This is a genomic window from Bradyrhizobium barranii subsp. apii (assembly GCF_011516635.5).
In the GTDB taxonomy this organism is placed as follows: Bacteria; Pseudomonadota; Alphaproteobacteria; order Rhizobiales; family Xanthobacteraceae; genus Bradyrhizobium; species Bradyrhizobium barranii.
On record NZ_CP096255.1, the window covers coordinates 801,211 to 857,117 of the forward strand.

The following is a 55,907-nucleotide window of genomic DNA, read 5'->3' on the forward strand; positions in this document are numbered from 1 at the left end:
TGCGCGCGCGGGTGCGCGGCGTCAGCTCGGAGTGCCATTCGATCGGACGCACGCCAAAGCGCTGCGCGAAGCGGTCGAGGAACTGGCCGGTCAGCGCGATCTCCGGCATCAGGATCAGAGTCTGCTTGCCGCGGCGGATGGTCTCCGCAATCGCCTCGAAATAGACCTCGGTTTTGCCCGAGCCGGTGACGCCGTCGAGCAGCGCAACGTGAAAGGTGCCGTTGGCGGCGAGCGCGCGCATTGCATCCACCCCGGCGCGCTGGAGCGGTGAAAAATCCGGCTGGCCAAAATCCGGATCGGGTGCCGGCGGCGGCGGAGGCGGCGGCATCGGCTCGACCGTGAGCGTGCCTTCGTCGACGAGGCCGTCGATCACGCCGGCCGAGACCCCTGCTTCCTTGGCGGCCTCGGACTTGCCGTGCAGCAGGCGATCCGACAGCAGCTCGATCACGCGCTGCCGCGCCGGCGTCAGCCGTCGCGGCGGATCGCCGACCAGGCGCACACCGGCGCGCACCCGCTCCGGGCCGAGATTCTCGCCCATGCGCAGGCACATCCGCAGCACCATGCCGCGCGGGCTCAGCGTGTAATTGGCGACCCAGTCGACGACCGAGCGCAGCTCAGGCTTCAGCGGAGGAAGATCGAGCTTTTCGCTGACCTCCTTGAGCCGGTTGTGCAGGCGCGGGTCGGGATTGGCGTTCTCCGCCCAGACCACGGCCAGCACCTCGCGCGGGCCGAGCGGCACGCCGACGAGATCGCCCGCCTTCAGCTCCATCCCGCGCGGCACCTTGTAGGAATAGGTCTGGTCGAGCGCGACCGGCACCAGCACGTCGACCATGCGGGTCGCGTTGGCGGGGGTGGTCGTGCTGCGCGACGAATGATCCATCAAAGATCTTTGGAGGGAGAATCGGAACCTTGGGGCCTTGAGGCTAGCGCCCAGGGGCGGCCTTAGCGAACAGTAAACGGGTGTGATGCGATATACTGAGTGGAATCATTACGTCCAGAGCGCATGAGCAAAGCGGCCGCCCCCCCAATCGAGCTCGCCAGCGCCGATCCCTCGATCGCGCAGGAGATGGCGCGCTGGCTGTCGCATCTCGGCGCCGAGCGGCGGCTGTCGCCGAAGACGTTGGAGGCCTATGGCCGCGACCTGCGGCAATGCCTGGATTTCCTTTGCGCCCATTGGGGCGAGCGCGTGACGCTGGCGCGCTTTGCCGCGCTGGAAGCCACCGACATCCGCGCCTTCATGGCGATGCGCCGCGCCGACGACATTGCCGGCCGCTCGCTGATGCGCGCGCTGGCGGGCCTGCGCTCGTTCGGCCGCTTCCTCGAGCGCGAAGGCAAGGGCAAGGTCGGCGCACTCTCGGCGATCCGCGCGCCCAAGGTGGCCAAGACTTTGCCGAAGCCGCTGCCGATGGCGTCCGCAAAGCGTCTTGCCGACGCCGACGAGCGCGCCGGCGAGGATCGCGAGACCTGGATTCTGGCCCGCGACGCCGCGGTGATGGCGCTGCTGTATGGCTCGGGTCTGCGCATCTCCGAAGCGTTGGGGTTGAAGCGCCGCGAGGTGCCGCGTCCCGGCGAAGGCGACGTGCTGATCGTGACAGGCAAAGGCAACAAGACCCGCATGGTGCCGGTGCTCCAGAACGTGCTCGCGCTCGTGCAGGAATACGTTGCGATGTGCCCCTATCCGCTGCCGGCGGAAGGCCCGATCTTCCTCGGCGCGCGCGGCGGGCCCTTGAGCCCGCGCATCATCCAGCTCGCGATGGAGCGGCTGCGCGGCGCGCTCGGCCTGCCCGACAGCGCGACGCTCACGCGCTCCGCCATTCCTTCGCCACGCATCTGCTCTCGCGTGGCGGGGATTTGCGCGCAATCCAGGAGCTGCTGGGTCACTCCTCGCTCTCGACCACGCAGATCTACACCGGCATCGATTCGGAGCGGCTGCTCGAAGTCTATGCGAGCACGCATCCGCGGCGATGAACCTGACATGAAGCTGTCATAGCGCGCGTGCCTCTTGCGCGCCGCCCGCGGTTCGGTCAATCGTGGGGAACCGCGACTGGAGGGAATCATGAGCGCACACGAAAGCATGGAGCATGCCGAACACGCCGAGCACGCGTCCGGATCGAACAAGAAGATCGCTCTTCTGATCGCCGTGCTGGCGCTGTTCCTGGCGATCTCCGAGACGCTCGGCAAGGGCGCCCAGACTGAATCGATCAGCAAGAACGTCGAGTCCGCCAATCTCTGGGCGTTCTTCCAGGCCAAGACCATCCGCCGCACCGTGGTGCTGACCGCGTCCGAGCAGGGCAAGCTCACGCTGGGCGCCACCACCGACGACGCCCTGAAGGCGACGGTGCAGAAGCAGGTCGACGACTGGACCAAGACCGCGCAGCGCTACCGCTCCGAGCCCGAGACCGGCGAAGGCACCGAGCAGCTCGCCGAGAAGGCCAAGCACGCCGAGCACGAGCGCGACGAGGCGACCGCGAAATATCATCACTTCGAGCTGGCCTCCGCCGCCTTCCAGATCGGTATCGTGCTGGCCTCGGCCACCATCATCACCGGCATGATCGCGCTCGCCTATGTCGCCGGCGTCCTGACCCTGGCCGGCCTCCTCATGACCGCGCTCGGCCTGTGGTGGCCGCATCTGGTGCATTTGCATTGAGGGCGCTGATGCGGGGCGCATAAGGCCAACAACATCGACGGTGTCACGCCCCGGCTTGACCGGGGCATCCAGTACGCCGCGGCTTCTCCGTATTCGATTGACGTCTCTGGAATACTGGATCGCCCGGTCAAGCCGGGCGATGACATCGAGTGTGTGGCAATGACAGTGAGTCTATAACGAGCAGCTAGCGCGCCTGGTGCACGCTCTTGCGAAAGCGCTGGATCAGGCGGAGCGTACGGGAAGACCAGCCTTCGCCGTTGCCGGCGATCAGCTCGCGGATGCGCTGCTTGATCGGGTCGACCAGCTCGGCGGCCTTGGCGCGCAGCTTCATCACGAGATCGTAGAGCCGCTCGAACCAGCGCATCTCCATCAGCTTGTCGCGCGTCACGTCGAACACGAAGGCGGTGACGCCGACGCCGAGCAGCTTTGCGAACAGAAACGTGGATACGCCGCTCAGCCAGTATTCATGCGTGAGCAGATACAGGCCCATCAGCTTGAGCGGAAACAGCGGGATGATCGGCACCGCGAACACGATCAGCGTCATCGCCGGCGGCAGCGCATCGACGCGCTCCGTCAGCCATTGCTTGAAGCGTGCGAGCGGGACGGCTGCGACAACCCGCGCGACGATCGGCTCGAGATGGTCCCACAGCCAGGCTTCGATCAGGAAGATGATCGCCAGCAGGACCCAGACCGGTTGAAGTAGGCGGCGCAGCATGTGTTTCCCGCCCGATTCGACGCTAGGCGCGTCGCCTACATATGGATGGCCCGCTTGCCCACCGCAAGCGCGGCTTCCTTGATGGCCTCCGAGCGGGTCGGATGCGCGTGGCAGGTGCGCGCAAGATCTTCCGCGCTGCCGCCAAACTCCATGAGAACGCAGGCCTCATGGATCATTTCGCCGGCTTCACGGCCGATAATGTGCACGCCGAGCACGCGATCGGTCTTCGCATCTGCGAGAATCTTCACGAAGCCGTCGGTGGTCTGGTTGACCTTGGAGCGGCCGTTGGCGGTAAAAGGAAACTTCCCGACGGTATACGCCTGACCCGCCTGCTTCAGCTCCTCCTCGGTCTTGCCGACGGAGGATACTTCCGGCGTGGTATACACGACGCCTGGGATAACGTCGTAGTTCACGTGGCCGGCCTGGCCTGCGATGATCTCCGCAACGGCTACGCCTTCATCCTCGGCCTTGTGTGCGAGCATCGGGCCCGCGACGACGTCGCCGATGGCATAGACGCCCTTCACGCTGGTGGCGAAATGCGGGTCGATCTGCACGCGGCCGCGATTGTCCAGCGCCACACCGGCTTCCTTCAGGCCGAGCCCATCGGTGTACGGCACGCGACCGATGCAGACGAGAACGACGTCGGCTTCCAGCGTCTCGGCAGCGCCGCCGGCCGCGGGCTCGATGGTCGCCTTCAGCGACTTGCCGGAGGTGTCGACGGCGGTGACCTTGGCGCCGAGCTTGAATCCAAAACCCTGCTTTTCCAGGATGCGCTGGAATTGCTTGGCGATTTCGCCGTCCATGCCGGGCAGGATGCGATCGAGGAATTCGACGACGACGACTTCAGCGCCGAGCCGCTTCCACACCGAGCCGAGCTCGAGGCCGATCACGCCGGCGCCAACGATCAGGAGCTTGCCGGGGACCTTGTCCAGCGACAGCGCGCCGGTCGACGACACGATGCGCTTCTCGTCGATCTCGATGCCCTTGAGACGCGCGATGTCGGAGCCGGTCGCGATCACGATGTTCTTGGTCTCGACCACTTGCGACTTGCCGTCGGCGGACACTTCGACCTTGCCTGTCCCTAAGATCTTGCCGGTGCCCTTGAGCACGTCGATCTTGTTCTTCTTCATCAGGAATTCGACGCCCTTGACGTTGCCGTCGATGCCCTGCTGCTTGAAGTTCATCATCGCCGGAAGCTCGAGCTTCGGCGCGGAAACGGAAACGCCCATCTTGGCGAAGGAGTGCGCGGCTTCCTCGAACATTTCGGACGCGTGCAGCAGCGCCTTCGACGGCATGCAGCCGACGTTGAGGCAGGTGCCGCCGAGCGTGGCGTCCTTTTCGACCACGGCGACTTTCATGCCGAGCTGGGCTGCGCGCACCGCGCAGACATAACCGCCCGGTCCGGTGCCGATGACGACGAGATCGTAGGTAGCCATGAGAGAAAGTCCCGTGAGTTTAGCGTGATGAGGATGTGTCAGCGTCCGCCGGACACATCGAGAATAGCCGAGGTGACGTAGGAGGCTTCGTCCGACATCAGCCAGACGATGGCGTTGGCGATTTCGTCGGCGGTGCCGACGCGCTTCATCGGCACCATATGGGCCAGACGATGGGCGCGGTCGGGCTCGCCGCCGGCGGCGTGGATTTCGGTGTCGATCAGGCCGGGGCGGATGCCCGCGACACGAATGCCTTCGCCTGCGACCTCATAGCCGAGACCGACGGTGAAGGAATCGATCGCCCCCTTGGACGCCGCGTAGTCGACATAGGTATTCGGCGCACCAAGTCTGGCAGCGACCGATGACAGATTGACGATGACGCCGCCCTGGCCGCCGTGCTTGGTCGACATCCGCTTCACCGCTTCGCGCGCGCAGAGGATCGAGCCGGTGACGTTGACCGCCATCACGCGCCGGATGCGCTCCGCCGACATCTCGTCGACGCGCACGCCGCTCTGGCCGACGATGCCGCCATTGTTGACGAGTGCACCGAGCGCGCCGAACTTGTCGGCAGCCTTGAACAGCTCGATTATGTCGCTTTCCTCGGCGACATCGCATTTCACCGCGATGGCCTTGCCGTTGCTGGCCGCGATCTGGGCGACCACCTCATCAGCAGCCGTTTTGTTGCTGGCGTAGCCGACGACGACACGGAAGCCGCGCGCGGCCGCCGCAATCGCGGTCGCCCGCCCGATGCCGCGGCTGCCGCCGGTGATGACAACGACCTTATCCGTCACGCGCGCCTCCATGGTTCGACCCGCGCCGTCGCACGACAAGGCGACGGCGCTCGCAGAGCTTCAGGGATCAGAGATCGAGCACCAGGCGCGCCGGATCTTCCAGGCTCTCCTTGACGCGGACCAGGAAGGTGACGGCTTCCTTGCCGTCGATGACGCGGTGATCGTAGGACAGTGCCAGGTACATCATCGGGCGGACCGATCTTGCCGGCGACGACCATCGGACGCTCCTGGATCTTGTGCATGCCGAGGATGCCGGACTGCGGCGCGTTCAGGATCGGGGTCGACATCAGCGAGCCGTAGATGCCGCCATTGGTGATGGTGAAGGTGCCGCCCTGCATCTCGTCGATCTTGAGCTGGCCGTCACGGGCGCGGCGACCGAAATCGGCGATACCCTTCTCGATGTCGGCGATCGACTTGTTGTCGCAGTCGCGCACGACGGGCACGACCAGACCCTTGTCGGTGCCGACCGCGACGCCGATGTGGTAATAGTTCTTGTAGATCAGATCCGTGCCGTCGATCTCGGCGTTGACCGCCGGGATGTCCTTCAGCGCCTGCACGACGGCCTTGGTGAAGAAGCCCATGAAGCCGAGCTTCGAGCCGTGCTTCTTCTCGAACGCATCCTTGTAGTGGGCGCGCAGCGCCATCACGTTGGTCATGTCGACCTCGTTGAAGGTCGTCAGCATCGCCGCGGTGTTCTGCACGTCCTTGAGGCGGCGCGCGATGGTCTGGCGCAGGCGGGTCATCTTCACGCGCTCTTCGCGGGCGGCATCGTCGGTCGGCGACGGCGCGCGGACCTGAACGGCGGCGGCGGGCTGGTTGACCGGGGTCGGCGCCGACGCCGCGCGCTCGATCGCGGCGAGCATGTCGCCCTTGGTGACGCGGCCGTCCTTGCCGGAGCCCGGAACGGTCGAAGCGTCGATGCCGGTCTCGGCCGAGAGCTTTCGCACGGACGGGGCGAGCGGGGCGTCGGCCGGCGGCGCTTTCGCGGCCGGAGCCGGCGCAGGAGCAGCAGCCACGGCGGCCGGAGCAGCAGCGGCGGCGGGCTTCGCGGGAGCAGCGGCGGGCTTCGCAGCGCCGGCACCGTCGGTGATCTGGCCGAGCAGCGCACCGACCGCAACGGTTGCGCCATCGGCAGCGACGATCTCGCTCAGCGTGCCCGCGGACGGCGCCGGGACTTCGATGGTGACCTTGTCGGTCTCGAGCTCCACCAAGGGCTCGTCGACGGCGACGGGATCGCCGGCCTTCTTGAACCAGCGGCCGATGGTGGCCTCGGTGACGGATTCGCCGAGCGTCGGCACACGAATTTCAGTCATGGTCTTTTCCTTAAGGGATCGCCGGTGCGGTCAAAAATTCGGTCGTCATCGGCCCGCGAAAGGCAAGCCATCCAGCAAGCCGGACGTTCGTATTCTGCACGGACGTCGCGGCGTACTGGTGCCCCGCTCCAGTGCGCGATTGCGCACGAGGCGGGGCATGACGCAGTTCAGAAAGATCAGCTCAGTGCTTCGTCCAGGAACGCCTTCAACTGCGCCTGATGCTTGGACATCAGACCAGTGGCGGTCGCGGCGGAAGCGGCGCGGCCGACGTAACGCGGACGCCGGCTCACACCGTGCACCTGGTTCAGCACCCATTCCAGATAGGGCTCGATGAAGTGCCAGGCGCCCATGTTGCGGGGCTCTTCCTGGCACCACACCACTTCAGCCTTCTTGAAGCGCGACAGTTCGGCCACCAGCGCCTTCAGCGGCACCGGATAAAGCTGCTCGACGCGCATCAGGTAGATGTCGTCGATGCCGCGCTTCTCGCGCTCCTCGTAGAGGTCGTAATAGACCTTGCCGGAGCAGAGCACGATGCGGCGGACCTTCTCGTCGGGGACGAGCTTGATCGCCTCGTTCGGCAGCATCTGGGCGTCATCATAGAGGATGCGGTGGAAGGTCGTCCCCTTCGCGAGCTCCTCGAGACGCGACACCGCCCGCTTGTGACGCAGCAGCGACTTCGGCGTCATCAGGATCAGCGGCTTGCGGATCTCGCGATGAAGCTGGCGGCGCAGCACGTGGAAGTAGTTCGCCGGCGTGGTCGGGTAGACCACCTGCATGTTGTCTTCGGCGCACATCTGCAGGTAACGCTCCAGACGCGCCGAGGAGTGCTCCGGTCCCTGGCCCTCATAGCCGTGCGGCAAGAGGCAGACGAGACCGGACATACGCAGCCATTTGCGCTCGCCCGAGGAGATGAACTGGTCGAACACGACCTGCGCGCCGTTGGCGAAGTCGCCGAACTGGGCTTCCCACAGCGTCAGCGTGTTCGGCTCGGCGAGCGAGTAGCCGTATTCGAAGCCGAGCACGGCTTCTTCCGACAGCAGCGAGTTGATGACCTCGTAATGGCCCTGCTCGTGGCCGAGATGGTTGAACGGCGTGTAGCGGCTCTCGTCTTCCTGGTCGATCAGGACCGAATGGCGCTGCGAGAAGGTGCCGCGCTCGGAATCCTGGCCCGACAGGCGGACATGGTGGTTCTCGTTGAGCAGCGTGCAGAACGCCAGTGCCTCGCCGGTCGCCCAATCGATGCCGGCGCCGGTGTCGATTGCCTTGGCGCGGTTGTCGAGGAAGCGCTGGATGGTGCGGTGGACGCGGAAGCCATCCGGCACCTTGGTGATCTTGCGGCCGATTTCCTTCAGCTCGGCGGTGTCGACGCCAGTGACGCCGCGGCGCGCATCCTCTTCCTGATCGGCGATCTTGAAGCCGGACCACTTGCCGTCGAGCCAGTCGGCCTTGTTCGGCTTGTAGGAGGTGCCGGCCTCGAACTCGGCATCGAGCCGTGCGCGCCAGTCGGCCTTGGCCTTGTCGACCTCGCCCTCGGTCATCACGCCTTCGCTGATCAGGCGGCGGGCGTAGAGCTCGAGCGTCGACGGATGCGCGGCGATCCTCTTGTACATCACCGGCTGGGTGAAAGCCGGCTCGTCGCCTTCGTTATGGCCATGCCTGCGGTAGCAGAACATGTCGATGACGACGGGCTTGTGGAATTTCTGCCGGAATTCGGTCGCGACCTTGGCCGCGAAAACCACCGCTTCCGGATCGTCGCCGTTCACGTGGAAGATCGGCGCGTCGATCATCTTCGCCACGTCAGACGGATAGGGCGAGGAGCGCGAGTAGCGCGGATAGGTGGTGAAGCCGATCTGGTTGTTGACGATGAAGTGCACGGAGCCGCCGGTGCGGTAGCCCTTCAGGTCAGACAGGCCGAAGCATTCCGCGACCACGCCCTGGCCGGCGAACGCGGCGTCGCCATGCATCAGGAGCGGCATCACCGAGATGCGCTGGTCCGGCGGATCGCCGTGCTGGTCCTGCTTGGCGCGGACCTTGCCGAGCACCACAGGATCGACGATCTCGAGATGCGAAGGGTTCGCCGTCAGCGACAGATGGATGCGGTTGCCGTCGAACTCGCGGTCCGAGGAGGCGCCGAGGTGATATTTGACGTCGCCGGAGCCTTCGACCGCATCGGGGTTGGCCGAGCCGCCCTTGAATTCATGGAACAGGGCGCGGTGCGCCTTGCCCATCACCTGGGTCAGCACGTTGAGGCGGCCGCGATGCGGCATGCCGAGCACGACTTCCTTCACGCCGAGATTGCCGCCGCGCTTGATGATCTGCTCGAGCGCGGGAATCAGCGATTCGCCGCCGTCGAGGCCGAAGCGCTTGGTGCCGGTGAACTTGGTGTCGCAGAACTTCTCGAAGCCTTCGGCTTCGACCAGCTTCGTCAGGATGGCGCGCCGGCCTTCGCGGGTGAACGAGATTTCCTTGTCCGGTCCCTCGATGCGCTCCTGGATCCACGCCTTCTGCGCGGCGTTGCTGATGTGCATGAACTCGACGCCGAGCGTCTGGCAGTAGGTGCGCTCGCAGATCGCGGTGATCTCGCGCAGCGTGGCGTATTCGAGACCGAGCACGTGATCGAGGAAGATCTTGCGGTCGAAATCGGCTTCGCTGAAGCCGTAGGTGCGCGGGTCGAGCTCTTCGCGATTGCGCGGGGCTTCGATGCCGAGCGGATCGAGCTTGGCGTGGAAGTGGCCGCGCATGCGGTAGGAGCGGATCAGCATCAGCGCGCGGACGGAGTCGCGCGTGGCCTGGAGCACGTCGGCGGACGAGAAATCAGCGCCCTTGTTGCCCGCCTGGGCCTGCGCCTTGGCGGCGATCTTGGCACCGACCGCCTTCTCGACCTGGGCCCAGTTGCCGTCGAGGGCGGAGGTGAGGTCGTCCTGCGGGGTCAGCGGCCAGTTGGCGCGCTCCCAGGACGGGCCTTCGGCGTTCTTGCTGATATCGCCGGGCTGGTCGTTTAGGCTCTTGAAGAATTCCTGCCACTCGGCGTCGACCGAGGACGGGTCCTTCTCGTAGCGGGCGTAGATTTCGTCGATGTAGGTGGCGTTGGTGCCCTGCAAAAAGGAGGAGAGGGCAAAGGCTGCGTTCGCGTCCTGGCGAGACATGCTTGAGTTCCTGGCGATTTCGGTTCGCGCATAACAAACGGCGCTGGCGCTGGGCTCCCCGGCAGAGGCCCAGCGCGACAGGCACCATTTATCCTAGTTGCTACGAAACTTCGCCCGGAAAAGTACGAAGAAGTGAACTAGCCTTTCAACTTTTCGGCAAGCGTGTGGCCGAGGCGGGCGGGAGACGGAGACACTGTAATCCCAGCCGATTTCATCGCATCGGTCTTGGAACCCGCGTCGCCCTTGCCGCCGGAGATGATCGCGCCGGCATGGCCCATGCGGCGGCCGGGAGGCGCGGTGACACCGGCAATGAAACCGACCATCGGCTTCTTGCGGCCGCGCTTGGCCTCGTCCTTGAGGAACTGGGCGGCGTCCTCCTCGGCGGAACCGCCGATCTCGCCGATCATGATGATCGATTCGGTCTTGGGGTCGGCGAGCAGCATTTCCAGCACGTCGATGAACTCGGTGCCCTTGACCGGGTCGCCGCCGATGCCGACCGCGGTGGTCTGGCCGAGGCCTTCCTGCGAGGTCTGGAACACGGCTTCATAGGTCAGCGTGCCGGAGCGGGAGACGATGCCGACGCTGCCGGTCTTGAAGATGTTGGCGGGCATGATGCCGATCTTGCACTCGCCGGCGGTCATGACGCCCGGGCAGTTCGGCCCGATCAGGCGCGACTTGGAACCGGCCAGCGAGCGCTTCACGCGCACCATGTCGATAACAGGAATGCCCTCGGTGATGCAGACGATCAGCGGGATCTCCGCGTCGATGGCTTCGCAGATCGCATCGGCCGCGCCCGGCGGCGGAACGTAGATCACCGACGCATCGGCACCGGTCTTCTCACGCGCCTCGCGCACCGTGTCGAACACCGGCAGGCCCAGATGGGTGGCGCCGCCTTTGCCCGGCGAGGTGCCGCCGACCATTTTGGTGCCGTAGGCAAGCGCGGCCTCCGAGTGGAAGGTGCCGTTCTTGCCGGTAAAGCCCTGGCAGATGACCTTGGTGTTCTTGTCGATCAGGATGGACATGAGGTCTGCTTTCGCGAACTAACGAGTGAGAGGTCAGTGGATGCGGCGGTAGATGCCGGTGAGCACATCGGCCCAGCCTTCCGCGTCCGGCGAGAACTGGATCTTCAACGAGTAGGAATCGTCGTCGATGATTTCGTAGACGTGGCGCGCATTGCCGCGGAGCGAGCCGCGCACCAGCGTCAGGGTCTTGCCGACCCAGCCGCCGGAGGCGGGCGAGGGCGGCGTGTAGCCGAGCGAGTCGTACCAGAACAATTTGTAGGTCCGGTCCTCACGATCGTAGGTGAAGAGGCCGTGGGTGGCGAAGACCTGCTTGCCGTCGCGGATCTGGACAGCATCCTGGATCAGGTAAAATCCGTTCAGATCCATGCGTGCGACGACATGCGAAGTTGCCGGCCCACCCTCCGTCCAGCGCGACGGGAAGACCACCTCTTCGCCATTCCATTCGCCGGCGAACGCGGCGAGGCGCGTGTGCTCTGCAAGCGGAGATGATGCGGCGAGATGGTCCTGGGTCATGGCCTCAGCCTCCCTTGACGGCCTTCACGATCTTCTGCGCGGCGTCGTCGAGATTGTCGGCCGGCACCACGTTCAGGCCGGATTCACGGATGATCTTCTTGCCGAGCTCGACATTGGTGCCTTCGAGGCGGACCACCAGCGGCACGCTGAGACCGACCTCGCGCACGGCGGCCGTGACGCCTTCGGCGATCACGTCGCACTTCATGATGCCACCGAAGATGTTGACCAGGATGCCCTTCACGTTGGGATCGGCAGTGATGATCTTGAACGCGGCCGCAACCTTCTCCTTGCTGGCGCTGCCGCCGACGTCGAGGAAGTTCGCCGGCGCCATGCCGTAGAGCTTGATGATGTCCATCGTCGCCATCGCGAGGCCGGCGCCGTTGACCATGCAGCCGATGTTGCCGTCGAGGGTGACGTAGTTGAGGTCGTATTTCGACGCCTCGATTTCCTTGGCGTCTTCCTCGGTCTCGTCGCGCAGCGCGAGCACCTCGGGATGACGGAACAGCGCGTTGTCGTCGAACGACACCTTGGCGTCGAGCACACGGAGCTGGCCCTGCTTGGTCACGACCAGCGGGTTGATCTCCAGCATCGACATGTCCTTGGCGACGAAGGCGGTGTAGAGCTGCGCGGTGAGCTTCTCGGCCTGCTTGGCGAGATCGCCGGAGAGCTTCAGCGCGTTGGCGACGGTGCGGCCGTGATGGCCCATGATGCCGGTCGCGGGATCGACGGAGAAGGTAACGATCTTCTCAGGGGTGTTGTGCGCGACGTCCTCGATGTTGACGCCGCCTTCGGTCGAGACGACGAAGGAGACGCGCGAGGTTTCGCGGTCGACCAGGAGCGAGAGGTAGAACTCCTTGTCGATGTCCGAGCCGTCCTCGATGTAGAGGCGGTTGACCTGCTTGCCAGCGGGGCCGGTCTGGATCGTCACGAGGGTCGCGCCCAGCATCTGCTTGGCAAATTCGGTGACCTCAGCGGCCGACTTGGCGATGCGGACGCCGCCCTTGTCGCCGGCCGAGGCTTCCTTGAACTTGCCCTTGCCGCGGCCACCAGCGTGGATCTGGCTCTTCACCACCCAGACCGGACCCGGGAGGGCCTTGGCGGCGGCTTCCGCATCCGCGGGCTTCAGGACGGGGACGCCCTTTGAGATCGCGACGCCGAACTCGTTCAGCAGCGCTTTGGCCTGATATTCATGGATATTCATATGGTCGCTCCCTGAACCCGCGGGCGGTGACCTCTAGGGCCCACCTCAGTCTTGTGGCTGGCATACCATATACCACAGGAACTGCAACCCGGATTCTTTGACATCGAGATCTCTGGACTGCGGACCCGGAACCCGCCCGACGCGGGGCCCGGAAATGAAACCGCCGAAGACCGGTTTTTCGATCTTCGGCGGGGATTGCTCTCGCTTAGCGGCCGAGAAGATCGGGTGCGATCTTCTTGCAGGCATCGACCAGGCCCTGTACGGCGCCGACCGACTTGTCGAACGCCTCGCGGTCCTTGCCGGTGAGCTCGATCTCGACGACGCGCTCGACACCCTTGGCGCCGATCACGACGGGCACGCCGACATACATGTCCTTCACGCCGTATTCGCCGTTGAGGTAGGCGGCGCTGGCCAGCACGCGCTTCTTGTCCCGCAGATAGCTCTCGGCCATCGCGATCGCGGAAGCAGCAGGCGCGTAGAAGGCCGAGCCGGTCTTGAGCAGATTGACGATCTCGGCGCCGCCGTTGCGGGTGCGGTCGACGATCTCGTCGAGGCGCGCCTGCGAGGTCCAGCCCATCTTGACGAGGTCGGGCAGCGGAATGCCGGCGACGGTGGAGTACTTCACCAGCGGCACCATGGTGTCGCCATGACCGCCGAGCACGAAGGCGGTGACGTCCTCGACCGAGACGTTGAACTCGTCGGCCAGGAAGTAACGGAAGCGCGAGGAATCCAGCACGCCGGCCATGCCGACGACCTTCTTGTGCGGCAGGCCCGAAGCCTTCTGCAGCGCCCACACCATCGCGTCGAGCGGGTTGGTGATGCAGATGACGAAGGCGTCGGGGGCGTATTTCTTGATGCCGGCGCCGACCTGCTCCATGACCTTGAGGTTGATGGAGAGGAGATCGTCGCGGCTCATGCCGGGCTTGCGCGGCACGCCGGCGGTGACGATGCAGACTTTGGCGTTGTCGAGGGCTTCGTACGAATTGGCGCCGGTGTAGTGCGCGTCAAAACCGTCGACCGGCGAGGACTGGGCGATGTCGAGCGCCTTGCCCTGCGGCACGCCCTCGGCGATGTCGAACATCACCACGTCGCCCAGTTCTTTCAGGCCGATGAGATGAGCCAACGTTCCGCCGATCTGACCGGAGCCAATCAAAGCAATCTTGTCGCGCGCCATGTGAACCTGTCCTTTAGACACGTTAAGGAGGGGAAAACTGAGACGGGTGGTTATCCCTTTCGCTCCCCCCGTTCAAGTCGGTGGATGCCCAATTGTCGGGCTTGGCGAACATTGAAGCGCATCCCTGTCATTCCGGGGCGCGACGAAAGTCGCGAGCTACGATGCGCAATTGCGCATCTGAGAATCTATAACCACCAGCGGGAGTATGGATTCCGGGCTCGTCGCTTCGCGACGCCCCGGAATGACAGCGCTGGCAAATAGGACTTAAGTCTCCACCAGACCCTTGGTGGACCCGCTGGCGGTGGAATCCTTGCGGCCGTGAGGCAGAGCCAGATAGGATTCCGAGCTCATCTCGATCAGGCGCGACGCCGTCCGCTTGAACTCCATGGCCTCGTTGCCCTCGTGGGCGAGGTAGAGCGAGATCGGATTGGCATCGGCCGAGGCCATCAGCTTCACGGCATTGTCATAGAGCGTATCGATCAGCGTGATGAAACGCTTGGCGGCGTTGCGCTGGGAAAAATCCATCACTGGAATATGGTCGACCAGGATGGTGTGATAGTCGTGCGCGAGGCGGAGGTAGTCGGACGCGCCGAGCGGTTTTTCGCAGAGATCCGCAAATCCGAACCGCGCCACGCCATGGGCCGAGCACGGCACGTGCAGGATGCGGCCCTTGAACGAAATATCGCGCGACTTGCATTTGGCGCCGCCGGTCATTTTCGACCAGGCGCGGTCGAGGGCCGCGCCGGCGTCGCCGTCGGCCGGCGTCAGCCACATCGGCACGCCCTGAAGCTTTTCCAGGCGGAAATCCGTGCGCGCATCGAGCCGCAGCACGTCCATGTGGTCGGTGATCTGCTTGATGAAGGGCAGGAACAGCGAACGGTTCAGGCCGCCCTTGTAGAGATCGTCGGGCGCGACGTTGGAGGTCGCGACCACCACGGTGCCGAGCTCGAACAGCTTTGCGAACAGGCGGCCGAGGATCATCGCGTCCGCGATGTCGGTGACGTGGAATTCGTCGAAGCAAAGCAGCCAGCTTTCCTCGAAGATCGCGTTCGCGGTCAGCGTGATGACGTCGCCATCGGCGATCTCGCCGCGCGAGATGCCCTGGCGATAATCGTAGATGCGCTCATGCGCTTCCGCCATGAACTCGTGGAAATGCGCGCGGCGCTTGTGCTCGACGGTGCTGTGCTGGAAGAACAGATCCATCAGCATGGTCTTGCCGCGGCCGACCTCGCCATGGACGTAGAGCCCGCGCGGCGCCTCGTCCTTGTCGCCGCTGAACAGACGGCTGAGCAGGCCCTGCTTGCGCTGCGGCTTGTAATTCGCGAGCCGCTGGTCGAGCGCCGCATAGGCTTCGGCGATTTCGGCCTGCGCAGCATCGGGCTCGATCGCGCCGGACGCGATCTGGGCCTGGTATGCCTCGCGGAATGAGGAACTGGGGGTGGAGAGCATGGCTCTTTACCGCCAGAGATGCGCGGAAATTGCAAGCCGTGAATTGGTGGGCGGGGTATGCGTTCCGCGCCCCGGACGCGCTACGGGAAGCAGTGACGCTGCGCAGAGCGGGGACCCACTATTTCGTACATCCATCGTGGAGCGATGGGCCCCGGCTCAGCAGCGCACCGCCATAGCGTGTCGAAGACGCGCGTAAACGCGCTGATGGCGCTGCGCCGCGTCCGGGGCACGAGAGCTAGCTCACTCACACAGCTCGTAGGCGTCCTCGACCACATAGGGGCCGCCGCCGGTCGATGCGCGTGACGAGAACAAGACAAAACGTTCGGCCATGAACGCCTTGCTCGGGAAGTAACCGCGCAGCGAGAGATAGTCGGCGACGTCGCGGTCGGACGCGTCGTGCAGCCGGGCCAGCGTGACATGCGGGGTGAACTTGCGGCCTTCAGGATCGAGGCCGATCCGCTGCATCATGCGTTCGAGCTCGGCCTGCAATTCCATCAGCGGCTTGCTCGGCGCGATGGTCGCGACCACCGCGCGCGGCTTGCGGCCGCCGAAGCTCGTGAGCCCCTGCACCTTCACCTCGAAGGGCTTGCGATCAACGCGAAACAGCATCGATGCGATCTCGTTGGCGGACATGCCGTCGATATCGCCGATGAAGCGCAGGGTAACATGATAATTTTCGGGATCGACCCAGCGGGCGCCTGGAAGGCCGCCCCGTAAATTGGAAAGCGTCTGGCCGATCTCGGCCGGAATTTCCAGACCTGTGAACAAACGCGGCATCGTTTCGCACTCCCGATGCTTGGGCATGATCCCTGGGAAGGATCAGATCCAAATTGTAGAGCCGGCGACGAATCACCGGTACCCTGATTCCTATCGCAGTTGTGTGACTCTGCGAAGCATCGCGCGCCTCACCCCGGTAAAACCCTGGGAATTACGGTTAGCGCTGCCCGCTTTTCAGCGGCGCTGCTCGCTTATGTTGCGCAAAAATGCCTCCACGGTGGGCATGATGTTGTTAACGATAATGTCGACGCCGGCCGCGGTCGGATGAATGCCGTCGGCCTGGTTGAGCTTGGCGTCGGCCGCGACACCGTCGAGGAAGAACGGATAGAGCGGCACGTCGAATTTTTTCGCAAGATCCGGATAAATCGAATTGAAGCGCGCGGCGTATTCCGCGCCGTAATTCGGCGGCGCCAGCATGCCGCACAGCATCACCGCGATCTTGCGTGCCTTCAATCGCTGGACGATGTCGGTCAGCGCAGTACGCGTCAAATCGGGGTCGATGCCGCGCAGCGCGTCGTTGGCGCCGAGCTCGATGATCACGCCGTCGGTTCCGTCCGGGACCGACCAGTCGAGCCGGTCACGGCCGCCGGACGAGGTATCTCCGGACACGCCCGCATTGGTCATCTCGACCGCTATGCCTTTGGCCTGCAAGGCTTTTTGAAGTTTTGTGGGGAATGCGTCCTGGGCCGGGAGGCCGAGGCCGGCGCTCAGGGAATCGCCGAGAACGACAAGCTTGACCGGCTTTGCCGCTTCGGCCCATGCCGGATCCACCGCCGTCATCAAAGCGAACATCAACACGGCTATGTGCATGAAGAATCCGTAACGCCTCTCGACCGCGTATGCGGAGTTGCCATATGACCGGACCATGGATAGTCGCATCGAAACCTCTTCGCTCGCCGGCACCGCGCCGGACACCATCGCCATCTCCAACGTCAATCTTTCATTGGGTACGGGCGCGGCACGCGTTCACATCCTCAAGGATATCAGCCTGCGGGTCGCCTCGGGCGAGACGATCGGCCTGATCGGCCCGTCAGGCTCGGGCAAATCCACGCTGCTGATGGTGATGGCGGGGCTGGAGCGTCCTGATAGCGGAGAGGTGGTGGTGTCAGGCACGCCTTTCAATGCCCTCGACGAGGACGCGCTGGCCCGCTTCCGCGGCCGCCAGGTCGGCATCGTCTTCCAGTCCTTCCATCTGATCCCGACCATGACGGCGCTCGAGAACGTCGCCGTGCCGCTCGAACTCGCCGGCAACCCTGACGCTGCAAGACGCGCGGCGCAGGAGCTGCAATCGGTCGGGCTCGGCGATCGCCTGCATCACTATCCGACGCAGCTGTCCGGCGGCGAGCAGCAGCGTGTCGCGCTCGCCCGCGCGCTGGCGCCCGATCCCGCCATCCTCGTCGCGGACGAGCCGACCGGCAATCTCGACGAGGCGACCGGAAAGCAGATCGTCGATCTTCTGTTCAACAAACATGCCGAGCGCGGCATGACCTTGGTGCTGGTCACGCACGATTCCTCGCTCGCACAGCGTTGCGATCGCGTGATCCGCCTGCGCTCCGGCCGCATCGACACCCAGTCTGCGCCAGCATGAGCATCGCGGCCGAACCGTTCGCGAAACCCAACGGCGTCGCGCTGTCGCTGCGCTACGCGCTGCGCGAATTGCGCGGAGGCCTGCGCGGCTTCTATGTCTTCATCGCCTGCATCGCGCTCGGCGTGATGGCCATCGCCGGCGTCGGCTCGGTCTCGGCGAGCCTGAGCGACGGTCTCGCGCGCGAGGGCCGCACGCTGCTCGGCGGCGACGTCTCCTTCGTGCTGTTCCAGCGCGAGGCAAAGCCCGAGGAAGTCTCCTTCCTGCGCTCGCGCGGCACCGTCTCCACCGCCGCGACCTTGCGCGGGATGGCGCGCTCCGCCGACGGCCAGCTCGCGCTGGTCGAGATGAAGGCGGTCGACGACACCTATCCGATGCTGGGTCAGCTGACGCTGGCGCCGCCGCTGCCGATGTCCGACCTGCTCGCGGAGCGCGACGGCGCGTTCGGTGCCGCTGCCGATCCGACGCTGTTGGCGCGGCTGTCGCTGAAGACCGGCGACCGCGTCACCATCGGAAGCGCAACGTTCCAGATCCGCAGCACCGTCGAAGCCGAGCCCGACAAGCTCGCCGGCGGCATCGGTTTCGGGCCGCGCTTCCTGATCAGCGAGGCGGGCCTGCGTGCCACCGGCCTGATCCAGCCCGGCAGCCTGGTGCGCTGGGTCTACCGGGTGAAGCTGCCTGATACCGGCAACAGCGAGCGCGCCACCGACGCCTTCATCGCGGACGCGCGCAACGCTGCGCCGCAGGCCGGCTGGGAGATCCGCAGCCGCTCCAATGCCTCGCCGCAGCTCGAGCGCAACATCAACCGCTTCACGCAATTCTTGACGCTGGTCGGCCTCGCCGCGCTCCTGGTCGGCGGCGTCGGCGTCGCCAATGCCGTCAAGAGCCATATCGACCGCCGGCTCGAGGTCATCGCGGCCTTCAAGGCGGTCGGCGCCACCGGCCGCGACGTGTTCGGTATCTATCTGGCGCAGGTCCTCCTGCTGGCGGGAATTGGCTCGGTGATCGGCCTTGCGCTCGGCGCCGCCATGCCGTTCGCCATCGTCGGCCTGTTCGGAAAACTGCTGCCGCTGCCGGTGGTGCCGGCCGTGCATGCCGACGAGCTCGCGCTGTCCTTCGTCTATGGCCTGCTCACGGCGCTCGCCTTCGGCCTGTGGCCGCTCGGGCGCGTGCACGACGTGCCGGTCGCCGCGCTGTTCCGCGACACCATCAGCTCCGAATGGCATCGGCCGCGCTGGAGCTATGTCGTGTTCATGGCCGTCGTGATCGCGCTGCTGATCGCGGTCGTGATCGGATTGTCCTTCGACAAGCGCATCGCCGCGGTGTTCGTGGCCTCCTCCGTCGTCGTGTTCGCCCTGCTCCGCGGCATCGCCGCCCTGCTGATGATGATCGCGCGCCGGCTGCCGCGCACGCGCCTGCCGATGCTGCGGCTGGCGATTGCCAACATCCACCGGCCCGGCGCGCTGACGCCCTCCGTCGTGCTGTCGCTCGGGCTCGGGCTCGCCGTGCTCGTCACCATCACCCAGATCGACGGCAATCTGCGCCGGCAGTTCCTTGCGGCCCTCCCTGAGCACGCGCCGTCGTTCTTCTTCATCGACATCCCGAGCACGCAGGCCGAGCAGTTCGACGGCTATCTGCGCCGGATCGCGCCGGGCGCAAAGGTCGAGGACGTGCCGATGCTGCGCGGCCGCATCGTTGCTGCGCGCGGCGTGCGTGCCGAGGACCTCAAGCCCACCACCGATTCCGAATGGGTGCTGCAAAGCGACCGCGGCCTGACCTATACCGCCGAGCTGCCGAAGGGTTCCAAGGTGGTCGAGGGCGAATGGTGGAGCGCCGACTATTCCGGCCCCCTGCTGGTCTCGATGGAGAAGAAGATCGCCGACGGACTCGGTCTCAAGCTCGGCGACGAGATCGTGGTCAACGTGCTCGGCCGCGACATCCCGGCCAAAATCGGCAATCTGCGAACCATCGACTGGCAGGGCATGGGCATCAATTTCGTGCTGGTGTTCTCGCCCAACGCCTTCAAGGGCGCGCCGCACACCCATATCGCGACGCTGACCGAGGCCGGCGGCACTGCGGCCGGCGACGGCAAGATCATCAGGCAAGTCGCCGACACCTATCCGATGGTGACGAGCGTGCGCGTGCGCGAGGTGATGGAGACGGTCGGCTCGGTCGTGACCAATCTGGCGCTCGCGATCCGCGGCGCCAGCGCGGTGACCCTGATCTCGGCGATCCTGGTGCTGGGCGGCGCGCTCGCCGCCGGCCACCGCCACCGGGTCTACGATGCGGTGATCCTCAAGACCCTCGGCGCGACCCGGCTGCGGCTGCTCGGCGCCTATGCCCTCGAATACCTGCTGATCGGACTTGCCACCGCGGTGTTCGGCGTGATCGCCGGCAGCGTCGCGGCCTGGATGATCGTGACGCGGCTGATGACGCTGAGTTTCGTTTGGCAGGCCGGCAGCGCGGCCGGCGTGGTCGCGGCGGCCCTGGTCGTCACGGTCGGACTTGGGCTCGCCGGGACGCTGCTGGCATTGAACAAAAAGCCCGCCACGGTGTTGCGGAATTTGTGACAAATGGTAGCGGGCGAGCCCGCGATGTCGGAATCGCACGATTCCAGCGATTAACCACGTCTGCTCGCCAGGATTGCGGGCGAGGGCGACATTCAGCCGCGCGTGGACGGTTGCAGCGAATGTGTTAGTTTCCCACATATCCAATGGGTTCGGACCCCCGATTATGAGCCAGAATTTAGTCGGCACAGATCGGTATCCGAGATAGAATTTGACGAACCGGCGGCATGGCGACCCTCATGCCGGACCGGGCTAACCAACGGGAATTCGACCATGTCGGACCTAGACCGTAACTACGCTTCTCCTTTCGGCAGGGCCGCCGGGCGTGTTGACGCCGCGACGGTCGATGCCGGCCTGCGCGCCTATATGCTGCGCATCTACAATTACATGAGCATCGGCCTCGCCATCACCGGCCTGGCCGCGCTCGGCGTCTATATGGCCGCCGTGACCGACGTTCCGACCCCGGAAGCCGTCCGCGTCGGCAAGCTGTTCCTGACGCCGTTCGGCTACGCGATGTTCGTCAGCCCCCTGAAGTGGCTGTTCATGCTCGCGCCGCTCGCGATGGTGTTCGTGATCTCGGCGGGCATCAACCGTCTCGCCCCCTCGACCGCGCAGATCCTGTTCTGGGTGTTCGCGGCGCTGATGGGCATCTCGCTGTCCTCGATCTTCCTGGTGTTCACGCACACCTCGATCGTGCGGGTGTTCTTCATCACCGCGGCCACGTTTGGCGCACTGAGCCTCTACGGCTACACCACCAAGCGTGATCTGACCGGGATGGGCTCGTTCCTGTTCATGGGCCTGATCGGCATCATCATCGCGAGCCTGGTCAACCTGTTCCTGGCCAGCACGATGCTGCAGTTCATCGTGTCCGTGGTCGGCGTGCTGGTGTTCGCCGGCCTCACCGCCTGGGACACCCAGCGGCTGAAGAACGACTACATCTACGGCTACGCCTCGGCCGGCGGTGACATCGCAGAGCGTGCGGCCATCACCGGCGCGCTGTCGCTGTACCTGAACTTCATCAACCTGTTCACGCTGCTCCTGCAGCTCCTCGGCCAGCGCGACTAAGCGCTTCGACGAGGGAACGGATACGAACCCCGGCCGAGAGGCCGGGGTTTTTGTTTGGGCCGGGATGCGCGACGCCCCCCCCCGGCTTGTCATCGTGCGCAATTGCGCACTGGGGCGGGCGATCCAGTACGCCGCAGCGGCTCGGTTCTAGCCGCGCTGTCTCGGAGTACTGGATGCCCCGCCTGCGCGGGGCATGACAGCGGAGAAGATTGGAGGGCTGCTGCGCTGGCAATGACGGAGCATGGGGAAGCGGCGTTGCCCCTTCCAGTGACCGCGGGAAGGCTCTAATCTCGCCGCCATGTCCGCACCTGAGATCAGGCCCGCCATTGAGGCCGACCTTCCCGCCATCACCGCCATCTACAAGCAGGCCGTCCGCGAGGGCACCGCGACATTCGAGCTGGCGCCGCCGGATCTGGCCGAGATGACGCGCCGCTACCGCGCGCTGGTCGACGGTGGCTACCCCTATTTCGTCGCCATCCTCGATCGTAGCGTCGCCGGCTATGCCTATGCCGGCGCCTACCGGCCGCGGCCGGCCTACCGCTTCACGGTCGAGAACTCGATCTATCTCGATCCCACGTTCCACCGCCGCGGCATCGGCTCGTTGCTGCTGGACCGGCTGATCGCCGAATGCGAGGCGCGCGGCTTCCGCCAGATGATCGCGGTGATCGGCGATTCCGCCAATGCCGGTTCGATCGGCGTGCACACGCGCGGCGGTTTCAAGATGATCGGCACGCATCCCAATGTTGGCCTGAAATTCGGCCGCTGGCTCGACACGGTGATGATGCAACGCGACCTCGGCGAGGGCGCGAGCACGGTGCCGAAATAACCTCGGTCTCGTAGGGTGGGCAAAGCGACTTGTCCGCCGTAGCTCGGAGAGCGAAGGCGGACAAGTCGCTTTGCCCACCCTACGGCACCGTCCGTAAGGCTAAACCACCGCCAACTTGCGATCGATCACCAGCAGCACGCGCTCGAGCTCGTGGCCGCGGCGCAGGATCAGGCCGGTCGCCGAGATCACGCTGTACATGCCCTGCTTGCGCGCCAGCCGCGGGTCCTTCTCGATGCGATAGATCGGCACTTCCGAGGCGCGGCGGAAGACCGAGAACACCGCGCGGTCCTTCAGGAAGTCGATGGCATAGTCGCGCCACTCGCCGTCGGCGACCATGCGGCCGTAGAGGTTGAGGGTGCGGTTCAGTTCCAGCCGGTTGAATGTCACCCGGTTGGGTTGGGCATTCGCAGCGGTGGGGCGCGCCACTGCGCGCTGCTCGCTCGGATCGGCATCCTCCGGCGTCAGACTCATCGAGCGCCTCCTCATCTCGCGGCATGATCGCATCCGCGAAGGACCGTCCCCGGAACCGCGGATCATGACAGTTGCATGATCGCGCCAACTGTTCCCCGCCGCAAGGGGCTCTTCACTCAACTGATTGAATCGGGGGCGAATCGGAGCACACGCAGGAGTGGAATTCTATCGCGGCAAACCGTCACGGGATCGTTAGAAGGAATCTTGATATCGCCGCTTTTCCGCCAAGCTCCTGCCGCCCTGCTTTGCGAAAATACCTGTGTGCGTTGACCCGGTCCTTTCGGTTCCGGATTCCTCAGCCCCCAGCCCCCCGGGGCCGTCAGGATCGGGTCTGTACGCGCGACAAGGAGGGCCAACGCAAGTTGGTCCTTTTTGGTTTGTGCCGAGATGTTTCCGGCACGACCAACTTCCCTCTGATTGACGCGAAGACGACTCTCTCCCCTCATCCTGGGGAGCCGCGAGGCGGCGTCTCGCAGGATGGAAGGCCGCTGCATCAGCCGCGCCTGCATGGTTCTCGCGGCGACGCGTAGCATCGTCCGCCTCGCGCGCAAGGGCGCTCCTCACCATGAGGCGTGAGAGCGAGTACGACGCTGGCGAGAGAAATCTGATCTAGTGCAGCGACGTGTAAGCTGCGCCGAGCATCGCACCCGGCTTCTCACGGCTGCCGTCCTGGACATAGACCACAGCGCCGTCGACGCCGTCGCGCGTGAGATTTTCCAACGGCACCGTCCAGCTTTCCGGACGCCCGTTCCAGTCGCCGACCTTGAGCAGGTTGCGCACGACGTTGTGATAGGTGATCTGCTGTCCGCGATTTTCGCCGCGGCTGATTGCGATCGGCACCGATTTCGTGATCGAGCAGATCCAGACCTCACCGTGCGAGACCGCCGACTCCTTGCTCGCCGCCACCGACACGTTGATCTGCTTGCCTGCAAGCGACATCGTCACCGGCACGCTCATTACGCCTGCGCCGTTGTCGGTCTTGCCGATCGCGCTCTCGATGCCGGCGCGATCGCTGCCGATGACATGCGTCGAACCGTTGACCACGACTTGCGGCGTATAGACCTCGCGGTCGCCGCGCATGCGCGAATAGGCGCGCTGCCGCGCCGAGAAGCGCGAATCCGCAAGCGTGTCCTTCCAGCCGAGATAATCCCAATAGTCGATCGGCATGCTCAGCGCGATGATCGACGGGTCGTTGGAGAGATCGCCGATGACCTGGTCGGCGGGCGGGCAGGAGGAGCAGCCCTGCGATGTGAAGAGCTCGACTACGGCGCGAGGATCAGCCTCGGCGGGACGGATGACGGCGACGATGGCGCAGATACCAAGTGCTCCCGACCAGAGTGCACCGGACCAGCGCGAAACCAGATTAGAAGCCATCATTGCAGTCATTTTGAACGTCACACCTCGCACGCGTGGGGGAAGATCCTATCGCCTGATGGTCACCGTAGTCTTACGGGCATCGTACATTCAACCGTCCGGGGCGAGGTTTTCCGCCGGGCGGGACCATCGGACGCGTGTTCTAACGCACGAAGGCGGCCTTGTGATAGGCCGCCCTCGTTTAACCTTCTACTCACGTCGCGGTGAGCCACCGTTCACAAATTCGCGCTTAGGCCGCGAGCTTGCGCAGCACGTAGTGCAGAATGCCGCCGTTCCGGTAGTAATCGAGCTCATCCAGCGTATCGATGCGGCAAAGCAGCGAAACCCGCTGCAACGAACCGTCGCCGGAGACGATCTCCGCGGTCAGCTTCTGACGCGGCTTCAGGTCGCCGACCAGGCCGCGCAGCGTGACCTTCTCGTCGCCCTTCAGGCCGAGCGACGACCAGGAGGTGCCCTCTTCGAAGGTCAGCGGCAGCACGCCCATGCCGACCAGGTTGGAGCGGTGGATGCGCTCGAAGCTCTGGCAGATCACGGCGCGGACGCCGAGCAGGCGCGTGCCCTTCGCAGCCCAGTCGCGCGAGGAACCGTTGCCGTATTCGGCGCCGGCGAACACCACCAGCGGCACCTGCTCCTGCTGGTACTTCATCGCGGCGTCGTAGATCGACATCTGCTCGCCGTCGGGCCAGTGCTTGGTGAGACCGCCTTCCGGGATATTTCCGTCAGCGCCCTTCAGCATGAAGTTCTTGATGCGGATGTTGGCGAAGGTGCCGCGCATCATCACTTCATGGTTGCCGCGACGCGTGCCGTACTGGTTGAAGTCGGCCGGACGCACCTGGTGTTCGCTGAGATATTTGCCGGCGGGCGAGGTGAGCTTGATCGAGCCGGCCGGCGAGATGTGGTCGGTGGTGATCTTGTCGCCGAACATGGCGAGGATGCGCGCCTCGATGATGTCGGTGACCGGCTCCGGCTCCTTCTTCATGCCGTCGAAATAGGGCGGGTTCTGCACATAGGTCGAGCTCATGTTCCAGCGATAGGTCTCGCTCTCGACCGTCTTGATCTTGCGCCAGTTGGTGTCGCCCTTGAACACGTCGGCATACTTCTTCTTGAAGATCGACGCGGTCACGAACTTCTTCATGAAGGCGTTGATCTCCTTCGTCGTCGGCCAGATGTCCTTGAGGTACACCGGCTTGCCGTCCTTGCCTTCACCGAGCGGCTCGACGGCGAGGTTCTTGGTGACGCTGCCCGCGAGCGCGTGGGCGACGACCAGCGGCGGCGAAGCGAGATAATTCGCCTGCACGTCCGGCGAGACGCGGCCTTCGAAGTTGCGGTTGCCGGAGAGCACGGCGGCCGCGACGATGCCGTTGTCGTTGATCGACTTCGAGATCTCCTCGGGCAGCGGACCGGAATTCCCGATGCAGGTGGTGCAGCCGAAGCCGACCAGGTTGAAGCCGACCTTGTCGAGATCAGCCTGCAGACCGGAATCGGCGAGATAGGCCGCGACCACCTGGCTGCCCGGCGCGAGTGACGTCTTCACCCACGGTTTTGCCTTGAGGCCCTTGGCGGCAGCGTTGCGCGCAAGCAGGCCGGCGCCGATCAAGACGCTCGGATTCGAGGTGTTGGTGCAGGAGGTGATGGCGGCGATCACGACGTCGCCATGACCGATCTCGAAGTTCTTGCCGTCGACGGCAAAGCGCTTCCCGGGCTCGTCGGTCTTCTTGTACTCGGTGCCGAGCGCGAGCGAAAAGCCTTCGGCGACCGACGGCAGCGCGATGCGGCCTTCGGGACGCTTCGGACCGGCCATCGAGGGAACGACGTCGCCGAGGTCGAGGGTCAGCGTTTCCGTGAACACCGGATCGGCCGACTTGGCGGTGCGGAACAGGCCCTGCGCCTTGGCATAGGCCTGCACCAGCGCGACGCGCGCCGGAGCGCGGCCGGAGGTCTTGAGGTAATCGAGCGCAGCAGCGTCGACCGGGAAGAAGCCGCAGGTCGCGCCATATTCCGGCGCCATGTTGGCGATGGTCGCCTTGTCGGCGACGGACAGGTGATCAAGGCCGGGACCGAAGAACTCGACGAACTTGCCGACCACGCCGAGCTTGCGCAGCATCTGCGTCACGGTCAGCACGAGGTCGGTCGCGGTGACGCCTTCCTTCATCGCGCCCTTCAGCTTGAAGCCGACGACGGTAGGCAGCAGCATCGACAGCGGCTGGCCGAGCATGCAGGCTTCCGCCTCGATGCCGCCGACGCCCCAGCCGAGCACGGCGAGACCGTTGACCATGGTGGTGTGGGAGTCGGTGCCGACCAGCGAGTCGGGATAGGCGACCTCGAAGGTGCCGGTCTTCTTGCCGACCGTCATCTTCTCCTTCTTGGTCCAGACCGTCTGGGAGAGATATTCGAGATTGACCTGATGGCAGATGCCGGTGCCGGGCGGCACGACCGAGAAGTTCGAGAACGCCTTCTGGCCCCACTTCAGGAACTCGTAGCGCTCCTGGTTCTGCTTGTATTCCTCGGTGACGTTCTTGCCGAAGGCCTTGTTGTCGCCGAAGAAGTTCACGATCACGGAGTGGTCGATGACGAGGTCGACCGGAACCAGCGGGTTGATCTTCTCGGCATCGCCGCCGAGCTTCTGCATCGCGTTGCGCATCGCGGCGAGATCGACCACGGCCGGCACGCCGGTGAAATCCTGCATCAGCACGCGGGCCGGGCGGAATGCGATCTCATGCTCCAGCGACTTCTTGCGCAGCCACTTCGACACCGCCACGATGTCTTCCTTCTTGACCGTGCGGCCGTCCTCGTTGCGCAGGAGGTTCTCGAGCAGAACCTTCATCGAATAGGGGAGTTTCGAAATTCCCTTCAGACCATTCTTCTCGGCCGTGGGCAGGCTGTAATAGACATAGGTCTTGGCGCCGACCTTGAGGGTCTTTTTGCATTTGAAGCTGTCGAGCGAGGTCATGTAGGAAATCCCAATTGTTAGTTATACCCGGCAAGGGGTATTTTAACACCGTCAGCGAGTCCGGCTGGGTCGCTTGCAGGGGCAGGTTGAGTTGCTGCATCAAGTAGTTCCGGGCTTATAGAAGCTTTCTAACCGCGCCGCCACAGCCACAAACGTGCCGCAGCAATCCGCGAGCCAAAAATTCCCATGCGCTACCCCAAGATTTCCTGAGGCCAGGCTTTGAGCGGATTGAACCAAGGCAAGATGCAGCTGTCCGGACGCGGGGTCGTTTGCGTGCGCGGCGGGCGCGAGGTGTTTTCCGGGCTCGATTTCGAGGCGGTCTCGGGCGAAGCCGTGGCGGTCGTGGGCCGGAACGGCTCGGGCAAGACCTCGCTGCTGCGGCTGATCGCGGGCCTGCTGATTCCGGCCGGCGGGACAATCGCGCTCGATGGCGGCGATGCCGAGCTGACGCTGCCGGAGCAGTGCCACTATCTCGGCCATCGCGACGCCCTGAAGCCGGCACTGAGCGTGGCGGAAAACCTGTCATTCTGGGCTGATTTTCTGGGCGGCGAGCGCAGTGATGCGGCCAAGAGCCTCGCCATCGTCGGGCTCGATCACGCCACTCACCTGCCCGCGGCCTTCCTGTCCGCCGGCCAGCGCCGCCGCCTGTCGCTGGCCCGGCTGCTGACGGTGCGCCGCCCGGTCTGGCTGCTGGACGAGCCGACTACGGCGCTGGACGTGGCCGGCCAGGGCATGTTCGAGGGCCTGATGCGGGAGCATCTCGGCCGAGGCGGCCTGATCATCGCGGCGACGCATGCGCCGCTGGGCATCGATTCGCGGGAGCTGAGGATTGGGGGTGAGGTATGAAGTGGGGGGACCCTCAGTTTTCCGAGCGGCTGGGTACCAGCCTCTCCGTTCCCTCCCCCCTTGCGGGGGAGGGTCAGGGAGAGGGGTGCCACACGGCGCGCTCTTTCGAGTCTAGCGTTGGGAAAACAGGGGCTCCGTTGCCGGCAGCTCATCCCCAACAACCATTCCTCCCGGGGCTACCCCTCTCCCCCGCCCTCCCCCGCAAGGGGGGAGGGAGCGCAGTGTGCGTGGGGCTGGCAGACACGAATCTCGCCATCGGATACACCCCATGACCGCCCTGTCCGCCCTCATCCGCCGGGATATCCGGATCGCGCTCCGCGTCGGCGGTGGGGCGCTGATCGGCGTGCTGTTCTTCCTGACCGTCGTCGTCCTGATGCCGTTCGCGGTGGGGCCGGATCTGGCGCTGCTGTCGCGGCTCGGGCCGGCGATCCTGTGGCTCGGCGCGCTGCTGGCGAGCCTGCTCACCCTGGACCGGCTGTTCATGGCCGACCACGAGGACGGCTCGCTCGACCTGATCACGATGAGCCGGACGCCGCTGGAACTCGCCTGCGCCGCCAAGGCGCTGGCGCATTGGCTGGCCGCGGGCCTGCCACTGATTGTCGCAACCCCGGTGCTCGGCCTGCTGCTCAACCTCGACATGGTCGCGACCGGGGCGGTGGCGCTGACGCTCCTGGCCGGTACGCCGGCGCTGACCTTCACCGGCATGATCGGCGCGGCGCTGGCGGTGACGCTGCACCGGGGCGGACTGTTGATGGCCGTGCTGGTGCTGCCGCTGTCGATCCCGGTGCTGATTTTCGGCGTCGCGGCCTCGCAGGCCGTGATCGTCGGTCCGATGACGTTCGGCGCGCCGTTCTCGATCCTGTGCGCGCTGTCGCTGGTCAGCCTCGTCATCGGCCCTTTCGCGGCGGCGGCGAGCCTGCGCCATGGTCTCGACTGAAATGGGCTGGATTACCCTTGACCCCGATCAACTTTCGCTGCGCGCTTTTATGCTGATTGCGTGAGTGCTGACCTGTGATTATCAGAATACCATGACGCTGATCGATCTCGCCAATCCGACACGGTTCCTCGCGCTGACGGCGCGGGTGCTGCCGTGGCTTGTGGCCGCGACCGTCATCCTGCTCACCATCGGCCTCTACCAGTCTGCCCTCGCGCCCGACGACTACCAGCAGGGCGCGACGGTGAAGATCATGTTCATCCACGTGCCCAACGCCTGGCTGTCGATGTTCGTCTGGGGCGTGATGAGCATCGCCTCATTGGGCACGCTGGTGTGGCGGCATCCGCTCGCAGATGTCGCCGCCAAAGCCGCCGCGCCGATCGGCGCCGCCTTCACCTTCCTCGCGCTGCTCACGGGATCGCTGTGGGGCCGGCCGATGTGGGGCACCTATTGGGAATGGGACGCGCGGCTGACCTCGGTGCTGATTCTCTTCCTGATGTATCTCGGCCTGATGGCGCTGTGGCGCGCGGTCGAGGATCCCTCGCGCGCGGCGCGCGCCGCCGCGGTGCTGACGCTGGTCGGCGCGATCAACCTGCCGATCATCAAGTTCTCGGTCGATTGGTGGAACACGTTGCATCAACCGGCGTCGGTGATGCGCATGGGCGGCTCGACGCTCGACAAATCGTTCCTGATCCCGCTGCTGCTGATGGCCATCGCGTTCACGCTGCTGTTCGTCACGTTGCACCTGGCGGCGATGCGCAACGAGATCCTGCGCCGCCGCGTCCGCTCCTTGCAGATGATGCAGGCGAGCCAGAAGGCCGCATGACGATGTCACTTGGTCCCTACGCGTCCTTCATCGTGACGTCCTATGCCGCGGCGGCGCTCGTGGTCGTGATCCTGATCGGCTGGATCGTGCTCGACTATCGCAGCCAGACCGAGCGCCTGCGCGAGCTCGACCGCAGCGGCGTCACCCGCCGCTCCGGACGCAGCGCAACGGACACGCCGTGAGCGATCAATCATGAGCGATCAACCGACTTCCGCTCCGCCGCAGCGCCGCACCTTCCTGATGGTGCTGCCGCTGATCGCCTTCATCGCCCTGGCGCTGCTGTTCTGGTTCCGGCTCGGCAGCGGCGATCCCTCGCGGATTCCCTCCGCGCTGATCGGCCGGCCGGCGCCGCAGACCGCGCTGCCGGCGCTCGAGGGATTGCAGGCCGACAATTCGCAGGTGCCGGGCCTCGATCCCGCCGCGTTCAAGGGCAAGGTCAGCCTCGTCAATGTCTGGGCGTCATGGTGCGTGCCCTGCCATGACGAGGCGCCGCTCCTGACCGAGCTCGCCAAGGACAAGCGCTTCCAGCTCGTCGGCATCAACTACAAGGACGCGGCCGACAACGCGCGCCGTTTCCTCGGCCGCTACGGCAACCCGTTCGGCCGCGTCGGCGTGGACGCCAACGGCCGCGCCTCGATCGAATGGGGCGTCTATGGCGTGCCGGAGACGTTCGTGGTCGGGCGCGAAGGCACCATCGTCTACAAGCTGGTGGGACCGATCACGCCGGACAATCTGCGCACGGTGCTGCTCCCGCAGATGGAGAAGGCGTTGAAGGCGGGGAGCTGAGCTCCGCTCTCGCGCGAGCGCAGGGGCCAGCACCACGCACCGCTGTCATGCCCCGGCTTGACCGGGGCATCCAGTACGCCGCGGCCTCACCGTATCTCACGACTGTCTACCGTATCTCACGACTGTCTCTGGAATACTGGATCGCCCGGTCAAGCCGGGCGATGACAGTTGAGTGTATGGCCGCATTTCAGCTCGCAATGACGAGCTGAGAGACCGTCACCTTTTCCTTACATCCCCCGCCTCGGCCTCGCTCGCCTCCAGCGACGCCGGCTCGATCCCGTAGCGCTTGGTCAGCGGCATCTGGGCGATGGCGAAGACCATCGTGATCGGCGTGACGCCGAACACCTTGAAGTTCACCCAGAAATCCGTGCTCTGGGTGCGCCAGACGATCTCGTTCAGGATGGCCATGCCGGCGAAGAACAGCGCCCAGCGCAGCGTGAGGATGCGCCAGCCCTGCGGGGTCAGGTTGAACATCTGGTCGAACATGACGGCGATGAAGGAGCGGCCGAACAACAGCCCGCCGCCGAGGATCGCCGCGAACAGGCCGTAGATGATGGTCGGCTTGACCTTGATGAAGGTCTCGTCGTGCAGCACCAGCGTCAGCGTGCCGAACACCAGCACGATCACGCCTGTCACGATCGCCATGATCGGGATATGGCGCGTCACCACATAGGACGCGATCATCGCCGCCACGATCGCGACCATGAAGGCGCCGGTCGCGGCGAACAGATTGAACTTCGCATTCACGAAGAAGAACACGAGCAGCGGACCGAGCTCGGTCGCGAGCTTGAACAGCGGATGCGGCTGGGTCTTGTCCATTCTCTCTTCCGTCTCTCCCACCCTTCGAGACGACCGCTTCGCGGTCTCCTCAGGATGAGGACCTCATGTGTGGCACGACCTCATCCCGAGGAGCCGCGCAAGCGGCGTCTCGAAGGATGACGCTATTCGATTCCGGCGATCGCGCGGGCGAAATCGCGCGCGGTGAACGGCGCGAGATCGTCGACGCCTTCGCCGACGCCGATGAAATGCACCGGCAGTTTGAATTTCTCCGCGAGCGCCACCAGGATGCCGCCGCGCGCGGTGCCGTCGAGCTTCGTCATCACGAGGCCGGTGACCCCCGCCGTGCGATGGAAGGCCTCGACCTGCGACAGCGCGTTCTGGCCGACGGTGGCGTCCAGCACAAGCAGCACGGCATGCGGCGCAGTGTCATCCACCTTGCGGATCACGCGCACGACCTTTTCGAGCTCGTTCATCAGCTCGGCCTTGTTCTGCAGACGGCCGGCCGTGTCGATCAGGAGCACGTCGATGGCCTGCTCCTTCGCCGCCGTCAGCGCGTTGAAGGCGAGGCTCGCCGAATCCGAGCCCTGAGTGCCAGCGATGACCGGCGTCCTGGTGCGCTCGCCCCAGACCTTGAGCTGCTCGATCGCGGCCGCGCGAAACGTGTCGCCGGCGGCCAGCATCACTTTGCGGCCTTCGGATGCGAATTTTTGCGAGAGCTTTCCGATGGTTGTGGTCTTGCCGGAGCCGTTGACGCCGACGACGAGGATGACGAACGGCTTCCTGCCCGCGTCGATCTCGAGCGGCTTTGCCACCGGCGTGAGCACCTTCTCGACTTCGGTGGCGACGACGTCCTTGACCTCGTCCGCCGAGATCGCCTTGTCATAGCGCCCCGTGCCGACGGCGTCCGCGATCCGCACCGCGACCGACGTGCCGAGGTCGGCGCGCAGCAGCACGTCCTCGATGTCGTCGAGCATGGCGCGGTCGAGCTTGCGCTTGGTGACGAGGTCGGCGACCGCGGTCCCGAGCGAGGACGAGGTACGCTTCAGCCCGTTGGACAGGCGGCGCCACCAGCTCAGCTTGGGGGGATCTGACGTGGTATCGTTCATAGTGGCGGTGTGTTAGCCGTTCCGGCTCCCAAACGAAAGTGTTGACCGAAAGTCTTGCAATTGCTCGATGTTCCCGAATTGACCGCCGACGAGATCCTGGCGCGCGTGCTCCATCGCGACGGGCTGATGCTGGTGATCGACAAGCCCGCCGGCCTGCCGGTGCACCGCGGCCCCAAGGGCGGGGCCAATCTGGAAACGTCGTTCGACGCGCTTCGTTTCGGCCTGCCGCGGCCGCCGGTGCTGGCCCACCGGCTGGACAAGGACACCTCCGGTTGCCTCGTGCTCGGCCGCCATCGCAAGGCGACCGCCTCGCTCGGCCTCCTCTTCAAGCACGGCAAGATCGGCAAGACCTACTGGACCGTGGTCGAGGGCGGCCCTGCCGAAAACGAAGGCACCATCGACATGCCACTCGGCCGGCTCAATGCCGAGCGCGGCTGGTGGCAGAAGCCGGACCCGGAAGGGCAGAAAGCCGTCACAAATTGGAAGGTGATGGGCCGGGGCGACGGGCTGACCTGGCTCGCCATGGAACCGGTGACCGGCCGAACCCATCAATTGCGGGTGCATTCGGCCGCGACCGGCTGGCCGATTTTCGGCGATAACATTTACGGCAACGGCCCGCGCTTCGGCGAGCCGCGGCTGCACCTGCATTCCCGCGAGATCGTGGTGCCGATCTCCCGGAACAAGGAGCCGATCCGCGTGGTGGCGCCGGCCCCGCCCCACATGCACGAGAAGCTCCGCGCCTGCGGGTGGAATGGGGAATGACGTTGCCAGACCCTCATGGTGAGGAGGCCGCGTAGCGGCCGTCTCGAACCATGAAGGCCCGACTGTCGCCCGCGGCCATCCTTCGAGACGCCCGCTTCGCGGGCTCCTCAGGATGAGGAGCAGTGGCCGGTCGGGGAGCAAAGCAGTGCTCGCCTTCCGCCCCGTGGTTTACGAAACGTTCAGTGCTCGTCTCTATTGATAGCGATTGCTTAGAACAAGCTTCCGTCATCCGCTCAGGACGAGCAACGCGTCATGTCCACGGCCGAGTTTTCGATCATCGATGAAGTCGAATCCGCGATTCGGCTCGGCTCGGCGGAAAAGGGCCTGGAAACGGCCCGCCGCGTCACCGACCTCTTCCTCTCCTCCGCCGGAAGTTTTGACAACGAGCAGATCGCGCTGTTCGACGACGTGCTCGAGCGCCTGATCGGCACCATCGAGCTGCGCGCCATCGCCGACATGGGCGCACGAATTGCGCTGGCCGAGATCAGTGCGCAGCTTGCGCCGATCGCGCAGGCGCCGCCCTCCGTGATCCGCCGCCTCGCCAATAATGACGAAATTCGCATCGCCGGCCCCGTGCTCCAGGAATCCGCGCGCCTCGACGATGGCGAGCTGGTGAAGATCGCCTCCAGCAAGGGCGAATCGCATCTGCTCGCGGTCGCCGGTCGCTGGTGGCTCAAGGAGATCGTCACCGACGCGCTGCTGGCGCGGCGCTATCCCAGCGTCAGCCGGCGGCTTGCCGCCAATCCCGGCGCGCGCGTTTCCGGAAACGGATTTGCCGTCATCGTCGGGCAGGCCGAGGCCGATCCCGAGCTCGCCGTGAGCGTCGGCGTCCGCGTCGACCTGCCGTCCGACTTGCGCCGCCGGTTGCTGCGTTCGGCCACGGATACCGTGCGCACCCGGCTGCTGTCGCGCGCACCGCCGCATCTGTTCGAGGAGATCCAGGGCGCGATCGCCGCCGTGACCGTCGGTGTCGAGCGCGAGATGTCGGTCGTGCGCGATTTCGAAGGCGCCAAGCGGGCCATCGCAAATCTCAAGGCGACTGGCCAGCTGACCGAAGCGACGCTGCTCGGCTTCGCCACGCAGCGGCGCTACGAGGAAGCCGTGGCTGCATTGGCGGCACTGTCCGGATCGACCATTGAGGTGATTCGCCCGTTGATGCAGAGCCTGCGCGAGGACGGCCTGCTGGTGCCGTGCAAGGCGGCCCAGCTCAGCTGGGAAACCACAGCCGCCGTGCTCGAGAGTCGCTTTGCCACCGGCGCGATGAAACCCGCTGATATCGCGAGGGCGAAAAGCAATTACGCGCGAATGACATCGGAGAACGCGCGGCGGACGCTGCGATTCTGGCAGGTGCGGGCGTTGTAGGCTCTTCCCCTCTCCCCTTGTGGGAGAGGGTGCATCGCGAAGCGAGGCGGGTGAGGGGTCTCTCTCCGCAAACTCAACTCCGCGCTTGCGGACGCAACCCCTCATCCGGCGCTTCGCGCCACCTTCTCCCACAAGGGGAGAAGGAAGCAAGCACTGCTTACGTGGTCAGCCGCTCGCCATCACTGCCGGCAATCATCAGCGGCACCACACGGCCAATACGTTCACCCGCGATCGCCACCGGCAGATAATGCTCCGTGCGGCCCTGGCTGTCGCTCTCGATCAGCACATCGCGCGTCGTACCCATTTCCTCTTGCAGCCGCCGTCGTAATGCCGCTTCGCCCGCCGTACGCAGCCGCTTCGCGCGCTCCTTGATCGCACCGCCTGCGACCTGCGGCATCCGCGCGGCCGGCGTGCCGGGGCGTGGCGAATACGGGAAGACGTGCAGGAACGTCAGGCCGCACTCCTCCACGAGATCCAGCGAGCGCGAAAACATCTCCTCGGTCTCGGTCGGAAAGCCCGCGATGATGTCGGCGCCGAAGGCGATATCCGGACGCAGGCGGCGAACCTGGTCGCAGAACGCGATCGCATCGTTGCGCGAATGCCGCCGTTTCATGCGCTTCAAAATCATGTCGTCGCCGGATTGCAGCGACAGGTGCAGATGCGGCATCAGGCGCGCATCGTCGCCGATGGCATCCAACAAATCTGCATCGGCCTCGATCGAATCGATCGAGGAGATACGCAGGCGCTTCAGCTCCGGCACATGCCGCAAGATCTGCTTGGTCAGCATGCCTAGCCTTGGTGCACCCGGCAGGTCGGCGCCATAGCTGGTGAGGTCCACACCGGTCAGCACGATCTCGGCATGGCCGCGCGCAACAAGCGCCCGCACCTGATCGACCACCGCGCCCATCGGCACCGAGCGTGAATTGCCGCGGCCATAGGGGATGATGCAGAACGTGCAGCGATGGTCGCAGCCGTTCTGCACCTGCACGAACACGCGCGGCAGGCCGCTCGCAAAGCCGTCGATCAGATGCGGCGCCATCTCCTTCACTGCCATGATGTCGCTGACGGCGATCTTTTCGCTCGCACCGAGATCGAACGCGGCACGCGCATCGCGCCAGGCTTCGCTGCGCATCTTGTCGTCATTGCCGAGGACGCGATCGACCTCGGCCATGTCTGCGAACATCCGGCTCTGCGTCTGCGCCGCACAGCCGGTGACGACGATGCGCGCACCCGGCCGTTCGCGCTTCAATTTACGGATCGACTGGCGTGCCTGCGCCACCGCTTCGTTGGTGACGGCGCAGCTGTTGATGACAATGGTGTCGGAAAGGCCCGCGCCCTCGGCCTCGCGACGGATCAATTCGGCCTCGAAGGCATTGAGGCGGCAGCCGAAGGTGACGACGTCGACGGCCATCAGCCGACCGGCGCGAACAGCGCCGGATCGAAGGAGCCCTCATATTCGAAGGTCGCGGGGCCCGTCATCAGCACGTGGTCGTCGCTTTCACGCCATTCGATCCCGAGCTTGCCGCCGGGCAGCGTGATCTCGACATTGCGCTCGGTGCGCTTCAGCCGCGCGGCAGCAACCGCGGTCGCGCAGGCCGCCGAACCGCAAGCTCTGGTCAGGCCCGCGCCACGCTCCCAGGTGCGGATCGTGATGTGCTGGGGATCGACGATATGGGCGAGCGTAATGTTGGCGCGCTCGGGGAAGATCGGGTGATTTTCCAGCAGCGGACCGAAGCGCTCGAGATCGTAGCCGTCGACGTCGTCCACCCAGAACACCGCATGCGGATTGCCCATGCTCACCACCGAGGGCGAATGCAGGATCGGATTGTCGATCGGCCCGATCTGCAATTCGATGTAGCGGGTGTCGCGAAACTCCTCCGCCAGGGGAATCTCCTGCCAGCCGAATTTCGGCGCGCCCATATCGACGGTGTAGAGATCGGGTGCCGGGCCCTGCCAGCAATTGAGCAGGCCCGCAGCGGTCTCGAACGTTGCCGTGGTCTGCCCGGTCTTCTCGAAGATGCGCCGCACCACGCAGCGCATGCCGTTGCCGCAGGCGCCGGCCTCGGAGCCGTCATTGTTGTAGATGCTGATGAAGGCCTCGGTCCCGTCGAACCGCGGCTTCCGGAGCACCATGAGCTGGTCGTAAGGCACGCCGCCCGGCGCGGACGCGACCGCGCGGGCGTCGTCCGGCGTCACCGGCGCGGCGGAATCACGCATGTCGACAACGACGATCTCGTTGCCGATGCCGTTCATCTTGGCAAATGCGTGGTTGGCCAGAGCGCTCATGAAATGTCCCGAATTTCGCCTGCCTTATATGGCGATCCTTGGCGGCTTGGCCAGTGATTTGCCGCCATAGCCATGACGCATCTGTCATGGGACGAATTCGGCACTCGCGTGTTAGAACGGCACGGTTCGCGCAATCCGGGACGCGCGGCCGGCTCAAGGCCTTGGGGACGTAAGGCCTTGGCGCATAAGCCCTTGGGGAGAATAGAATGAATCGTTTTTGTCGCCTCGCACTGCTCGCGCTGATCCCGGCAGCGACCATGTCGTTTGGCGTGCCCGGCGCTCTGGCGCAGACCCCGAGCCCGGCGCCCGCCGCGTCGGCCAGCCCCTCGCCGGCTCCGACGGCCTCGCCCTCCCCGGCCGCGAGTGCCGCACCTGCGCCCGCGGCGGCGCCCTCTCCGGCGCCATCGCCTGCGGCCAGCGCTTCGCCCTCACCCGCTCCGGCGGCCCCACCGCCCGCTGCAGCCGCGACGCCTGCCCCGGTGCAGACCGCCGATCCTTTTGGCCTGGAGACCACGCTCGAGCCGAAGAAAGTCGTGATGGTCAAGGGCACGGCCAATTGGGATTCGGCCTTCGACACGCTGATCGACGCTTTCAAGGCGCTGAACACGCTGCTGGACAAGCAGGGCATCAAGCCCGCCGGCAATTCGATGATCGTCTACACCTCGACCGACGACACCGGCTTCACCTTCCTGGCCGAGATCCCGGTCGAGCAGGACCCGAAGAACCTGCCCAAGGACATGAGCATCGGCAAATCGCCGGAAGGCAAGGCGTTGAAATTCGTCCATCGCGGCTCCTACGACAACATGGACAACACCTATGAGGCGATCACCAATCACCTCGACGACAAGAAGCTGGAAGCCAAGGACACCTTTATCGAGGAGTACCTCACCGATCCCCTGAAGACGGCGGAGGACAAGCTCGTGATCAACGTGTTCGTGCCATTGAAGTGAGAGAGATGAAGAAGCCTGCCGTCCTTTTTACGTCCCTTGCCGCCGCTTTCGCCGCCACGCTGCTGGCGCCGCCCGCACGCGCGGACGATTTTCCCTCCGCGATCTCGGTGAGCGGCGAAGCCACGATTTCCGCGGCGCCCGATCTCGCGCAGATCGACGCCGGCGTCGCCAACGACGCCAAGTCGGCGAAGGAAGCCTCCGACGCCAACAACGCCGCGATGGGCAAGGTACTGCTGGCGCTGAAGGGCGCCGGTATCGCCGAGAAGGACTATCAGACCTCGCGCCTGTCCTTGCAGCCGCAATACGGCCAGAACAAATCCACCGGCGCTTCGCCCGTGGTCGGGTTCCGCGCCTCTAACCGCGTTACCGTGAAGATCCGCGACGTGACCAAGGTCGCTGGCATCATCGACACGCTGGTCGGCGCCGGCGCCAACGACATCGGCAACATCTCCTTCGAGGTGACGCAGGCCTCAAAGCTGCTCGACGACGCCCGCGAACAGGCGGTCGTGGACGCCCGCCGCAAGGCCGAGATCTACGCCAAGGCCACCGGCGTCACGCTCGGCTCGCCACTCAGCGTATCCGAGGGCGGCGCTCCAGTGCCGCTGTTCAAGGCAAGAATGGCGACCGCGCCGATGGCGGCGCCCGCGGCAGTCGCGCCGGGCGAGGAAACGCTGTCGGTGACGGTGAATGTGAGCTGGGCGATTATTCGTCCTGAGGGCAAGTAAGTCTCGTGTCCCGGACGCGCAGCAGCGTGAAACGCTGCTGCGCAGAGCCGGGACCCAGAAGGCCAACGGCACGTGCTGCTGCATGGGCCCCGGCTCTGCAGCGCACCGTCGAAGAGACGCTGCGCTGCGTCCGGGGCACAGTTGTGCACGTGGATGGATTTAGATCTCCACCACCTGTCCCGGCTGCATCGCCACGAACCGCTCCGGCGGAATCTTTGCGGCATCGAGCGCTTCGACCAGCGCCTTCGCCGGCGCGTCGATCGCTTCGTCCGTCAGCTGGAACGTGCCGTGATGATGCCCGAGCGCGGCTTGCGCGCCGCAATCGGCCAGCGCCTTCACGGCGTCTTCCGGTTTCATGTGCTGGTCGAGCATGAACGAGCGCGGCTCGTAGGCGCCGATCGGGAGGATCGCCAGGCGCAACGGCCCGTGCTTCTCGGCGACGCGGCGAAAGTGTCTGCCATCGCCATAGCCGGAATCACAGACGACGTAGATTTTCCCCGCAGGCGTCTCCAGCACGAAGCTCGCCCACAAAGCCTTGTTGCGATCGAACATGCCGCGCGCGGTCCAGTGCCGCGTCGGCACCAGCGTCACGGCGATGCCGCTGCCGAGCTCGACGCGGTCGTGCCAGTCGAACGCTTCCGCCTTGATCGAAGAATCGCTGCTGCGCATCGTGACGTCGTTGCCGAGCGGCGTCACCACGCGCGGGGCAAAATTCTTCGCGAGCCGCGACAGCGTCGCAATGTCCAGATGGTCGTAGTGCCCATGCGAGACCAGCACGACGTCGATCCTGGGCAGCTTGTCGAAGGCAATGCCGGGATCGTTGTGCCGCTTCGGTCCGGCAAAACTGACGGGCGAGACCCGCATCGACCAGACGGGATCGACCAGGATGTTGAGTCCGCCGGCCTGGATCAGCCAGCTGGCATGGCCGACAAAGGAGAGCCGCACCTTCTCGCCCTCGACGCGCTCCGGCGGGGTATCGGCATGGGGGCTGGGCGCCCAATCCGGCCAGGTCGCCCGCTGCCGCCCACCGCCGAACTGCCAGCGCAGGACGGCGCCGAGCGATTTTGGCGGCGCGCCGTCCAGATCGAAGAAGTTCAGGCCATCGAAATGGTCGGACACGGGGCCGTCATAGGTTTTCATGCGGGACATCCAGAGGGAGGACACGCCGGCCAGCGCGCCGGCCCCGGCAAGCAGTCCGAAAACGCGGCGGCGGGTGATCGGCACAAGCGGGCTTCAGGGATGGTAACGGAGGTAAGTCATCATCTTCTATATGGGCGGAGCCCAGGCAAAAGGAACCGGCCGCCAAAAGTTCCGTATTCTCAGGGCCTTGCCCTGGCAAAGGCACCCCGGCACCCTAACTTTCCTTGACTTTTGGGCGTGAGCGGCGTTTAACCCCGCCACTTTCTCGGAAAGGCTTTCTTTTCGACCCACCCACTGGCCCTGGAGGCCAGAGGCCAACGCCCGACAGCGCTGTGCGCCCTCGGGCGCAAAGGTGTTTGGAAGATCGCTTGCTTAGGAAGTGGTCATCGCCCGACTTGATCGGGCGATCCAGTATCCCAGAGGCAGCTCGGCTGAACCGAGGTGCCGCGGCGTACTGGATGCCCCGGTCGAGCCGGGGCATGACAGTGGTGAACGCGGCAACCCTGCGCGAGCAGGACAAGGGACAACGGTATTGTTCGACAATCTGTCGGAACGGCTTGGTGGCATTCTCGATCGTCTGACGGGGCGCGGTGCGCTGACCGAAAAGGACGTCGACGCCGCGATGCGCGAGGTGCGCCGCGCGCTGCTGGAGGCCGACGTCGCGTTAGAGGTGGTGCGCAGCTTCACCGAGCGCGTCCGCGAACAGGCGATCGGCGCCACCGTCGTTAAGTCGGTCACGCCCGGCCAGATGGTGGTCAAGATCGTCCATGACGAGCTGATCAACACGCTCGGTGCCGAAAGCCAGACCATCGACATTAATTCCGTGCCGCCGGTTCCGATCATGATGGTCGGCCTGCAAGGCTCCGGTAAGACCACCACCACCGCCAAGCTCGCCCGCCGCATGGTCCAGCGCGACAAGCGCAAGGTGCTGATGGCTTCGCTCGACATCTATCGCCCGGCGGCGATGGAGCAGCTGGCCGTGCTCGGGCGCGATCTCGACATTCCGACGCTGCCGATCGTCGCCGGCCAGCAGCCGGCTCAGATCGCGAAGCGCGCGCTGGAGGCCGGCAAGCTCGGCGGCTACGATGTCGTGCTGCTCGACACCGCCGGCCGCACCACGCTCGACGAAGACATGATGGCGGAAGCAGCGGCGATCAAAGCCGCTGCCAATCCGCATGAAGTGCTGCTGGTCGCCGACAGCCTCACCGGCCAGGACGCGGTCAACCTTGCCCGCGCCTTCGATCAGCGCGTCGGCCTCACCGGCATCGTGCTGACCCGTGTGGACGGCGACGGCCGCGGCGGCGCCGCGCTGTCGATGCGCGCCGTGACCGGCAAGCCGATCAAGCTGATCGGCACCGGTGAAAAGACCGACGCGCTGGAAGATTTCCACCCCGATCGTATCGCCGGCCGCATCCTCGGCATGGGCGACGTGGTGTCGCTGGTCGAACGTGCCGCCGCCAATATCGACGCCGAAAAGGCCGCGCGCACCGCCGAGCGCATGCGCAAGGGGCAGTTCGACCTCAACGACATGCGCGAGCAGCTGTTGCAGATGGCGAACATGGGCGGCATCAGCGGCCTGATGGGCATGATGCCCGGCATCGCCAAGATGAAGAACCAGATCGCGGCCGCCGGCATCGACGACAAGATCCTGAAGCGCCAGGTCGCGGTGATCGATTCCATGACGCGCGACGAGCGCCGTCATCCCGACGTGCTCAAGGCCAGCCGCAAGAAGCGCATCGCCGCAGGAAGCGGCCAGAGCGTCGAGCAGGTCAACAAGCTGCTCAAGATGCACCGGAACATGGCCGACGTGATGAAGGCCATGGGCTCGGGCAAGCGTGGCCCGCTCGCCGGCATTGCGCAGGCGATGGGCTTTGGCGGCGGCATGAAGCCGCCCTCACCGGAAGAGATGAAGGCGTTGCAGGAGAAGATGCAAGGCGGCGGACAAGGTCTGCCCAGCCTGCCGAAGGATTTGCCCGCTGGTCTGCGCACCGGCCTGCCCAACGTTCCCGGACTGACCGGGCTGAGCGGCAAGCCGACGCTGCCGGGCCTCGGCGGATTTCCGGGCAAGAAGAAATGAGGAATTCGTCGCGAGGGATCCTAAGCATCTCGCGCGACGCGGAATACCAATCAACCGAACAAACTGTACTTTGAAGGAGAACCAGATGTCCGTCGTTATCCGCCTCGCTCGTGCAGGCACCAAGAAGCGCCCCGTCTATCACGTCGTCGTCGCCGATTCGCGCTTTCCCCGCGATGGCCGCTTCATCGAGCGTCTCGGTTATTTCAACCCGCTGCTGCCGAAGGACAACGAGGCCCGCCTCAAGCTCGACATGGACAAGGTGAAGGCCTGGGTCGCCAAGGGTGCGCAGCCGTCCGACCGCGTTGCGCGTTTCCTCGACGCCGCCGGCGTCAAGAAGCGCGAAGCGCGCAACAACCCTGAGAAGGCCGTGCCGCGCAAGGAGCGCAAGGCGCAGGCCGAAGCCGCCGCGAAGGGTTAAGGTCAGATCATGTCGGCGCTGGTCTGCGTCGCGCGGATCGGCGCCGCCCATGGTGTGCGCGGTGCGGTCAAGCTGTGGACCTTCACCGAAGATCCCTTTGCCATCAAACGCTACGGGCCGCTTCTGTCCAAGGACGGCAAGCGCCAGTTCGAGGTCGCGCAGGCGCGCGAGGCCAGGGATCATCTGGTCGCGACGTTCAAGGGCGTCACGACCCGCGATGAGGCCGAGCGCCTCAACGGCATCGAGCTCTACGTCGCGCGCGAAAAGCTGCCCGCGACCGACGAGGACGAATATTACCACACCGACCTGATCGGGCTCGCCGCCGTCACCACCGACGGCGACGCGCTCGGCCGCGTGCTCGCGATCCACAATTTCGGCGCCGGCGACATCATCGAGATCGCTCCGCCCAAAGGATCTGCAAAGGGCACGACGATGCTGCTGCCGTTCACAAACGCGGTGGTGCCGGAAGTCGATCTCACAGGCGGCCGCGTCGTGATCGCGCTGCCGCAGGAGATCGAGGGTGATGATAAGGACGAAGCCCTATCCACGGGTCGTCCCCGCGAAGGCGGGGACCCATAATCACAGGCCGTGGTTTTTTGGCTAAGCTGGTAGCCTCGATCATCGCAAAGCGAAGTGCAGTGGTTATGGGTCCCGGGCTCGCGCTTCGCGCGCCCCGGGACGACAAGAACTGAGATCCGATGACCAACCCTTCACCCTGGCGCGCGACCGTGCTGACGCTGTTTCCGGAGATGTTTCCGGGGCCGCTCGGCGTGAGCCTGGCCGGCCGGGCGCTGGCTGGCGGGCTCTGGGAGCTCGAGGCGCGGGACATCCGGGCCTCGGCCACCGACCGGCATCGGAGCGTCGATGACACCCCGGCCGGCGGCGGACCGGGCATGGTGCTGCGGGCCGATGTTCTGGCGGCAGCGATCGATGCCGTCGAGATCAGCCCGGACCGGCCGAAACTGCTGATGAGCCCGAGGGGGCGGCCATTGACCCAGGCCCGGGTAATGGAGCTGGCCGAGGGTCCGGGCCCCCTGATCGTCTGCGGACGGTTCGAGGGCGTGGACCAGCGGGTGATCGACGGACGGGGCCTGGAGGAGGTCTCGATCGGCGACTACGTGCTGTCCGGGGGCGAAATCGCCGCGCTGGCCCTGATCGACGCCTGCGTCCGGCTGTTGCCCGGCGTGATGGGCAAGGAGGCCTCGGGAACCGAGGAAAGCTTCTCGGAGGGCCTCCTCGAGTACCCCCAATACACCCGCCCGCAGCTGTTCGAGGGGGCTCCGATCCCGGAGACCCTGACCTCCGGCGACCACGCCAAGGTTGCAGCCTGGCGGCGGGCACAATCCGAGGCCCTGACCGCGGCCCGGCGGCCTGATTTGTGGGCCAAAATCCCTGCCAAAGCCCCGAATCGAGCCAGACGCCAAAAAACGCCAAAAAACAAGACAGACGGGTGACAAACGCTCCGGCTTGCCTTATAGGAGCGGCCACATCCGCAATAGCTGGATCAACGAATTTCGCGCAGCCCCCGTCCTGCGGCTGGGCGCGCCGATGGAGATTTACCCATGAACCTGATCCAACAGCTCGAAAAAGAGCAATTCGACAAGCTCTCCGCCAGCAAGGAGATTCCGGAATTCGGTCCCGGTGACACCGTGATCGTCAACGTGAAGGTCGTCGAAGGCGACCGTACCCGCGTGCAGGCCTATGAAGGCGTCTGCATCGGCCGTTCCGGCGGCGGCCTCAACGAGAGCTTCACCGTCCGCAAGATCTCCTATGGCGAGGGTGTCGAGCGCGTGTTCCCGCTGCTCTCCCCGATGATCGACTCGATCAAGGTGGTGCGCCGCGGCAAGGTGCGTCGTGCCAAGCTCTATTACCTCCGCAACCTTCGCGGCAAGTCGGCCCGCATCGTCGAGAAGACTGAGCACGCCAAGGCCGTCAACGAGTAAGCTCCGTTTACAGACGAGTTCTAGAGAGCGCGGGGCAAAACCCCGCGCTTTTTTGTTGCGTCAGCCGTGCGCGTCAAAGCACTCGCGCTTCCAAATCGGCCTGCTATATATTCTTGGAATGTTTCCAGATCAGACCAGCCTCCCCCCGTCACGCGCATCGTCATCGACGATCGCTCGCGGCTGCCTGGCCGGTTCTTCGGACGCTTCGCGACCTCGGCAACGTCAGAGCTTACGCGCGCAGCCTAAAAGCTGCGCTGACGATTTTGTTGCCCGCGCGTGACCGCGCATATCCGCACCACAACATTCCTGGAGCTGAAGCTCATGTCCAAGCCGACCACATTGTACGACAAGATCTGGAACGACCATCTGGTGCACGAAGCCGACGACGGCACCTGCCTGCTCTATATCGACCGCCATCTGGTGCACGAAGTGACCTCGCCGCAGGCGTTCGAGGGTCTGCGCGCCACCGGCCGCAAGGTGCACTCGCCGGAAAAGACGCTCGCCGTCGTCGACCACAACGTGCCGACCACCGATCGCACCAAGCCGAATCCCGATCCGGAGAGCATCGAGCAGATCAAGGCGCTGGCCGAGAACGCCAAGCAATTCGGCATCGAATATTACGACGAGTTCGACAAGCGCCAGGGCGTCGTCCACGTCATCGGGCCCGAGCAGGGCTTTACCCTGCCCGGCACCACCATCGTCTGCGGTGACAGCCACACCTCGACGCATGGCGCGTTCGGCGCGCTCGCACACGGCATCGGCACCTCCGAGGTCGAGCACGTGCTGGCGACGCAGACGCTGATCCAGAAGAAGGCGAAGAACATGCGCGTGACCGTCGACGGCAAATTGCCTGAAGGCGTGACGGGCAAGGACATCATCCTCGCCATCATCGGCGAGATCGGCACTGCCGGCGGCACCGGCTACGTGCTGGAATACGCCGGCGATGCGATCCGCGCGTTGTCGATGGAAGGCCGCATGACGGTCTGCAACATGTCGATCGAGGGCGGCGCGCGCGCCGGCCTGGTTGCGCCCGACCAGAAGGCGTTCGACTTCCTGCGCGGCCGCCCGAAGGCGCCGAAGGGCGCGGACTGGGACGCGGCGATGCGCTATTGGGAGAAGCTGCGCTCCGACGACGGCGCGCATTTCGACCACGAGCTGCGCCTCGACGCTGCCAAGCTGCCGCCGATCGTGACCTGGGGCACCTCGCCCGAGGATGTCATCTCGGTGACCGGCATCGTGCCCGATCCGGACCAGATCGCGGACGAGGCCAAGCGTCTCTCCAAGCACCGCGCGCTGAAATACATGGGCCTGACGGCGGGCACGAAGATCACCGACATCAAGCTCGACCGCATCTTCATCGGCTCCTGCACCAACGGCCGCATCGAAGATCTGCGCGCGGCGGCGAAGATTGCCGAAGGCAAGACCGTTTCAGCGCATGTCAACGCCATGGTCGTGCCGGGCTCCGGCCTCGTGAAGGAGCAGGCCGAAGCTGAGGGTCTGGACAAGATCTTCATCAAGGCCGGCTTCGAATGGCGCGAGCCCGGTTGCTCGATGTGCCTCGCGATGAACCCGGACAAGCTGGCCCCGGAAGAGCGCTGCGCCTCGACCTCGAACCGCAACTTCGAGGGCCGCCAGGGTTTCAAGGGCCGCACGCATCTGGTGTCGCCGGCGATGGCGGCAGCCGCCGCGATCGCGGGTCACTTCGTCGACGTCAGGGAGTGGCGGTAAGCCGCTCCCAGCAATTTGAACTAAAGCGGCAAACGGCCGTTAATCGGCATCGCCGACACTGTGTCCTCGCGACGGTTTCGCGAGGACACAGCTCATGGCCAACAAGCCTGAATATGTCGATCTGATCGGCGAGGCGACGCGCCAGCACCGGCGGCGCGCAACGCCCTTGCCCATCGTCGCCAAGCCCGAGGTCGAGGAGACCTCGAAGCTCAGCCGCTGGCCGCCGGCGATGATCAAGCAGTGGAAGCTCGAGAACCTGACGCGGTGGAAGCCGGCGTCGTGGAAGCTGAAGGATTGGCTCTAGGCCACACGAACAAAGGGCGCCGTCGCGGCGCCCTTTTCATTTCGATCGCGATTACCAATAGCGGTACGGATAGTGCCAGCGATGCCACCGGCAGACGCGGCGCGGGCCGTAATAGGTCCAGATCACTCGGCAGCGGCGCGGATAGTGGTAGTAGGGATAGTAGCCGCCGTAATAATAGCGCCGGTGGAAGTGGCGATAGCCGTAATGCGGGCGATAGATCCCGTAGCGATGAAAACCGCCATAGTGGCGAAATCCGCCGTAGCGATAGCCGCCACCATGAAAGGCGGGGGCGGCGCGGAAGCCGCCGATATGGCCGCCACGAAAGCCACCGCCGCGGAAACCGCCGATATGTCCTCCGCCACCATGGAAACCACCGCCACGAAAACCGCCGCCGCCATGGAAGCCGCCACCATGTCCACCACCGCCGCCACCGTGACGGACCTGCGTGATCATGTCGTCGCTTGCAGCCTTCGCCGCCGGCAACGGCGTCGGATTGATCGGAGTCATCGCTTCGGCACGTTGTGCGGTCCCGGCCGACAGCATCAGCGTGGCAACGGCCGCAAGCACGAGCAAGCGTATCGGGCTTGTCCGAGCATCCAAGATCCGCAGCATGGAATTCTCCCTGAATCTGAACGGCAGCGTTGCGGCTCAGCGTCGCTCGCATCGCTGTTCAATTGCAGTCGCTCCCAAGATTAAATTAGGGACAGCGACGTGAACGCCTTGTGAATGAACAAGCTTCCTGCCGAGGCGCCGTTCCACGACAAAAGGAATTCGAAAGATGACCGTCTACGCGATCGCGCAATTGAAGATGACGGACCGCGCGGCCTATGACCGCTATCAGGCGCGGTTCTTCGACGTGTTCAGAAAGTACAATGGACGGCTGCTCGCCGCCGACGAGCAGCCGCGCGTGCTCGAGGGCCCGTGGCCATTCGACAAGCTCGTCATGATGTCGTTTCCCGACGAGGCCGCGTTCCTCGCCTTCTCGAATTCACCGGACTACGAAGACATCTCGCGCGATCGCAAGGCGGGCGCGCAGGCGACCGTGCTGCTGGTCAGGGGATTTGCGCCTGCGGGCTAACGCGACGGCCTCACCACCACGGCCCGTAGCCGAACACGAACGGTGCCGGCACGCCGTAGGGATAGGGACGGTAGTAGACGGGCCGCGCGTAATAGTGCGGATCATGGCGCGCTGAGCGCCGCGCAACGTCATGGTGTCTTGCGTGCCGTCTCGCATCGAAAATCGCTGTCCCGGCCGAGGCATCCGACTTCGTCACACTCTGCGCGGTTGAAGCGCGAGGCAAACCCGCTGCGAGCCCGGCGACAACGGCCAATGCAATCCATCTCGTCATGACGAACTCCGCCCTCAAGATGCGGGCATCACGCGGCCGTTGAGGGCGTCAGCCCCGCCGCCAGTAGCAGCTCATATGCGGCACGATCACCGTGCCGCTCGGCCGATATTCCTGCACATAGGTGGCGTTGCACTCGCGGACCGCATCGGGACCCGGATAGTAGCGCGGATAGACGCCGTCCGGAGCGTAGTAGGGCGTGACGCGCAGCCGGGCGGGCGGGCGCCTGCGCGGCGGGGGAACGTCGTCTGGCGAGGCCGCCTGGGCCAGCCTGACACCGGCGCCGGTCGTCTGGGCTTCCGCACCAACGCAAAATTGCGAAAACAACCCCATGCAAAGTAGAACCAGTACTGCTGTTCCTGCCCGCATCGCACCACCACCCACCTGAGCTATCCCCTTGAGGCGCCGTACGCTCCCCGTTTTCGCGCGCGGCGTCAACTCTTCGTAGCCTTCTATAAAGCCGGATGCATCGCCACGGAACCCGCGCTAAGAAAAGCCCATGTGGACGGAATTGAAAGCACCCTCGCTGGCCGAGATGGAAACGACGGCGCACGACATCTTCGAGCGCCTGCCGGCGGAATTTCGCGGCCTCTGTGAGGGCGTGATCCTCCGTGTCGACGACTTCCCGACCGAGGAAGTCATGGACGAGATGGATTGCGAGAGCGAGTTCGACCTGCTCGGCCTGTTCCAGGGCGTCGGCCTGCCTCAGCAGAGCCTGGGCGATGTGGCGCGGCTGCCCAACATGGTCTGGCTCTACCGCCGGCCGATCCTGGATTACTGGGCCGAGCACGACGAGAGCCTCGGCCACATCGTCCGCCACGTCCTGATCCACGAGATCGGCCACCATTTCGGCCTCTCGGACGACGATATGGCGGCGATTGAGGCTCAGGCGGAGTAGGACGTCATCGGTTGCGTATGGTTGGCGCAGCGAGAAGCATCGTCAGTCGATAGTCGGACCAGCCCGCGAGAGACAGCGACACCTGCTGATAGTGCAGCAGTCCCATGGTCGGATGATCGAACGCACGCTCGCCGCCTTCGCGTGCCAGAACCCCCTGCGTCTCCCAGCAGCGGGCTTCCGACTCTCAGTTCCTCGACGAGCCGGCGAATGTCCGGATCGTCGGAATAGGCTGTAACAGCGGCGCGGAATTCTGCGACGACGCGTTGCGCGCGTGAGGTCCAGTCGAGGATCAGTGTTCGCGCCTCGGGCCTGAGGAAGATGTAGCGCAGAAGATTTTTTTCGCCGTCAGCATCGAGCCATCCGGCAAACAACCGGGACGCTTTCGCATTCCAACGACGCGCGCCCCATGTGCGATCGAGAATGTAGGCCGGCCCATCGATCGCATCGACGCAGGCCAGCACCTCCTCAGGCGGATCATCCCTGTGGCCGGGACGCTCGGGATCGCGCTTGCCCCCAACTTCGAACAGATAGCTGCGCTCCGCTCGTGACAGGCGCAATCCGCGTGCGAGGCGCGCAAGTGTCGAAGCCGAGACGGAGACATCGCGACCCTGCTCGATCCACGTGTACCAGGTGACGCTCAATCCGCAGAGCTGAGCGACCTCCTCGCGCCGGAGGCCGGGCGTGCGCCGCCGTGCTCCGGCGGCGAGGCCGAATTCTGCCGGAGACTGGCGCTCCCGGAGCGCGCGCAGGAACGCGCTGAGCGAGAGAGCTGGAGCGATCGGGTCTGGTCCCTTCATGGTGGTTTTTATACCAGCATAAAGAACATTCTTAAACGGGTATAATCGGCATGCTAACTCTTTGCCGCTGCGGCGTCGCGGCGGAAAGGACGAACGGGTATGGGCAGGCAATTCGCAAGGATCGAACCCGAGCACAGGGCTTTCATCGAACGGCAGAAGATCTTCTTCGTCGCGAGCGCCCCGCCGAAGGGACGCATCAACGTGTCTCCCAAGGGCCTGTCGTCATTCCGGGTGCTGGGAGAGAGCGACGTCGCCTACCTCGATTGCACCGGCAGCGAGACTCGTGCGCATCTGACCGCCTCCGACGACAAGCGGCTGACCATCATGTTTTGCGCCTTCGACGGCGCCCCGATGATCCTGCGGCTCTATGGCCAGGCTCGATCGCTCATGCGCGGCACGCCGGAATATTCCGATCTCGTTCCTGACTTCGAGGACATGGCAGGCGCCCGCCAAATCGTGCGCCTCTCGGTCGACCTCGTGCAGACGTCATGCGGTATGGGCGTGCCGCTGTTCGACTACAGACAAGAACGCGGCAGCCTCGTGCGCTACTGGACGGCGCAGGGTGTCAACAATTTGCGAAAATACTGGGGTCTGAAGAACATGAAGAGCATCGACGGCCTGCCGACCGGCTTTGCCCCTGACAGCATGGCTCCGCCAGGCTGAAGACGAACCTCGATTTACGCCCCTAGGCCTGCCGAATCCGGCCTAGGATTTGTGTGCCAACCGGGCTAAATAGCCCTCCCCTGACTTCAAACCGGGAAGCCTGAAATGGACAAGTTCACCACGCTGGAAGGCGTCGCGGCGCCGCTGAAGATCATCAATGTCGACACCGACATGATCATTCCGAAGCAGTACCTCAAGACCATCAAGCGCACCGGCCTTGGCAAGGGGCTCTTCTCCGAGCAGCGCTACAAGGACGACGGCAGCGAGAATCCGGATTTCGTGCTCAACCAGCCCGCCTATCGCAATTCGAAGGTGCTGGTCGCCGGCGACAATTTCGGCTGCGGCTCAAGCCGCGAGCACGCGCCCTGGGCGCTGCTCGACTTCGGCATCCGCTGCGTGATCTCGACCTCGTTCGGCGACATCTTCTACAACAACTGCTTCAAGAACGGCATTCTGCCGATCCGCGTCAGCCAGGAAGACCTCGACAAGCTGTTCGACGACGCCGAGCGCGGCGCCAACGCGACGCTGACGATCGACCTGCCGAACCAGGAGATCCGCGGCCCCGACGGCGGCAAGGTCAAGTTCGAGATCGACCCGTTCCGCAAGCACTGCCTGATCAACGGCCTCGACGACATCGGCCTGACGATGGAGAAGAAGGCCTCGATCGACACCTACGAGGAAAAGCTCAAGCGCGAGCGCGCCTGGGCCTGAGATCGAGCTCCAGTTCGAGCCCCGGTGCTGATAGCGCCGGGGCTTTTTCTTTGCCCTGATTAACCCCTAGATTGACGCGCATGCTGCCCGACATCGTCACTTTCTGGCACGGCCCGATGGACAAACTGCGCCAGACCTGTCTGCGCTCGCAGCTCGCGGCCGGCCACAAGGTCACGGTCTACAGTTTCGACACCATTCCCGGCCTGCCCGTGGGCATCGAAAACGCGGACGCCGAGGCGATCCTGCCGCATGCGTTCTCCGAACGATTGCGACCGCCGCAGCCGGACGGAAGCTGGCGCGACTGGACCACGCTTCAGTTCAGCGACTTCTTCCGGATGAAGCTGATGGCGAAGAACCTCGGCCTCTGGCTCGATGCCGACGTGCTGCTGCTGAAACCCGTCGAGATCGATCCGGCAAAACCCTACTTCGCCTGGGAGCGGCCGCGCCAGCTCGGCAATTCCGTGATCTATCTGCCGGCGGAGCACGGCATCGTTGCCGCCTTCGAGGAGCTGATGGAGCAGGAGGAGCTGACGCCGAACTGGCTGTCGGTGCGCCATCGCATCACCTTCATGATGCGTCGCCTGCGCGGGGGCTCGAACCGTCTTTCGGACATTCGCGTCGCGATCTTCGGGCCGGCAGCGCTGACCGCGCTCGCGCGCCGCACCGGTGAACTACAGAACGCGCTGCCGAAGCAATCGTTCTACGCCGTGCATGCCGAGCCAAAACTGTTCTTCGATCCCTCGAGCTATCTCGGCCTTGTCACCAACCCCGAAATCATCGGCCTGCACATCTCGCCCAAGGGCCGCGGCGGCGAAAAGCCGATCCCGGGCAGCCTGTATGCGTGGGCGACGGAGCGGTTCGCGTAACCCAGTCCGCTACGCGGCGCTCTCCTGCCCCGGACGCAGCGCAGCGCCATAAGCGCGTTCACGCGCGTCTTCGACGCGCTATGGTGATGCGCTGCGGAGCCGGGGCCCAGAGATGCGGCGAGATGGGTCCCGGCTCTGCGGAGCGGCACTTCGCGCCGCACCGCGTCCGGGACACGAAACCAACCACCAACGCGCCACACTCCAACGCTTCCAAATTTGATCCAGCGCAACGCGCCTCTGCACCATTGTGCCTAATCTCGCTCCAATTCCGCCGCCCGAATGGAGCTTTCCATGAGCACCGCAAGCAGGCCTTATCCCATCGTTCAGGACCTCATCGAGTCCTTTGCCGCCTGGCTGAAGCATCGCCGCGAGATGAACGAGATGCGGCAGCTCGATCGCGCCGATTTCGACCGGATCGCGCAAGATCTCAGGATCGCGCCTGACGATCTGGAGGAGATGGTCCGTCACGGCAAGCACGCTGCCGACGAGCTGCCGAAAATGCTCGAGCAGCTCGGCATCAGCGCAGACAGGCTCGGTCGTGCGCAGCCGCTGCTGCTCCGCGACATGGAGCGCGTCTGCTCGCTCTGCAATCAGAAGGGACAATGCGACCGCGATCTCGCCGAGGGCACCGCCGCGGAGAACTACCACGGCTATTGTGGCAATGCATCGACGCTGGAGTCGCTCGATCGGGCCGACGTCGCCCCGCGCTGACGCGTCGTCGGGATCGAAAAGATCAGATCGTGCCGTTACGCGCGCATGCGTCGCGCTGGGCAAATCCTTTCACGAGCTTTCTGCACGCTCGATAGCGCTCTTCCATACTCGCTCCGCCGGCATGACCCGGAGGGCCAGGTTCGGCCGCGCTCTCTTTCTTGACTGCATGAGCTCGCGACGTTTTATCGCGTTTGGTCGGAGGTTCGGCATCCTCGGGCACCGGCACAAGCTGCCAGACTGGACGAAGCTCGATAGTCGCGGTCTCCGACGGATTCTCCTTATTGATGGAAGTCAGGGCAAGGACGTTCTTGTCCAGCTTGACCGTGACAGGCGTTCCATTGATGGAGAATTTATCGTTCGAAATGAACTCGGCGAACGATTTGTATCCCGCCACATCCTTCGCCCATGATTGTTTCGTGGGCGGCCCCCAGAGGTAGTATCCTTTGGCCAAGCCCGTCGCGGAGACCTCCGTGATGATCAGCATGGCGTAGCGTCCCTTGCCATTGGTCCACCCGCGCTTGTTGGACCACACGCCGACAAACCTGGAATTGGCGTTGAGTGGATCGTTCTGATCGGACGAGATGGCGAAGCTCGGCAATTCGAGGTGCTGAGCTGCCGCGATGACAGAGATTTTTTTGTTGTCGTCGGGCGTAAATGGATTTCGCACGACGCGCTTGGCATCAGCCTCCTGGCGTCCGCTCGCATCGGATTTCGGAGCAGCAGCCGGAGATGATAGCGCCGCAACCTCGCTGGCCTTGAGATCCTTGATTCGCTGGCGGGCCTCGACGGCGTGGTCGCTGCGGGGGTATCTGGCGAGAAATTGCTCAAAGAGAGCTGCCACCGTCGACGTCCGGACAGCCTGCCAGAATTTCTCGTCTTCCGCAGGAGCAGCAGGCGCCGGAGTTGATGCAGCTGGCGCCTGAGCGGCGACGGCAGGGGCCTTGAGGTAAATCTCTTCCTTCGACAAGGAGCCATACACGAAAGGCTGCTGTTCGCGCCTGGTTGCCGCCATCACGTCGTCACGAACCCGGCGAAACAGAAACGATATCTCCAGGCCGGGTGTTTCGATGTGGCGAAGCAGCGACGTCGTGAAGGGGCTATTCCGGCCATCGCCGTCGCTTGCCGTGGTGCCGTCCCGGGCGGCATACGCGATCAGGACGTTGTCGGACGGCTCCGTCGGCGCGAGCCCGCGAGCCACGGCCCGGGTGCTGAACGAGCGCTTCATCTTCGCGGCAAAAGGGTTGTTGCGGCACGCGTCAAGGATCACGAGGCCCAACTTCCGTGCCTTCGAAACCTGAAGGCTCACCGAACGCAGGCTGATCGCCTCGCTTTCGGCGTCGGTATCGCTGCGCAGCTCGGCACTGATTGGGATCAGCCAATTCTCGCCGCCGACTTCCATGCCGTGCCCGGCGTAGAACACGACGGCGATGTCGGACATTTCGGCGGATCGGCCGAACTCAACGACGGCCTTCCTCATCTCTTGCGCGGCGGCGTTCCTGACTTGAGTGACCTTGAAATCCAGCCGCTCCAGCGCGCGGCCGATGTCGGCCGCATCGCGAGTCGGGTTCGGCAGCTCGGGCACCTTCTCGTAGGCGCCATTGCCGATGACAAGCGCAACCCGCGCCTGCGCAAGGGCGGGCTGAGCAGACAAAAGCGATGTGACGAGAAAGACTGCTGCCCCAAAAAAACGCATCAATAGATTGCCCGAACCCACCAATGGCTTCGAGGGTAGCACCCCTGTTCACCACCGCAACGGGAAAAGCCGAGATCGTGGACTTCGGCGAAACGGCCGTTGTCGGGACGCGCCGACGACGAGCGGCCGAAGATGCTGGTACAGTTCGGCATCGGCGCGGAGGCGCCCGGGCCAGGGGCAGACTCCCGCGCTGCCACAACCATCACTGGTCAATCAGCACATGTGTCACCTCACCGAGTGGCAAAGAGCGTCAATAGTATGATGTATGCAAGGCCCTGTTTGCGCGGCGAGGATGCCGGCAAGGTCTCCGCAATTGTCCGTGCTTGATCTCGACGAATGGCTCTGTTTGGATGGTTCCCCTTCGGCAATTCGTATTCCGGATAATCATGGCAAACGAAATAGATGGTTACCGTCGTTCGTTGGGTGCTCGTTCACAGGAAAGCGCCATGACTGTCCACCGCACGGGCATCGGGAATCGACTATTGGCGGCGTTGCCGCCGGCGGATCTCGGTTTGCTCACGCCCTACTTCCAGAAGGTCTCGTTCGAACCCGATGCCATCCTGGTGCGGTCGGGCGATGAGCTCGACCCGGTTTATTTTCCCCATAGCGGCGCCATCGCCTTCATGATCGATATGCCGGACGGGCAAACGGTCGCAACCACCTTGATGGGACGGGAAGGCGCCTTGGCCTCGTTCTCCGTGCTCGGCCCGTCGCTGTCATCCGTGACCGCGATTGCTCGGATCGCCGGCACAGCATCGCTGATTTCCGCCGCCAAGTTTCGCGCGGCCTTTGCGCAAAGCGCCGCCATCAGGAACGTCGTGCAAGTCCACGCCCGCGCGTTGTTGTTGCAGCTCCAGCACGTCGCCGCCTGCAACGCGCTGCACCGGGTGGATGGCCGCATGGCGCGATGGCTCCTGCAGCTTCACGACCGCGTTCCCGATGACCGGCTTCCGGTGACGCACGAGGCGCTTGCGCAATTGCTTGGGGTGCGACGGACGACAGTGACCCTGACGATGAGCAAGCTGCGCGAAGCCGGCGCCGTCCCGTCCGACCGGCGCGGGTTTGTCGAGATCCATCGGGCGCGGCTCGAGAAGGTCGCATGCGATTGCTATGCGCTCATGCAGCGCAAGATCGATCAGATGTATTGCCAGGAATTGGCGGCGCCGCAGCCTGTCGATGCACCGTCCCGCGAAAGCGCCATCGTCGCGGGTGACGAATCCAGAGCCGCTTCGCGGGCGGGAAAATAGGCGATTGGGACTGACCGCCGCGATGACCGCATGGGTCACAAGCGGCAGTCCTCTTGACGTCGAGAAGATGTCCGCCTGGCGGGGAAAAGCGGACATCGCTTCTTCGAGTTGACGCCTCAGCCCTTGCTCATCGCTGCGATCGCGTCCGCGATCTCGATCGTACGCCGCGCCATGTCGGCGTGCAGACGCTCCACCATTGCGCCATCGAGCCGATCGCGCCGCGCGAGACGTTCTCGGGCAGCTCGAATGCCGCGATGATCTTTCGCGCGCGCGCGACTTCCTCTTCGGGCGGCGTGAAGATCGCGTTGCAAGCCTCGATCTGCGACGGATGGATCAGCGTCTTGCCGTCGAAGCCGAGGTCGCGGCCCTGTGCGCATTCGGTGGCAAAACCGTCGGAATTGGCAATGTCGCTATAGGGGCCGTCGAGGATCTCGAGGCCATGGGCACGCGTCGCCAGGATGCAATGGGTGATCATCGGGGTCATCGCCGCGCGGCCCGGCAGCATCTTGATGCGCGTCTCGCGCGAGATGTCGTTCGGGCCGAACACGAAACCGGAGAGGCGCGTCTTGGGATCGCGGCCCGCGGCGGCCAGCTCCTCGGCATGAAGCACGGCGCGCGCGGTCTCGATCATCGCCCAGACCTTCACCGTCGGCGCGGCGCCGAGCTCGGCAAGGCGAGCGCCGATCGCCTGGAGATCCTCGATGCTTGAAACTTTTGGAACCAGAATGCCATCAGGCGAGGCCTTGGCGGCCATCGCGACGTCATCGGCCCACCAGGGCGTGTCGAGGCCGTTGGTCCGGATCAAAATCTCGCGCTTGCCGAACCCCTTGTCCGCGATCGCAGCGGCGATGCCGTCACGCGCCACCCCCTTGAGGTCGGGGGCGACGGAATCTTCCAGATCGAGGATCAAGCCGTCAGCGGCGAGATTTCGCGCCTTTTCCAGCGCGCGGGGGTTGGAGCCGGGCATGAACAGATGGCTGCGG

General features: G+C 64.9%; 52 protein-coding genes and 4 pseudogenes (2 of these 56 only partly in view). 29 read left to right on the forward strand and 27 right to left on the reverse strand.

Annotation, left to right across the window (positions count from 1 at the left end; translation table 11 throughout):
• Positions 1-880, reverse strand: partial view of a primosomal protein N' gene (locus HAP41_RS03780; protein ID WP_071908639.1) — the 5' end (the start) only. Its footprint begins 1,331 nt before the window's first position; 880 of the gene's 2,211 nt are visible here — the first part of the coding sequence; it begins with the start codon at positions 878-880; its stop codon lies off the left edge, out of view.
• A gap of 123 nt (positions 881-1,003) precedes the next feature.
• On the opposite strand from HAP41_RS03780, the pseudogene HAP41_RS03785 reads away from it, so the two are divergent.
• Positions 1,004-1,968, forward strand: a pseudogene (locus HAP41_RS03785) (tyrosine recombinase XerC).
• An 88-nt stretch (positions 1,969-2,056) separates the two neighbouring features.
• Complete coding sequence (locus HAP41_RS03790; protein WP_071908641.1) at positions 2,057-2,647, forward strand: DUF4337 domain-containing protein; 591 nt, start codon at positions 2,057-2,059, stop codon at positions 2,645-2,647.
• 184 nt (positions 2,648-2,831) lie between these two features.
• Here HAP41_RS03790 and HAP41_RS03795 read toward each other — a convergent pair whose 3' ends face one another.
• The 12 genes and pseudogenes from HAP41_RS03795 to HAP41_RS03850 all read right to left on the reverse strand — a co-directional run bounded on the left by HAP41_RS03795 (position 2,832) and on the right by HAP41_RS03850 (position 16,991).
• Entirely contained in the window at positions 2,832-3,362 is a 531-nt protein-coding gene (locus tag HAP41_RS03795; protein ID WP_135215824.1) for a hypothetical protein, read from the reverse strand.
• A gap of 35 nt (positions 3,363-3,397) precedes the next feature.
• Complete coding sequence (gene lpdA / locus HAP41_RS03800) at positions 3,398-4,798, reverse strand: dihydrolipoyl dehydrogenase (protein WP_166053629.1); 1,401 nt, start codon at positions 4,796-4,798, stop codon at positions 3,398-3,400.
• 38 nt (positions 4,799-4,836) lie between these two features.
• The gene (locus tag HAP41_RS03805; RefSeq protein WP_175617941.1) at positions 4,837-5,598 is read right to left on the reverse strand and encodes an SDR family oxidoreductase; all 762 of its coding nucleotides are present in this window, start codon (positions 5,596-5,598) and stop codon (positions 4,837-4,839) included.
• 55 nt (positions 5,599-5,653) lie between these two features.
• Positions 5,654-6,899, reverse strand: a pseudogene (gene odhB, locus HAP41_RS03810) (2-oxoglutarate dehydrogenase complex dihydrolipoyllysine-residue succinyltransferase).
• A gap of 176 nt (positions 6,900-7,075) precedes the next feature.
• Entirely contained in the window at positions 7,076-10,045 is a 2,970-nt protein-coding gene (locus HAP41_RS03815) for a 2-oxoglutarate dehydrogenase E1 component (protein ID WP_166053496.1), read from the reverse strand.
• A gap of 137 nt (positions 10,046-10,182) precedes the next feature.
• Complete coding sequence (gene sucD / locus HAP41_RS03820; RefSeq protein WP_025575976.1) at positions 10,183-11,067, reverse strand: succinate--CoA ligase subunit alpha; 885 nt, start codon at positions 11,065-11,067, stop codon at positions 10,183-10,185.
• A gap of 33 nt (positions 11,068-11,100) precedes the next feature.
• Positions 11,101-11,580: a DUF1579 family protein gene (locus HAP41_RS03825; protein WP_166053462.1), complete on the reverse strand. Its 480-nt coding sequence runs from the start codon at positions 11,578-11,580 to the stop codon at positions 11,101-11,103.
• 4 nt (positions 11,581-11,584) lie between these two features.
• Entirely contained in the window at positions 11,585-12,781 is a 1,197-nt protein-coding gene (gene sucC, locus HAP41_RS03830) for an ADP-forming succinate--CoA ligase subunit beta (protein ID WP_135215827.1), read from the reverse strand.
• 205 nt (positions 12,782-12,986) lie between these two features.
• Positions 12,987-13,955 carry a malate dehydrogenase gene (gene mdh / locus HAP41_RS03835; protein ID WP_063980412.1) on the reverse strand — a complete coding sequence of 323 codons (969 nt, stop codon included), beginning with the start codon at positions 13,953-13,955 and terminating at the stop codon, positions 12,987-12,989.
• Positions 13,956-14,219: 264 nt separating this feature from the next.
• Positions 14,220-15,404, reverse strand: a complete 1,185-nt coding sequence (gene zapE, locus HAP41_RS03840; protein ID WP_166053392.1) for a cell division protein ZapE — start codon at positions 15,402-15,404, stop codon at positions 14,220-14,222.
• A 240-nt stretch (positions 15,405-15,644) separates the two neighbouring features.
• On the reverse strand, positions 15,645-16,181 hold the full coding sequence (gene thpR / locus HAP41_RS03845) for an RNA 2',3'-cyclic phosphodiesterase (RefSeq protein ID WP_028150485.1): 537 nt from the start codon (positions 16,179-16,181) through the stop codon (positions 15,645-15,647).
• A gap of 174 nt (positions 16,182-16,355) precedes the next feature.
• Positions 16,356-16,991 (reverse strand): arylesterase, encoded by a 636-nt coding sequence (locus HAP41_RS03850; protein WP_166105213.1) that lies wholly within the window; start codon positions 16,989-16,991, stop codon positions 16,356-16,358.
• A gap of 55 nt (positions 16,992-17,046) precedes the next feature.
• Here HAP41_RS03850 and HAP41_RS03855 point away from each other — a divergent pair, with 55 nt between their 5' ends.
• From HAP41_RS03855 to HAP41_RS03870, 4 genes are all read left to right on the forward strand, one after another.
• A complete protein-coding gene (locus HAP41_RS03855) occupies positions 17,047-17,769 on the forward strand; it encodes an ABC transporter ATP-binding protein (RefSeq protein WP_071908649.1) in 723 nt (240 codons plus the stop codon).
• Positions 17,766-20,336, forward strand: coding sequence for an ABC transporter permease (locus HAP41_RS03860; RefSeq protein ID WP_166053304.1), 2,571 nt, complete (start codon positions 17,766-17,768; stop codon positions 20,334-20,336). The genes HAP41_RS03855 and HAP41_RS03860 overlap by 4 nt, the downstream gene beginning before the upstream one ends.
• 270 nt (positions 20,337-20,606) lie before the next feature.
• Entirely contained in the window at positions 20,607-21,398 is a 792-nt protein-coding gene (locus HAP41_RS03865) for a Bax inhibitor-1/YccA family protein (RefSeq protein WP_014490629.1), read from the forward strand.
• 298 nt (positions 21,399-21,696) lie between these two features.
• Positions 21,697-22,224, forward strand: a complete 528-nt coding sequence (locus HAP41_RS03870; RefSeq protein ID WP_135215831.1) for a GNAT family N-acetyltransferase — start codon at positions 21,697-21,699, stop codon at positions 22,222-22,224.
• A gap of 99 nt (positions 22,225-22,323) precedes the next feature.
• On the opposite strand, the gene HAP41_RS03875 is transcribed toward HAP41_RS03870, so the two are convergent.
• The 3 genes from HAP41_RS03875 to acnA all read right to left on the reverse strand — a co-directional run bounded on the left by HAP41_RS03875 (position 22,324) and on the right by acnA (position 27,019).
• The gene (locus HAP41_RS03875) at positions 22,324-22,695 is read right to left on the reverse strand and encodes a DUF2794 domain-containing protein (RefSeq protein ID WP_166053243.1); all 372 of its coding nucleotides are present in this window, start codon (positions 22,693-22,695) and stop codon (positions 22,324-22,326) included.
• Positions 22,696-23,304: 609 nt separating this feature from the next.
• Positions 23,305-24,081, reverse strand: a complete 777-nt coding sequence (locus HAP41_RS03880) for a DUF1223 domain-containing protein (protein ID WP_135215832.1) — start codon at positions 24,079-24,081, stop codon at positions 23,305-23,307.
• A gap of 217 nt (positions 24,082-24,298) precedes the next feature.
• A complete protein-coding gene (gene acnA / locus HAP41_RS03885) occupies positions 24,299-27,019 on the reverse strand; it encodes an aconitate hydratase AcnA (RefSeq protein ID WP_063980406.1) in 2,721 nt (906 codons plus the stop codon).
• 243 nt (positions 27,020-27,262) lie between these two features.
• On the opposite strand from acnA, the gene ccmA reads away from it, so the two are divergent.
• The 5 genes from ccmA (at position 27,263) to HAP41_RS03910 (ending at position 30,411) form a co-directional block, all read left to right on the forward strand.
• Positions 27,263-27,865 (forward strand): heme ABC exporter ATP-binding protein CcmA, encoded by a 603-nt coding sequence (gene ccmA / locus HAP41_RS03890; RefSeq protein ID WP_166105210.1) that lies wholly within the window; start codon positions 27,263-27,265, stop codon positions 27,863-27,865.
• A 268-nt stretch (positions 27,866-28,133) separates the two neighbouring features.
• Complete coding sequence (gene ccmB / locus HAP41_RS03895; protein WP_028150494.1) at positions 28,134-28,802, forward strand: heme exporter protein CcmB; 669 nt, start codon at positions 28,134-28,136, stop codon at positions 28,800-28,802.
• A 91-nt stretch (positions 28,803-28,893) separates the two neighbouring features.
• Positions 28,894-29,625 (forward strand): heme ABC transporter permease, encoded by a 732-nt coding sequence (locus HAP41_RS03900; RefSeq protein ID WP_038932544.1) that lies wholly within the window; start codon positions 28,894-28,896, stop codon positions 29,623-29,625.
• Positions 29,622-29,807 (forward strand): heme exporter protein CcmD, encoded by a 186-nt coding sequence (gene ccmD, locus HAP41_RS03905; RefSeq protein WP_014490637.1) that lies wholly within the window; start codon positions 29,622-29,624, stop codon positions 29,805-29,807. Before HAP41_RS03900 ends, ccmD begins: the two co-directional genes overlap by 4 nt.
• Positions 29,808-29,817: 10 nt before the next feature.
• On the forward strand, positions 29,818-30,411 hold the full coding sequence (locus tag HAP41_RS03910; protein WP_135215833.1) for a DsbE family thiol:disulfide interchange protein: 594 nt from the start codon (positions 29,818-29,820) through the stop codon (positions 30,409-30,411).
• Between the two features lie 216 nt (positions 30,412-30,627).
• Here HAP41_RS03910 and HAP41_RS03915 read toward each other — a convergent pair whose 3' ends face one another.
• Positions 30,628-31,230: a septation protein A gene (locus tag HAP41_RS03915; protein WP_166053155.1), complete on the reverse strand. Its 603-nt coding sequence runs from the start codon at positions 31,228-31,230 to the stop codon at positions 30,628-30,630.
• 122 nt (positions 31,231-31,352) lie between these two features.
• Positions 31,353-32,297 carry a signal recognition particle-docking protein FtsY gene (gene ftsY, locus HAP41_RS03920; protein ID WP_166053137.1) on the reverse strand — a complete coding sequence of 315 codons (945 nt, stop codon included), beginning with the start codon at positions 32,295-32,297 and terminating at the stop codon, positions 31,353-31,355.
• A gap of 60 nt (positions 32,298-32,357) precedes the next feature.
• Here ftsY and HAP41_RS03925 point away from each other — a divergent pair, with 60 nt between their 5' ends.
• On the forward strand, positions 32,358-33,059 hold the full coding sequence (locus HAP41_RS03925; protein ID WP_166053105.1) for an RluA family pseudouridine synthase: 702 nt from the start codon (positions 32,358-32,360) through the stop codon (positions 33,057-33,059).
• 252 nt (positions 33,060-33,311) lie between these two features.
• Entirely contained in the window at positions 33,312-34,421 is a 1,110-nt protein-coding gene (locus tag HAP41_RS03930; protein ID WP_166053026.1) for a DUF2336 domain-containing protein, read from the forward strand.
• Between the two features lie 157 nt (positions 34,422-34,578).
• Here HAP41_RS03930 and mtaB read toward each other — a convergent pair whose 3' ends face one another.
• A complete protein-coding gene (gene mtaB / locus HAP41_RS03935; protein WP_166052961.1) occupies positions 34,579-35,832 on the reverse strand; it encodes a tRNA (N(6)-L-threonylcarbamoyladenosine(37)-C(2))-methylthiotransferase MtaB in 1,254 nt (417 codons plus the stop codon).
• Positions 35,832-36,707, reverse strand: coding sequence for a diaminopimelate epimerase (gene dapF, locus HAP41_RS03940; protein ID WP_166052945.1), 876 nt, complete (start codon positions 36,705-36,707; stop codon positions 35,832-35,834). Before dapF ends, mtaB begins: the two co-directional genes overlap by 1 nt.
• A gap of 206 nt (positions 36,708-36,913) precedes the next feature.
• Between dapF and HAP41_RS03945 the strand changes: the two genes are divergently transcribed.
• Both HAP41_RS03945 and HAP41_RS03950 read left to right on the forward strand, forming a co-directional pair.
• Positions 36,914-37,657 (forward strand): GyrI-like domain-containing protein, encoded by a 744-nt coding sequence (locus tag HAP41_RS03945; protein ID WP_166052874.1) that lies wholly within the window; start codon positions 36,914-36,916, stop codon positions 37,655-37,657.
• Positions 37,658-37,662: 5 nt separating this feature from the next.
• Positions 37,663-38,382: an SIMPL domain-containing protein gene (locus HAP41_RS03950; protein WP_166052844.1), complete on the forward strand. Its 720-nt coding sequence runs from the start codon at positions 37,663-37,665 to the stop codon at positions 38,380-38,382.
• A gap of 159 nt (positions 38,383-38,541) precedes the next feature.
• Here HAP41_RS03950 and HAP41_RS03955 read toward each other — a convergent pair whose 3' ends face one another.
• Positions 38,542-39,606: an MBL fold metallo-hydrolase gene (locus tag HAP41_RS03955; RefSeq protein ID WP_166052838.1), complete on the reverse strand. Its 1,065-nt coding sequence runs from the start codon at positions 39,604-39,606 to the stop codon at positions 38,542-38,544.
• Between the two features lie 448 nt (positions 39,607-40,054).
• Here HAP41_RS03955 and ffh point away from each other — a divergent pair, with 448 nt between their 5' ends.
• The 7 genes from ffh (at position 40,055) to HAP41_RS03990 (ending at position 45,992) form a co-directional block, all read left to right on the forward strand.
• Complete coding sequence (gene ffh, locus HAP41_RS03960; RefSeq protein WP_166052807.1) at positions 40,055-41,599, forward strand: signal recognition particle protein; 1,545 nt, start codon at positions 40,055-40,057, stop codon at positions 41,597-41,599.
• Positions 41,600-41,684: 85 nt separating this feature from the next.
• Positions 41,685-42,017: a 30S ribosomal protein S16 gene (rpsP, locus tag HAP41_RS03965; RefSeq protein ID WP_063980395.1), complete on the forward strand. Its 333-nt coding sequence runs from the start codon at positions 41,685-41,687 to the stop codon at positions 42,015-42,017.
• 9 nt (positions 42,018-42,026) lie between these two features.
• Positions 42,027-42,596: a ribosome maturation factor RimM gene (rimM, locus tag HAP41_RS03970; protein WP_166052796.1), complete on the forward strand. Its 570-nt coding sequence runs from the start codon at positions 42,027-42,029 to the stop codon at positions 42,594-42,596.
• A 119-nt stretch (positions 42,597-42,715) separates the two neighbouring features.
• On the forward strand, positions 42,716-43,471 hold the full coding sequence (trmD, locus tag HAP41_RS03975) for a tRNA (guanosine(37)-N1)-methyltransferase TrmD (RefSeq protein ID WP_166052741.1): 756 nt from the start codon (positions 42,716-42,718) through the stop codon (positions 43,469-43,471).
• Between the two features lie 108 nt (positions 43,472-43,579).
• Positions 43,580-43,960 carry a 50S ribosomal protein L19 gene (rplS, locus tag HAP41_RS03980; RefSeq protein WP_063980390.1) on the forward strand — a complete coding sequence of 127 codons (381 nt, stop codon included), beginning with the start codon at positions 43,580-43,582 and terminating at the stop codon, positions 43,958-43,960.
• A 321-nt stretch (positions 43,961-44,281) separates the two neighbouring features.
• Entirely contained in the window at positions 44,282-45,688 is a 1,407-nt protein-coding gene (leuC, locus tag HAP41_RS03985) for a 3-isopropylmalate dehydratase large subunit (RefSeq protein WP_063985988.1), read from the forward strand.
• 94 nt (positions 45,689-45,782) lie between these two features.
• A complete protein-coding gene (locus HAP41_RS03990) occupies positions 45,783-45,992 on the forward strand; it encodes a hypothetical protein (RefSeq protein WP_063980389.1) in 210 nt (69 codons plus the stop codon).
• Positions 45,993-46,043: 51 nt separating this feature from the next.
• On the opposite strand, the gene HAP41_RS03995 is transcribed toward HAP41_RS03990, so the two are convergent.
• The gene (locus tag HAP41_RS03995) at positions 46,044-46,604 is read right to left on the reverse strand and encodes a hypothetical protein (RefSeq protein WP_166052700.1); all 561 of its coding nucleotides are present in this window, start codon (positions 46,602-46,604) and stop codon (positions 46,044-46,046) included.
• A 166-nt stretch (positions 46,605-46,770) separates the two neighbouring features.
• Here HAP41_RS03995 and HAP41_RS04000 point away from each other — a divergent pair, with 166 nt between their 5' ends.
• Positions 46,771-47,070: a DUF1330 domain-containing protein gene (locus HAP41_RS04000; protein ID WP_063985986.1), complete on the forward strand. Its 300-nt coding sequence runs from the start codon at positions 46,771-46,773 to the stop codon at positions 47,068-47,070.
• Between the two features lie 10 nt (positions 47,071-47,080).
• Here the strand turns inward: HAP41_RS04000 and HAP41_RS04005 are convergent, their stop codons facing one another.
• On the reverse strand, positions 47,081-47,341 hold the full coding sequence (locus tag HAP41_RS04005; protein ID WP_166052645.1) for a hypothetical protein: 261 nt from the start codon (positions 47,339-47,341) through the stop codon (positions 47,081-47,083).
• 48 nt (positions 47,342-47,389) lie between these two features.
• Entirely contained in the window at positions 47,390-47,671 is a 282-nt protein-coding gene (locus HAP41_RS04010; protein ID WP_166052600.1) for a hypothetical protein, read from the reverse strand.
• Positions 47,672-47,837: 166 nt separating this feature from the next.
• On the opposite strand from HAP41_RS04010, the gene HAP41_RS04015 reads away from it, so the two are divergent.
• The gene (locus HAP41_RS04015; protein ID WP_166052481.1) at positions 47,838-48,236 is read left to right on the forward strand and encodes a metallopeptidase family protein; all 399 of its coding nucleotides are present in this window, start codon (positions 47,838-47,840) and stop codon (positions 48,234-48,236) included.
• Between the two features lie 4 nt (positions 48,237-48,240).
• Here HAP41_RS04015 and HAP41_RS04020 read toward each other — a convergent pair.
• Positions 48,241-49,033: pseudogene (locus tag HAP41_RS04020) on the reverse strand (helix-turn-helix transcriptional regulator).
• 99 nt (positions 49,034-49,132) lie between these two features.
• Between HAP41_RS04020 and HAP41_RS04025 the strand changes: the two are divergent.
• From HAP41_RS04025 to HAP41_RS04040, 4 genes are all read left to right on the forward strand, one after another.
• Positions 49,133-49,696, forward strand: a complete 564-nt coding sequence (locus HAP41_RS04025; protein WP_166052374.1) for a pyridoxamine 5'-phosphate oxidase family protein — start codon at positions 49,133-49,135, stop codon at positions 49,694-49,696.
• A gap of 105 nt (positions 49,697-49,801) precedes the next feature.
• The gene (gene leuD, locus HAP41_RS04030) at positions 49,802-50,407 is read left to right on the forward strand and encodes a 3-isopropylmalate dehydratase small subunit (RefSeq protein ID WP_014490662.1); all 606 of its coding nucleotides are present in this window, start codon (positions 49,802-49,804) and stop codon (positions 50,405-50,407) included.
• A gap of 80 nt (positions 50,408-50,487) precedes the next feature.
• Complete coding sequence (locus HAP41_RS04035) at positions 50,488-51,273, forward strand: glycosyltransferase family 32 protein (RefSeq protein WP_166052306.1); 786 nt, start codon at positions 50,488-50,490, stop codon at positions 51,271-51,273.
• 291 nt (positions 51,274-51,564) lie between these two features.
• Entirely contained in the window at positions 51,565-51,984 is a 420-nt protein-coding gene (locus tag HAP41_RS04040; protein ID WP_166052215.1) for a hypothetical protein, read from the forward strand.
• Between the two features lie 22 nt (positions 51,985-52,006).
• Here HAP41_RS04040 and HAP41_RS04045 read toward each other — a convergent pair whose 3' ends face one another.
• Positions 52,007-53,698, reverse strand: a complete 1,692-nt coding sequence (locus tag HAP41_RS04045; protein WP_166105203.1) for a caspase family protein — start codon at positions 53,696-53,698, stop codon at positions 52,007-52,009.
• Positions 53,699-54,123: 425 nt separating this feature from the next.
• On the opposite strand from HAP41_RS04045, the gene HAP41_RS04050 reads away from it, so the two are divergent.
• Positions 54,124-54,924, forward strand: a complete 801-nt coding sequence (locus HAP41_RS04050) for a Crp/Fnr family transcriptional regulator (protein ID WP_166106232.1) — start codon at positions 54,124-54,126, stop codon at positions 54,922-54,924.
• Between the two features lie 116 nt (positions 54,925-55,040).
• On the opposite strand, the pseudogene HAP41_RS04055 reads toward HAP41_RS04050, so the two are convergent.
• Positions 55,041-55,907: pseudogene (locus HAP41_RS04055) on the reverse strand (HpcH/HpaI aldolase/citrate lyase family protein); it runs 14 nt beyond the window's last position.

What these genes read in the sequence shown, in the direction of transcription:
- HAP41_RS03790 (WP_071908641.1), top strand. Translation starts at nt 2,057, where the DNA reads ATGAGCGCACACGAAAGCATGGAGCATGCCGAACACGCCGAGCACGCG.
- HAP41_RS03795 (WP_135215824.1), bottom strand. Translation starts at nt 3,362, where the DNA reads ATGCTGCGCCGCCTACTTCAACCGGTCTGGGTCCTGCTGGCGATCATC.
- lpdA (WP_166053629.1), bottom strand. Translation starts at nt 4,798, where the DNA reads ATGGCTACCTACGATCTCGTCGTCATCGGCACCGGACCGGGCGGTTAT.
- HAP41_RS03805 (WP_175617941.1), bottom strand. Translation starts at nt 5,598, where the DNA reads ATGGAGGCGCGCGTGACGGATAAGGTCGTTGTCATCACCGGCGGCAGC.
- HAP41_RS03815 (WP_166053496.1), bottom strand. Translation starts at nt 10,045, where the DNA reads ATGTCTCGCCAGGACGCGAACGCAGCCTTTGCCCTCTCCTCCTTTTTG.
- sucD (WP_025575976.1), bottom strand. Translation starts at nt 11,067, where the DNA reads ATGTCCATCCTGATCGACAAGAACACCAAGGTCATCTGCCAGGGCTTT.
- HAP41_RS03825 (WP_166053462.1), bottom strand. Translation starts at nt 11,580, where the DNA reads ATGACCCAGGACCATCTCGCCGCATCATCTCCGCTTGCAGAGCACACG.
- sucC (WP_135215827.1), bottom strand. Translation starts at nt 12,781, where the DNA reads ATGAATATCCATGAATATCAGGCCAAAGCGCTGCTGAACGAGTTCGGC.
- mdh (WP_063980412.1), bottom strand. Translation starts at nt 13,955, where the DNA reads ATGGCGCGCGACAAGATTGCTTTGATTGGCTCCGGTCAGATCGGCGGA.
- zapE (WP_166053392.1), bottom strand. Translation starts at nt 15,404, where the DNA reads ATGCTCTCCACCCCCAGTTCCTCATTCCGCGAGGCATACCAGGCCCAG.
- thpR (WP_028150485.1), bottom strand. Translation starts at nt 16,181, where the DNA reads ATGCCGCGTTTGTTCACAGGTCTGGAAATTCCGGCCGAGATCGGCCAG.
- HAP41_RS03850 (WP_166105213.1), bottom strand. Translation starts at nt 16,991, where the DNA reads ATGCACATAGCCGTGTTGATGTTCGCTTTGATGACGGCGGTGGATCCG.
- HAP41_RS03855 (WP_071908649.1), top strand. Translation starts at nt 17,047, where the DNA reads ATGGATAGTCGCATCGAAACCTCTTCGCTCGCCGGCACCGCGCCGGAC.
- HAP41_RS03860 (WP_166053304.1), top strand. Translation starts at nt 17,766, where the DNA reads ATGAGCATCGCGGCCGAACCGTTCGCGAAACCCAACGGCGTCGCGCTG.
- HAP41_RS03865 (WP_014490629.1), top strand. Translation starts at nt 20,607, where the DNA reads ATGTCGGACCTAGACCGTAACTACGCTTCTCCTTTCGGCAGGGCCGCC.
- HAP41_RS03870 (WP_135215831.1), top strand. Translation starts at nt 21,697, where the DNA reads ATGTCCGCACCTGAGATCAGGCCCGCCATTGAGGCCGACCTTCCCGCC.
- HAP41_RS03875 (WP_166053243.1), bottom strand. Translation starts at nt 22,695, where the DNA reads ATGAGTCTGACGCCGGAGGATGCCGATCCGAGCGAGCAGCGCGCAGTG.
- HAP41_RS03880 (WP_135215832.1), bottom strand. Translation starts at nt 24,081, where the DNA reads ATGACTGCAATGATGGCTTCTAATCTGGTTTCGCGCTGGTCCGGTGCA.
- acnA (WP_063980406.1), bottom strand. Translation starts at nt 27,019, where the DNA reads ATGACCTCGCTCGACAGCTTCAAATGCAAAAAGACCCTCAAGGTCGGC.
- ccmA (WP_166105210.1), top strand. Translation starts at nt 27,263, where the DNA reads ATGCAGCTGTCCGGACGCGGGGTCGTTTGCGTGCGCGGCGGGCGCGAG.
- ccmB (WP_028150494.1), top strand. Translation starts at nt 28,134, where the DNA reads ATGACCGCCCTGTCCGCCCTCATCCGCCGGGATATCCGGATCGCGCTC.
- HAP41_RS03900 (WP_038932544.1), top strand. Translation starts at nt 28,894, where the DNA reads ATGACGCTGATCGATCTCGCCAATCCGACACGGTTCCTCGCGCTGACG.
- ccmD (WP_014490637.1), top strand. Translation starts at nt 29,622, where the DNA reads ATGACGATGTCACTTGGTCCCTACGCGTCCTTCATCGTGACGTCCTAT.
- HAP41_RS03910 (WP_135215833.1), top strand. Translation starts at nt 29,818, where the DNA reads ATGAGCGATCAACCGACTTCCGCTCCGCCGCAGCGCCGCACCTTCCTG.
- HAP41_RS03915 (WP_166053155.1), bottom strand. Translation starts at nt 31,230, where the DNA reads ATGGACAAGACCCAGCCGCATCCGCTGTTCAAGCTCGCGACCGAGCTC.
- ftsY (WP_166053137.1), bottom strand. Translation starts at nt 32,297, where the DNA reads ATGAACGATACCACGTCAGATCCCCCCAAGCTGAGCTGGTGGCGCCGC.
- HAP41_RS03930 (WP_166053026.1), top strand. Translation starts at nt 33,312, where the DNA reads ATGTCCACGGCCGAGTTTTCGATCATCGATGAAGTCGAATCCGCGATT.
- mtaB (WP_166052961.1), bottom strand. Translation starts at nt 35,832, where the DNA reads ATGGCCGTCGACGTCGTCACCTTCGGCTGCCGCCTCAATGCCTTCGAG.
- dapF (WP_166052945.1), bottom strand. Translation starts at nt 36,707, where the DNA reads ATGAGCGCTCTGGCCAACCACGCATTTGCCAAGATGAACGGCATCGGC.
- HAP41_RS03945 (WP_166052874.1), top strand. Translation starts at nt 36,914, where the DNA reads ATGAATCGTTTTTGTCGCCTCGCACTGCTCGCGCTGATCCCGGCAGCG.
- HAP41_RS03950 (WP_166052844.1), top strand. Translation starts at nt 37,663, where the DNA reads ATGAAGAAGCCTGCCGTCCTTTTTACGTCCCTTGCCGCCGCTTTCGCC.
- rpsP (WP_063980395.1), top strand. Translation starts at nt 41,685, where the DNA reads ATGTCCGTCGTTATCCGCCTCGCTCGTGCAGGCACCAAGAAGCGCCCC.
- rimM (WP_166052796.1), top strand. Translation starts at nt 42,027, where the DNA reads ATGTCGGCGCTGGTCTGCGTCGCGCGGATCGGCGCCGCCCATGGTGTG.
- trmD (WP_166052741.1), top strand. Translation starts at nt 42,716, where the DNA reads ATGACCAACCCTTCACCCTGGCGCGCGACCGTGCTGACGCTGTTTCCG.
- rplS (WP_063980390.1), top strand. Translation starts at nt 43,580, where the DNA reads ATGAACCTGATCCAACAGCTCGAAAAAGAGCAATTCGACAAGCTCTCC.
- leuC (WP_063985988.1), top strand. Translation starts at nt 44,282, where the DNA reads ATGTCCAAGCCGACCACATTGTACGACAAGATCTGGAACGACCATCTG.
- HAP41_RS03990 (WP_063980389.1), top strand. Translation starts at nt 45,783, where the DNA reads ATGGCCAACAAGCCTGAATATGTCGATCTGATCGGCGAGGCGACGCGC.
- HAP41_RS03995 (WP_166052700.1), bottom strand. Translation starts at nt 46,604, where the DNA reads ATGCTGCGGATCTTGGATGCTCGGACAAGCCCGATACGCTTGCTCGTG.
- HAP41_RS04000 (WP_063985986.1), top strand. Translation starts at nt 46,771, where the DNA reads ATGACCGTCTACGCGATCGCGCAATTGAAGATGACGGACCGCGCGGCC.
- HAP41_RS04005 (WP_166052645.1), bottom strand. Translation starts at nt 47,341, where the DNA reads ATGACGAGATGGATTGCATTGGCCGTTGTCGCCGGGCTCGCAGCGGGT.
- HAP41_RS04010 (WP_166052600.1), bottom strand. Translation starts at nt 47,671, where the DNA reads ATGGGGTTGTTTTCGCAATTTTGCGTTGGTGCGGAAGCCCAGACGACC.
- HAP41_RS04015 (WP_166052481.1), top strand. Translation starts at nt 47,838, where the DNA reads ATGTGGACGGAATTGAAAGCACCCTCGCTGGCCGAGATGGAAACGACG.
- HAP41_RS04025 (WP_166052374.1), top strand. Translation starts at nt 49,133, where the DNA reads ATGGGCAGGCAATTCGCAAGGATCGAACCCGAGCACAGGGCTTTCATC.
- leuD (WP_014490662.1), top strand. Translation starts at nt 49,802, where the DNA reads ATGGACAAGTTCACCACGCTGGAAGGCGTCGCGGCGCCGCTGAAGATC.
- HAP41_RS04035 (WP_166052306.1), top strand. Translation starts at nt 50,488, where the DNA reads ATGCTGCCCGACATCGTCACTTTCTGGCACGGCCCGATGGACAAACTG.
- HAP41_RS04040 (WP_166052215.1), top strand. Translation starts at nt 51,565, where the DNA reads ATGAGCACCGCAAGCAGGCCTTATCCCATCGTTCAGGACCTCATCGAG.
- HAP41_RS04050 (WP_166106232.1), top strand. Translation starts at nt 54,124, where the DNA reads ATGACTGTCCACCGCACGGGCATCGGGAATCGACTATTGGCGGCGTTG.